Annotated in this window: 50 protein-coding genes and 1 pseudogene (1 of these 51 only partly in view); 23 read left to right on the top strand and 28 right to left on the bottom strand. The window is 70.1% G+C overall.

The window, feature by feature from the left end:
• Positions 1 to 1,073: the 3' portion of an epoxide hydrolase family protein gene (locus tag ACFV2X_RS25720; RefSeq protein WP_385620476.1), read on the top strand. The gene continues 79 nt to the left of window position 1, outside the view; 1,073 of the gene's 1,152 nt are visible here — the last part of the coding sequence; the start codon falls outside the window, past its left edge; it ends in the stop codon at positions 1,071 to 1,073.
• A gap of 14 nt (positions 1,074 to 1,087) precedes the next feature.
• On the opposite strand, the gene ACFV2X_RS25715 is transcribed toward ACFV2X_RS25720, so the two are convergent.
• The 3 genes from ACFV2X_RS25715 to ACFV2X_RS25705 form a co-directional block, all read right to left on the bottom strand.
• Positions 1,088 to 1,489 carry a twitching motility protein PilT gene (locus ACFV2X_RS25715; protein WP_385620474.1) on the bottom strand — a complete coding sequence of 134 codons (402 nt, stop codon included), beginning with the start codon at positions 1,487 to 1,489 and terminating at the stop codon, positions 1,088 to 1,090.
• 28 nt (positions 1,490 to 1,517) lie between these two features.
• On the bottom strand, positions 1,518 to 1,793 hold the full coding sequence (locus ACFV2X_RS25710) for a hypothetical protein (protein WP_385620472.1): 276 nt from the start codon (positions 1,791 to 1,793) through the stop codon (positions 1,518 to 1,520).
• Positions 1,794 to 1,873: 80 nt separating this feature from the next.
• On the bottom strand, positions 1,874 to 2,887 hold the full coding sequence (locus tag ACFV2X_RS25705; RefSeq protein WP_385620470.1) for an NAD(P)-dependent alcohol dehydrogenase: 1,014 nt from the start codon (positions 2,885 to 2,887) through the stop codon (positions 1,874 to 1,876).
• A 120-nt stretch (positions 2,888 to 3,007) separates the two neighbouring features.
• Here ACFV2X_RS25705 and ACFV2X_RS25700 point away from each other — a divergent pair, with 120 nt between their 5' ends.
• Together ACFV2X_RS25700 and ACFV2X_RS25695 are read left to right on the top strand one after the other, a co-directional pair.
• A complete protein-coding gene (locus ACFV2X_RS25700) occupies positions 3,008 to 3,847 on the top strand; it encodes a helix-turn-helix domain-containing protein (RefSeq protein ID WP_385620467.1) in 840 nt (279 codons plus the stop codon).
• Between the two features lie 253 nt (positions 3,848 to 4,100).
• A complete protein-coding gene (locus tag ACFV2X_RS25695; RefSeq protein WP_385620464.1) occupies positions 4,101 to 4,334 on the top strand; it encodes a hypothetical protein in 234 nt (77 codons plus the stop codon).
• Between the two features lie 13 nt (positions 4,335 to 4,347).
• On the opposite strand, the gene ACFV2X_RS25690 is transcribed toward ACFV2X_RS25695, so the two are convergent.
• The 3 genes from ACFV2X_RS25690 to ACFV2X_RS25680 all read right to left on the bottom strand — a co-directional run bounded on the left by ACFV2X_RS25690 (position 4,348) and on the right by ACFV2X_RS25680 (position 7,437).
• Complete coding sequence (locus tag ACFV2X_RS25690; protein ID WP_385620461.1) at positions 4,348 to 4,653, bottom strand: hypothetical protein; 306 nt, start codon at positions 4,651 to 4,653, stop codon at positions 4,348 to 4,350.
• Between the two features lie 34 nt (positions 4,654 to 4,687).
• The gene (locus tag ACFV2X_RS25685) at positions 4,688 to 6,283 is read right to left on the bottom strand and encodes an MFS transporter (protein WP_385620459.1); all 1,596 of its coding nucleotides are present in this window, start codon (positions 6,281 to 6,283) and stop codon (positions 4,688 to 4,690) included.
• 134 nt (positions 6,284 to 6,417) lie between these two features.
• Complete coding sequence (locus ACFV2X_RS25680; protein WP_385620456.1) at positions 6,418 to 7,437, bottom strand: NAD(P)/FAD-dependent oxidoreductase; 1,020 nt, start codon at positions 7,435 to 7,437, stop codon at positions 6,418 to 6,420.
• Between the two features lie 92 nt (positions 7,438 to 7,529).
• Here ACFV2X_RS25680 and ACFV2X_RS25675 point away from each other — a divergent pair, with 92 nt between their 5' ends.
• Complete coding sequence (locus ACFV2X_RS25675) at positions 7,530 to 8,135, top strand: helix-turn-helix domain-containing protein (protein WP_385620454.1); 606 nt, start codon at positions 7,530 to 7,532, stop codon at positions 8,133 to 8,135.
• 120 nt (positions 8,136 to 8,255) lie between these two features.
• Positions 8,256 to 9,122: a class I SAM-dependent methyltransferase gene (locus tag ACFV2X_RS25670; protein ID WP_385620451.1), complete on the top strand. Its 867-nt coding sequence runs from the start codon at positions 8,256 to 8,258 to the stop codon at positions 9,120 to 9,122.
• 446 nt (positions 9,123 to 9,568) lie between these two features.
• Here the strand turns inward: ACFV2X_RS25670 and ACFV2X_RS25665 are convergent, their stop codons facing one another.
• From ACFV2X_RS25665 to ACFV2X_RS25630, 8 genes are all read right to left on the bottom strand, one after another.
• Positions 9,569 to 10,714, bottom strand: a complete 1,146-nt coding sequence (locus ACFV2X_RS25665; protein ID WP_385620450.1) for an ABC transporter ATP-binding protein — start codon at positions 10,712 to 10,714, stop codon at positions 9,569 to 9,571.
• Positions 10,707 to 11,765, bottom strand: coding sequence for an ABC transporter ATP-binding protein (locus tag ACFV2X_RS25660; RefSeq protein ID WP_385620447.1), 1,059 nt, complete (start codon positions 11,763 to 11,765; stop codon positions 10,707 to 10,709). Before ACFV2X_RS25660 ends, ACFV2X_RS25665 begins: the two co-directional genes overlap by 8 nt.
• Before the next feature lie 11 nt (positions 11,766 to 11,776).
• Entirely contained in the window at positions 11,777 to 12,748 is a 972-nt protein-coding gene (locus tag ACFV2X_RS25655; RefSeq protein ID WP_385620444.1) for an ABC transporter permease, read from the bottom strand.
• Positions 12,741 to 13,667 (bottom strand): ABC transporter permease, encoded by a 927-nt coding sequence (locus ACFV2X_RS25650; protein ID WP_385620441.1) that lies wholly within the window; start codon positions 13,665 to 13,667, stop codon positions 12,741 to 12,743. Before ACFV2X_RS25650 ends, ACFV2X_RS25655 begins: the two co-directional genes overlap by 8 nt.
• Before the next feature lie 153 nt (positions 13,668 to 13,820).
• Entirely contained in the window at positions 13,821 to 15,470 is a 1,650-nt protein-coding gene (locus ACFV2X_RS25645; protein ID WP_385620438.1) for an ABC transporter substrate-binding protein, read from the bottom strand.
• Positions 15,471 to 15,953: 483 nt separating this feature from the next.
• A complete protein-coding gene (gene typA, locus ACFV2X_RS25640) occupies positions 15,954 to 17,849 on the bottom strand; it encodes a translational GTPase TypA (protein WP_385620435.1) in 1,896 nt (631 codons plus the stop codon).
• A gap of 144 nt (positions 17,850 to 17,993) precedes the next feature.
• Positions 17,994 to 18,638: a hypothetical protein gene (locus ACFV2X_RS25635; protein ID WP_385620432.1), complete on the bottom strand. Its 645-nt coding sequence runs from the start codon at positions 18,636 to 18,638 to the stop codon at positions 17,994 to 17,996.
• Between the two features lie 93 nt (positions 18,639 to 18,731).
• Positions 18,732 to 20,765, bottom strand: a complete 2,034-nt coding sequence (locus ACFV2X_RS25630) for an ABC transporter family substrate-binding protein (RefSeq protein WP_385620429.1) — start codon at positions 20,763 to 20,765, stop codon at positions 18,732 to 18,734.
• Between the two features lie 324 nt (positions 20,766 to 21,089).
• On the opposite strand from ACFV2X_RS25630, the gene ACFV2X_RS25625 reads away from it, so the two are divergent.
• The 4 genes from ACFV2X_RS25625 to ACFV2X_RS25610 all read left to right on the top strand — a co-directional run bounded on the left by ACFV2X_RS25625 (position 21,090) and on the right by ACFV2X_RS25610 (position 25,196).
• The gene (locus ACFV2X_RS25625; protein WP_385620426.1) at positions 21,090 to 21,374 is read left to right on the top strand and encodes a hypothetical protein; all 285 of its coding nucleotides are present in this window, start codon (positions 21,090 to 21,092) and stop codon (positions 21,372 to 21,374) included.
• A gap of 227 nt (positions 21,375 to 21,601) precedes the next feature.
• Complete coding sequence (locus tag ACFV2X_RS25620; RefSeq protein WP_385620423.1) at positions 21,602 to 22,447, top strand: hypothetical protein; 846 nt, start codon at positions 21,602 to 21,604, stop codon at positions 22,445 to 22,447.
• Between the two features lie 17 nt (positions 22,448 to 22,464).
• Entirely contained in the window at positions 22,465 to 24,429 is a 1,965-nt protein-coding gene (locus ACFV2X_RS25615; RefSeq protein ID WP_385620420.1) for a fumarate reductase/succinate dehydrogenase flavoprotein subunit, read from the top strand.
• Positions 24,426 to 25,196, top strand: coding sequence for a succinate dehydrogenase/fumarate reductase iron-sulfur subunit (locus ACFV2X_RS25610; RefSeq protein ID WP_385620418.1), 771 nt, complete (start codon positions 24,426 to 24,428; stop codon positions 25,194 to 25,196). The genes ACFV2X_RS25615 and ACFV2X_RS25610 overlap by 4 nt, the downstream gene beginning before the upstream one ends.
• Positions 25,197 to 25,251: 55 nt before the next feature.
• Here ACFV2X_RS25610 and ACFV2X_RS25605 read toward each other — a convergent pair whose 3' ends face one another.
• The 6 genes from ACFV2X_RS25605 to ACFV2X_RS25580 all read right to left on the bottom strand — a co-directional run bounded on the left by ACFV2X_RS25605 (position 25,252) and on the right by ACFV2X_RS25580 (position 32,883).
• Positions 25,252 to 27,996, bottom strand: coding sequence for a SpoIIE family protein phosphatase (locus ACFV2X_RS25605; RefSeq protein WP_385620644.1), 2,745 nt, complete (start codon positions 27,994 to 27,996; stop codon positions 25,252 to 25,254).
• Positions 27,997 to 28,219: 223 nt separating this feature from the next.
• The gene (locus ACFV2X_RS25600) at positions 28,220 to 28,663 is read right to left on the bottom strand and encodes an ATP-binding protein (protein WP_385620642.1); all 444 of its coding nucleotides are present in this window, start codon (positions 28,661 to 28,663) and stop codon (positions 28,220 to 28,222) included.
• A gap of 143 nt (positions 28,664 to 28,806) precedes the next feature.
• A complete protein-coding gene (locus ACFV2X_RS25595; protein ID WP_385620415.1) occupies positions 28,807 to 29,202 on the bottom strand; it encodes a (deoxy)nucleoside triphosphate pyrophosphohydrolase in 396 nt (131 codons plus the stop codon).
• Positions 29,203 to 29,537: 335 nt separating this feature from the next.
• Complete coding sequence (locus tag ACFV2X_RS25590) at positions 29,538 to 29,723, bottom strand: SPOR domain-containing protein (RefSeq protein ID WP_014176736.1); 186 nt, start codon at positions 29,721 to 29,723, stop codon at positions 29,538 to 29,540.
• A gap of 219 nt (positions 29,724 to 29,942) precedes the next feature.
• The gene (locus tag ACFV2X_RS25585; RefSeq protein ID WP_385620412.1) at positions 29,943 to 31,613 is read right to left on the bottom strand and encodes an APC family permease; all 1,671 of its coding nucleotides are present in this window, start codon (positions 31,611 to 31,613) and stop codon (positions 29,943 to 29,945) included.
• A 517-nt stretch (positions 31,614 to 32,130) separates the two neighbouring features.
• The gene (locus ACFV2X_RS25580; RefSeq protein WP_385620409.1) at positions 32,131 to 32,883 is read right to left on the bottom strand and encodes a GntR family transcriptional regulator; all 753 of its coding nucleotides are present in this window, start codon (positions 32,881 to 32,883) and stop codon (positions 32,131 to 32,133) included.
• 262 nt (positions 32,884 to 33,145) lie between these two features.
• Between ACFV2X_RS25580 and ACFV2X_RS25575 the strand changes: the two genes are divergently transcribed.
• The gene (locus ACFV2X_RS25575; RefSeq protein WP_385620406.1) at positions 33,146 to 34,573 is read left to right on the top strand and encodes a M1 family metallopeptidase; all 1,428 of its coding nucleotides are present in this window, start codon (positions 33,146 to 33,148) and stop codon (positions 34,571 to 34,573) included.
• A gap of 57 nt (positions 34,574 to 34,630) precedes the next feature.
• Here ACFV2X_RS25575 and ACFV2X_RS25570 read toward each other — a convergent pair whose 3' ends face one another.
• Positions 34,631 to 34,981, bottom strand: a complete 351-nt coding sequence (locus ACFV2X_RS25570) for a DoxX family protein (RefSeq protein ID WP_385620403.1) — start codon at positions 34,979 to 34,981, stop codon at positions 34,631 to 34,633.
• A gap of 87 nt (positions 34,982 to 35,068) precedes the next feature.
• Between ACFV2X_RS25570 and ACFV2X_RS25565 the strand changes: the two genes are divergently transcribed.
• The gene (locus ACFV2X_RS25565; protein ID WP_385620401.1) at positions 35,069 to 35,980 is read left to right on the top strand and encodes a LysR family transcriptional regulator; all 912 of its coding nucleotides are present in this window, start codon (positions 35,069 to 35,071) and stop codon (positions 35,978 to 35,980) included.
• Positions 35,981 to 36,068: 88 nt separating this feature from the next.
• Positions 36,069 to 37,700: an FAD-binding oxidoreductase gene (locus tag ACFV2X_RS25560; RefSeq protein ID WP_385620398.1), complete on the top strand. Its 1,632-nt coding sequence runs from the start codon at positions 36,069 to 36,071 to the stop codon at positions 37,698 to 37,700.
• 129 nt (positions 37,701 to 37,829) lie between these two features.
• On the opposite strand, the gene ychF is transcribed toward ACFV2X_RS25560, so the two are convergent.
• Positions 37,830 to 38,918 carry a redox-regulated ATPase YchF gene (ychF, locus tag ACFV2X_RS25555; protein WP_385620396.1) on the bottom strand — a complete coding sequence of 363 codons (1,089 nt, stop codon included), beginning with the start codon at positions 38,916 to 38,918 and terminating at the stop codon, positions 37,830 to 37,832.
• Positions 38,919 to 39,418: 500 nt separating this feature from the next.
• On the opposite strand from ychF, the pseudogene ACFV2X_RS25550 reads away from it, so the two are divergent.
• Positions 39,419 to 39,649 (top strand): annotated as a pseudogene (locus ACFV2X_RS25550) (DUF6542 domain-containing protein); the annotation flags it as partial.
• Between the two features lie 70 nt (positions 39,650 to 39,719).
• Here the strand turns inward: ACFV2X_RS25550 and ppgK are convergent.
• Positions 39,720 to 40,661, bottom strand: a complete 942-nt coding sequence (gene ppgK / locus ACFV2X_RS25545; RefSeq protein ID WP_385620394.1) for a polyphosphate--glucose phosphotransferase — start codon at positions 40,659 to 40,661, stop codon at positions 39,720 to 39,722.
• Between the two features lie 10 nt (positions 40,662 to 40,671).
• The gene (locus tag ACFV2X_RS25540; RefSeq protein WP_385620392.1) at positions 40,672 to 41,682 is read right to left on the bottom strand and encodes a 4-hydroxy-3-methylbut-2-enyl diphosphate reductase; all 1,011 of its coding nucleotides are present in this window, start codon (positions 41,680 to 41,682) and stop codon (positions 40,672 to 40,674) included.
• Positions 41,683 to 41,736: 54 nt separating this feature from the next.
• Between ACFV2X_RS25540 and xseA the strand changes: the two genes are divergently transcribed.
• The 3 genes from xseA to ACFV2X_RS25525 all read left to right on the top strand — a co-directional run bounded on the left by xseA (position 41,737) and on the right by ACFV2X_RS25525 (position 44,046).
• The gene (xseA, locus tag ACFV2X_RS25535) at positions 41,737 to 42,957 is read left to right on the top strand and encodes an exodeoxyribonuclease VII large subunit (protein WP_385620389.1); all 1,221 of its coding nucleotides are present in this window, start codon (positions 41,737 to 41,739) and stop codon (positions 42,955 to 42,957) included.
• Between the two features lie 10 nt (positions 42,958 to 42,967).
• A complete protein-coding gene (locus ACFV2X_RS25530; RefSeq protein WP_385620386.1) occupies positions 42,968 to 43,282 on the top strand; it encodes an exodeoxyribonuclease VII small subunit in 315 nt (104 codons plus the stop codon).
• A gap of 173 nt (positions 43,283 to 43,455) precedes the next feature.
• The gene (locus tag ACFV2X_RS25525; protein ID WP_385620384.1) at positions 43,456 to 44,046 is read left to right on the top strand and encodes a malonic semialdehyde reductase; all 591 of its coding nucleotides are present in this window, start codon (positions 43,456 to 43,458) and stop codon (positions 44,044 to 44,046) included.
• Positions 44,047 to 44,120: 74 nt separating this feature from the next.
• On the opposite strand, the gene ACFV2X_RS25520 is transcribed toward ACFV2X_RS25525, so the two are convergent.
• Entirely contained in the window at positions 44,121 to 44,660 is a 540-nt protein-coding gene (locus ACFV2X_RS25520; protein WP_385620641.1) for a DUF4245 domain-containing protein, read from the bottom strand.
• A gap of 171 nt (positions 44,661 to 44,831) precedes the next feature.
• Between ACFV2X_RS25520 and glpX the strand changes: the two genes are divergently transcribed.
• Positions 44,832 to 45,863, top strand: a complete 1,032-nt coding sequence (gene glpX, locus ACFV2X_RS25515; protein WP_089505048.1) for a class II fructose-bisphosphatase — start codon at positions 44,832 to 44,834, stop codon at positions 45,861 to 45,863.
• A 122-nt stretch (positions 45,864 to 45,985) separates the two neighbouring features.
• Here the strand turns inward: glpX and ACFV2X_RS25510 are convergent, their stop codons facing one another.
• Together ACFV2X_RS25510 and ACFV2X_RS25505 are read right to left on the bottom strand one after the other, a co-directional pair.
• The gene (locus ACFV2X_RS25510; protein WP_014176756.1) at positions 45,986 to 46,342 is read right to left on the bottom strand and encodes a WhiB family transcriptional regulator; all 357 of its coding nucleotides are present in this window, start codon (positions 46,340 to 46,342) and stop codon (positions 45,986 to 45,988) included.
• Positions 46,343 to 46,491: 149 nt separating this feature from the next.
• A complete protein-coding gene (locus tag ACFV2X_RS25505) occupies positions 46,492 to 47,178 on the bottom strand; it encodes a DUF1707 domain-containing protein (protein ID WP_385620381.1) in 687 nt (228 codons plus the stop codon).
• Between the two features lie 303 nt (positions 47,179 to 47,481).
• Between ACFV2X_RS25505 and ACFV2X_RS25500 the strand changes: the two genes are divergently transcribed.
• Positions 47,482 to 49,143 (top strand): fumarate hydratase, encoded by a 1,662-nt coding sequence (locus tag ACFV2X_RS25500; protein WP_385620379.1) that lies wholly within the window; start codon positions 47,482 to 47,484, stop codon positions 49,141 to 49,143.
• Positions 49,144 to 49,346: 203 nt separating this feature from the next.
• On the opposite strand, the gene ACFV2X_RS25495 is transcribed toward ACFV2X_RS25500, so the two are convergent.
• On the bottom strand, positions 49,347 to 50,417 hold the full coding sequence (locus ACFV2X_RS25495) for a chitinase (RefSeq protein WP_385620376.1): 1,071 nt from the start codon (positions 50,415 to 50,417) through the stop codon (positions 49,347 to 49,349).
• Between the two features lie 170 nt (positions 50,418 to 50,587).
• Here ACFV2X_RS25495 and ACFV2X_RS25490 point away from each other — a divergent pair, with 170 nt between their 5' ends.
• The 5 genes from ACFV2X_RS25490 to ACFV2X_RS25470 all read left to right on the top strand — a co-directional run bounded on the left by ACFV2X_RS25490 (position 50,588) and on the right by ACFV2X_RS25470 (position 56,298).
• Positions 50,588 to 50,899 (top strand): hypothetical protein, encoded by a 312-nt coding sequence (locus ACFV2X_RS25490; protein WP_385620373.1) that lies wholly within the window; start codon positions 50,588 to 50,590, stop codon positions 50,897 to 50,899.
• A gap of 62 nt (positions 50,900 to 50,961) precedes the next feature.
• A complete protein-coding gene (locus ACFV2X_RS25485; protein ID WP_385620639.1) occupies positions 50,962 to 53,094 on the top strand; it encodes a bifunctional polysaccharide deacetylase/glycosyltransferase family 2 protein in 2,133 nt (710 codons plus the stop codon).
• An 81-nt stretch (positions 53,095 to 53,175) separates the two neighbouring features.
• Positions 53,176 to 54,567 (top strand): class II fumarate hydratase, encoded by a 1,392-nt coding sequence (locus ACFV2X_RS25480; protein ID WP_385620370.1) that lies wholly within the window; start codon positions 53,176 to 53,178, stop codon positions 54,565 to 54,567.
• 57 nt (positions 54,568 to 54,624) lie between these two features.
• The gene (locus tag ACFV2X_RS25475) at positions 54,625 to 55,326 is read left to right on the top strand and encodes a DUF402 domain-containing protein (RefSeq protein ID WP_385620367.1); all 702 of its coding nucleotides are present in this window, start codon (positions 54,625 to 54,627) and stop codon (positions 55,324 to 55,326) included.
• A gap of 309 nt (positions 55,327 to 55,635) precedes the next feature.
• A complete protein-coding gene (locus ACFV2X_RS25470) occupies positions 55,636 to 56,298 on the top strand; it encodes a class I SAM-dependent DNA methyltransferase (RefSeq protein WP_385620637.1) in 663 nt (220 codons plus the stop codon).
• The last annotated feature ends 207 nt before the right edge of the window (positions 56,299 to 56,505 follow it).

Here is a 56,505-nt window from a genome sequence, read left to right as displayed (position 1 = left end):
TGCGTGAGCGTCTGACCCGCACCCGCTGGCCCGATGAGCTCCCCGGCGTCGGCTGGTCCTACGGCGTTTCGCTCGACTACGTACGCGAGGTGGCCGACTACTGGGCCGGGGAGTTCGACTGGCGGGCGCAGGAGGCTCGGCTCAATGCGTTTCCGCAGTTCACCACGGACATCGACGGGCAGCGGGTGCACTTTCTCCACATTCGCTCCCCCGAGCCGGCCGCCCTGCCGCTGCTGATCACCCACGGCTGGCCCGGCTCGGTCGCCGAGTTCACGGAGATCATCGGCCCGCTGACCGACCCCCGCGCCCACGGCGGCGACCCGGCCGACGCCTTCCACCTCGTCATCCCCTCCCTCCCCGGTTTCGCCTTCTCCGGCCCGACCCGCGAGCCCGGCTGGGGCATCCGCCGCATCGCCACCGCCTGGCACGAGCTGATGCGGCGCCTGGGCTACGAGCGCTACGGGACGCAGGGCGGCGACTTCGGCTCGCTCATCTCCCCCGAGGTGGCGCGGGTGGCCCCGTCCGAGGTCATCGGCGTGCACGTCAACGCGCTGGTGACGATCCCCTCCGGCGACCCGGCCCAGCTGGAAGGGCTCACCCCCGCGGAGCAGACCCGCCTGGCCGGGACCCGGCGCTGGCGCCGCGACCTGTCCGGCTACGCCGCCATCCAGGGCACCCGCCCCCAGACCCTGGCCTACGGCCTCGCCGACTCCCCCACCGGCCAACTCGCCTGGAACCTCGACTGGTTCGCCGCCCACGGCGACAAGCCGGACGCGCTCGACCGTGACGCCGTGCTGACCAACGTCTCGATCTACTGGTTCACCAATACGGCGGGATCGGCGGGTCGGCTCTACAAGGAGGCGGCGTCGGTGTGGAGCACGCCCCCGGAGCGCTCCAAGATCCCCACGGGTGTGGCGGTATTCCACGGAGACGGCGCCATCCGCCGCCTCGCGGAGCCACACCACACGATCACGCACTGGTCGGAGTTCGACGCGGGCGGGCACTTCGCGGCGATGCAGGTGCCGGAGCTGCTGATCGGCGACGTACGGGCGTTCTTCCGCACGCTGCGCTGACCGCGCGCTCGTGATCACACTTGCTGCAAGGACACCAGCTTGCCCCGGCTGCCGAGCCGGTCGAGCAAGTGCCGGATGTCGTCGGGGTCCGAGGTGGCGACCGCCGCTCCCAGCCGGACGGCAAGCACCGCGACGGCCCCGTCCACGGGATCGGAGGTCCCCGCCTGGCCCAGTAGCTCCCCGATCTCCCGGGCCGATGTCTCGTCCATGGCCGCCACGTCGCACCCCTTGAGCAACTGCGCCACGCGGGCCTGGCGGGCTCCGTCCCGCCACACCTGCGCGACCACGGGTGCGGGCACCTGGGGCACACCGCCTGCGGTGAGATAGGCCCGGTGGGCTCTCCAGACCTTGGTCTGTGAACGCTCGGCGGCGATCAGCATTCCCGCGTCGTAGACAACAGGCCGCAGCACGGTCATCGGTCATTTCCCCCCGGCGCTTGTGGAATCAAGCCGCGTGATCGCGAGCGTCGGTGTCACCGTTCGCGACCGGCCTCGTGACCGTGTCCATGAACGCGTCCGCCCACGCCTGTTCATCCGGGGTGGGTGGACCGATCTCCGCCAACACCTCTTCCGCCGCGATCAGCCCCGCCTCGATCTTGGCCGCGCGCTCGGCCGCGCGCGAGAGCCAGGCCGAGACGCTCATGCCCTCGCGGTCCGCCGCTTCCTTGGCGGCGCTCAGGGTCTCGCTCGGGATCGTGATCGTGACACGTTCGAGGCTCATACTCACGATCATACTGGCGTGGCGCCGGGCTCTCGGCGCCCACGGACGGCGGTTCACTCGAATGAGTCCGCCTGCCGGGCTCAGCCGTGGCTGATGACGACCTTCCCGAGGCCGCCGCCCGACTGGACGTACCGGAAGGCATCCGGCACCTCGTCGAACGGGAACACCCGGTCGATCACCGGACGCACCCGATGCGCCGCGACCGCCCGGTTCAGCTCGGTGAAATGGGCCCGGCTCCCCGTGGCGACCCGCCGCAGCACCGCGCCCGCGCCGAACAGCACCGCGGGGTCGAGGGGCTTGGCCCCCTCGGCCCCGGACAGCCATCGGCCGACGAGCGCCACCTCGCCGCTGACCGCGACGGACTTCAGCGACTGCTCCAGTGGGCCCGACGGATCGACGACCCGATCGGCGCCGTGGTCATCGGTCAGGGCGCGTACGTGCTGCCACCACTGCGGGCTCTCCCGGTAGTTGATCACCTCGTCGGCCCCGAGTTCCCTCAGCCGCTCGGCCTTGGCCGCGCTGGACGTGGTCACGATCACCCGGGCGCCGGCCAGCTTCGCGAACCGCAAAGTGAACAGCGAGACGGCTCCCGAGCCGAGGGTCAGCACGGTCGATCCGGGGCGCGGCGCGCCGCCCGTGGTCAGGGCGTTCCAGGCGGTCACCGCCGCCAGCGGCAGCGTCGCGGCCTCCTCGTACGACAGATGCTCCGGGACGGGCACGACGCCGTCCTCGCTCAGCACCGCGTACTCGGTCAGCATGCCGTCGATCATGGTGCCGAGCTGTGCGGCGTTCTCGCGCCGGAACGGGCCGTCGTGCCAGCGCGGAAAGACGGCGGCGGCCACCCGGTCGCCCACCTTCACCCGCCCCACGTCCGCGCCGACGGCCACGACCTCGCCGACTCCCTCGCAGCCGGGCACCACGCCGGCCGTGATCGGCAGTGGATAGTTGTCGGCCAGCACCATCAGATCGCGGAAACCGATCGAGTTCGCGCGCATCCTGACCACGACCTGTCCACGCCCCGGCTCGGGCTCGTCACGGTCCTGGACGGTCAGCCCGGCGAGGCCATGGCCCGGAACAAGGTGGTAGCTCTTCATGAAACGGCCTTTCGCAGTCGTTCGGTGGTTGTGCCGAGCGATCCTGCGAGGCGGCCCGCGGTGCGGCAATTCCCTGGAGGGAATCGCCGCCTGCCACGGCCTCCGGATACAACTACGAGGGTGAACAGCACCGTCGAGCAATCGGGCGTCGGCGCCGAGCTGAGACGCCGGCGCCGGGCGCGCCGGCTCAGCCAGCTCGAACTGGCCGCGCTGGCCGACACCACCCAACGCCACCTGAGCTTCATCGAAAGCGGCCGCTCCCAGCCGGGCCGGGCGATCCTCATCCGGCTCGCCGAATCACTCCGCCTGTCCCTACGGGAGCGCAACGACCTGCTCGGCAAGGCCGGTTACGCCCCCGTGTTCGCCGAGTCGGGCCTGGACGAGTCCGCGCTACGGCCGGTCCGTACCGCCCTTGAGCAGATCCTGCACGGCCATCTGCCCTACCCGGCGCTCGTCATCGCGCCGTACGGACGCGTCGTGGCGGCCAATGACGCCGTCGAGGTCTTCACCGAGGACACGGCCCCGGAACTGCTCGTGCCCCCGGTCAATATGCTCCGGCTCATGCTCCACCCGGACGGCATGGCTCACCGCGTCCGCAACCTCCCCGAGTGGGGCCGCCACGTCATCGAAAACCTCCGCGCCCGGGCCCGGCGCAGCCCCGACCCCCGCCTCGACGCGTTCACCGACGAACTGGCCGCCTACGTCCCCCAGTCCCCCATCGGCCCCGACCACTTCGGCTTCTCCGTCCCCATGCGGCTGGCATCGGCGGACGGTGAGCTACGCCTGATCACCACGCTGACCTCCTTCGCCACCGCGACGGACATCACCCTCGCCGAACTCCACCTGGAGGCGTTTCTGCCCGCCGACCAGGCCACGGCGGAACTGCTCCGGATGCTGGCGGAGCGGCGCCGAATCGGTGCGGCCACGAGCACGGTTGGTGCACCGCCCGCCGAGGTCTGACGCGGGCGCCTGAGCGCGGCCCATGCGCCGCTGGACGGCATTCGGATCGAGCGGCCGCGGGTTTCGTCTCGCGCCTTCGGCGCAAAGAGGGCGGGTGGGGGAGACCTCGGACCGGATCGCCATCCCCCGCTGCCGGCCATTCACGCGCCGACCCGTCGGCTGACGCCACGCGTGATCGACGTGCGCCCTCGCCGAGAGCGAGCGAAGAATTGAAATAAAGGCAGTTCAGAGTCGATCTGAGAAGGTGACAGTGATGCGGAACTCGATCGTACGCACCTTGGCGACCGGTGCTGCGGCGGCCCTGCTGGCCAGTGGAGCGGCAGTGACCTCCACGAGTACCGCTTCCGCGACCCCATCGCCCACGCCTTCGCCCACCATGACGGGCAAACACTGCAAGGAGATGAAGTCCAAAACCAAGACGGTCACCCACAACGGCAAGACCTACAAGGTCTGGATTGAGGGCCACAAGGTCTGCGTCATGAAGTGACCGTCGTCGGGCACTAGCCGTACGGCTTCAGTAGCTGCTCGCCCTTGCGGCGCTTCTCCCGCTTGAAGGACCGGCAAAGTAACTCGGCGTCCCGGAAGGCGAGATCGGTCTCGAAGTCCTTGGAGGCGAAGTCCTTGGAGGCGAAGCCCTTCTCGGCGATGACGAGCAGGCCAGGCCGGTCTTCGGCCAGGGATGGTTCATGGCCCAGACGTACAGGCCGGTCATGAAGGTGTCCAGGAGCTCGTTCGGCATGGGTGTCCCGGTTGAGGCGTTCGCTGCTGAGCTGGGGCGTCAGGCATCGCGGTGGTGCGGTGTCCAACGCCTGACGCCTGATCCGCCCAGGCACGACGTGGTCATCGGGCGGCGACGGTCTGTGTGGTTTCCGTCTCGTCCGCGATGGCGGGGGCTGTGCCCTTCGGGCCGCGAAGAGCGATGTAGACGAGCAGCACGCCCATGACGGCGACGCCTGCCCACATGGCCTGCCGCCATCCGTCCACGAAGGACTGCTGCGCGGCGTGGATCAGGTCCTGAGCGTGTGTGCCGGTGTTGGGTGCTACCTCGACGGCGTTGGCGATGCCTTCGCGTGCGGTGTCCGCGGCCTGCTGGGGGATGCTGTCGAGCTTGTCGTCAATGGCGTTGCGGTAGCCGGCCGACAGGAGTGCGCCGAGCATGGCCACACCGAGGGCGGTGCCGAACTCACGGGTGACGTCGTTGAGGGCGGAGGCAACGCCCTGCTTGGCGCGGGGCAGCGAGCTGGTGATGGCCTCGGTGGAGGGTGTCATCGACAGCCCCATGCCGACGCCCATGGCGAGCATGCCGGCCAGGATGGAGAGGTAGCCGCCGTCGACGGAGACGAACAGCGCCATCAACGCCAGGCCGAGGGTGGACAGGGCGACGCCCACGGTCATGGTGGAGCGGGCGCCGATGCGTGCGGCCATCTTGGGGGCCAGGCCGGACGTCATCATCATCATGACGGCCATCGGCATCATCGCCATGGTGGACAGCAGCCCGGACCAGCCCAGGACGGCCTGGAAGAACGGGAAGAGGACCACGGCGATACCCGCCTGGACCCCGAAGACGACCAGCAGCGTGATGGAGCCGCTGGCCAGGCCGCGCTCACGGAACAGGCGCACATCCAGCAGCGAGGCGTCGCGGCGGTGCAGCTCCCAGGCCGCGAATCCGACAGCGGCGATGACACCGACGATCAGGCTGATCAGAGTCACCGGGGCGGTCCAGCCACGCTCGGGGCCTTCCTGCAGAACAAAGATCAGACCGATTACAGCGACGGCGGACAGCAATGCGCCCGTGGTGTCGAAGGGATGAGCGGAGTGCTCGCGGGAGTTGGGCACCGACTCCAGGGTCATCGCCAGGGCTACGACGACCAGGACCACGGGCAGGACGAACAGCCAGCGCCAGTCGGCGACATCGACCAGCAGCGCGGACAGGAACATGCCCAGGATGCCGCCGCCCCCGGCGACACCGGTCCACACACCGATCGCCTTGCCCCGCCGCTCCTCTGGGAACGTACTCGTGATGACGGCCAGCGTGATCGGCATGATCATTGCGGCGCTCACACCGGCGGCCACGCGCGCGGCGATCATCACCCCGGCCGAGGGAGCCAGTCCCGCGACGATGCCGGCAGCACCGAAGATGGTCAGTCCGGTGATCAGCATGGGCTTGCGGCCCAGCCGGTCGCCGATGGCGCCGAACGGCAGCAGCAGTGCGGCCAAGGCCAGGGTGTAGATATTGATGATCCACAAAACGGTGTTCTGCGAGGCGCCGAACTCCACCGCCAGGTGGGTCTGGGCAACGTTCAGCCCGGACACCGACGCGATGACGGCCATCAGCGCGATGGAGACGGCGATCAGGATCGCGCGCAGCTGACGCGCATCCGGTGTACCCCCACCGCTCGTTGGTGCTGCCGTCTGGGGAGGCTGGTTCGTACTCATGTCTTCCTTCCGGATGAGGGCATGCGGGATCAGCACCGGAGCAGGGCCGGTCGCCGAATTGATGAAGTGAAGGCCCGTACGGGCTCACCGCGCGGATCATTGGGCGCGGCCGCGCGGTTCAGCAGCGGAGGGGGTCAGGCGGCGGTGTTCTCGCTCTGCGCGGCCGTGAGGGCAGCGTCGGTGTCCGCGGCGGCCAGGAGTGCGTTGATGTGGGAGCCAGCCAGGGCTCCGGCTGCGGCGGAGGCACCGACCTGCGCGGTCAGATCGGTGGCGTTGCCCGCCACCCAGACACCTGGGATCTCGGTGGTGCCGGCCATAGCGGAGGCGAAGCGGCGCCCCATGTTGTCGGGCAGGTCCTCCATCGGCAGCTTCAGACCCTCCAGGCCCTCGGAGCGGGCCTGCATCCGGGTGGCGACGGCCAGGACGCGCCGCTCCACGACGCTGCCGTCCGTCAGGCGCACGCCTGCCAGGGCGCCGTTCTCGTCGTTGACGACCTCCTGCACGGGGGTCTCGATGATGCGGATGTGGCGGGCGGCGAAGCGGGCGTGGGTGTCCGCGTCCAAGTCGGTGCCGCGGGTGAAGTAGATGAGGTCGTCGGTCAGCTGGCGGAACAGCCAGGCGTGGTGGACCGAGGCTGGGCCGGTGGCGAGGATGCCGATCGGCTCATCGCGTACTTCCCAACCGTGGCAGTAGGGGCAGTGCACCACGCCGTGGCCCCAGTGCTCGGCCAGGCCAGGCACCTCGGGCAGCACGTCACGCAGGCCGGTGGCCACCAGCACCCGGCGCGCCGTCACCGTGCGGCCATCCGTCAGGCTGACGGTGAACCGCAGATCTCCCTCGGCAGACGGGGCGGCCGGCTCGGCCGAGGCCACCTCGCCGAACACGATCCGGCCGCCGTACTGGCGTACCTGCTGCCGTCCCCGCTCGAGGATCTCGGGCGGCGGCGTGCCGTCCAGGACGATGAAGCCGTGCATGGCTGCGGCGGGTGCGTTGCGCGGGGTGCCGCTGTCGATCACCACGACCGAGCGGCGCGAGCGGGCCAGCATGAGGGCCCCGTTCAGGCCCCCGGCGCCGCCGCCGATCACCACCACATCCACGGTCTCGGTCTCAGCGGGCAGTTCATCGCTCTCGTAGCGGAAAGTCTGCGCAGACATGTCGCGCCCTTTCGTCGTGCGTGGCCCCCTCTTCCGGGCCACCTGCACTCGACGTTAAGCCTGCGTTGCAGCAAGGGCATACCATCTTGCCTATGACGCAAGAAGATGGGCAGCTGGACAGCCTCGTACGCAAGCGGATCCGCGCCCTGCGGGTCGCCCAGGGCTGGTCCCTGGAAGAGCTGGCCACCCGCGCCAATCTCAGCCAGTCCTCACTCAGCCGCATCGAGAACGGCCGGCGCCGCCTCGCCCTGGACCAGCTCGTCACCCTCGCCCGCGCCCTGGACACCACCCTGGACCAGCTGGTGGAGAACGCCGCCGATGATGTCGTCATCAGCCCGATGATCGACGGCACCCACGGCCTGATGCGCTGGCCTGTAAAGGGTGACCCCGGCATGAGCGTGATGCGCCAGCGGATGACTGAACCGCCGCCCGACAACCCCGCCCGCATGCGTGCCCATCCCGGCCGCGAATGGCTTGTGGTCCTCTCCGGCGCCGCCATCCTCATGCTCGGCCATCGCCGGTTCCGCATCGAGACCAACCAGGCTGCCGAGTTCCCCACCATGATGCCGCACGCGATCGGCGCCGAGGGCGGGCCATGCGAGATCATGGGCATCTTCGACCGCGACGCCCGCCGCGGCCACCAACGCGATGCCACCGAGGTCAGCGACTGCAGCGACGCTCAGAGTCCCGGTGAGTGACGGTGTGCCGGAGGCCCAGCGCGGGCGGGATCTTGCGTGATGGGCAGCAGGCGAAGCGACCTTCTTGCGTACTCCGCAAGCAGCTGCGCTCCAGGCGCATGAGCGTTTTACGGTGTTGCTATGCCCCAAGCGCACCGGCACACCCCTCACGGCGAAGACGGCCACCACCAGGCGCACGATGATGGCGGCCAAGCGGAGATCCTCGACCTGGATGCCGAGGTGCTCGCCGAGCACCTCGCATTCATCACCGCATGGCTCCCGCTGAAGGCCGAGCCGCACCAGATCGTGGATCTGGGCTGCGGCACGGGGGCGGGCACCTTCGCGCTCCTCGAGCGTTTCCCTGAGGCGCACATCACCGCGGTCGACACCTCGGCCGGGCACCTGCAGCTCCTGCGCGAGAAGGCGTGCACCCGTGGAGCGGAGGGGCGCGTGCGCACCGTGCAGGCCGACCTCGACGCTGCTGACTGGCCCGATCTCGGGGCGCCGGACCTGGTGTGGGCCTCGGCCTCGATGCACCACATGGCCCACCCCGACCGCGCCCTGACCAGCGTCCACGACCTGCTCGCCCCGGGCGGCCTGTTCGCCGTCGTCGAGCTGGACGGCTTGCCCCGCTTCCTGCCCGCGGACGCCCCCGAGAATCGGCCCGGTCTCGAAGAACGCTGCCACAGGGCGACCGACAGCTTCCACGCCGAGCGCGTCCCGCACCGCGGCGCTGACTGGGGACCGATGCTGTCCGCCGCCGGGTTCGCCGTCGAGGGCGAGCGCACCATCACTGTGAACATCGCAGGCAACCGCAGCGAAGCCATCGGCCGCTACGCCCACGGCAGCCTGCAGCGCATCCGCGGCGTCGCCGCGCCAGCTCTCAGCCCCGAAGACCTTGCCGCACTCGACGAGCTCCTCGACGCCGACAGCCCGCACAGCATTCTGCGCCGCGACGACCTCGCCGTACGCACCGAGCGCACCGTCTGGGCAGCCCGCCGCGCCTGAGGCCTGGCCGCCTCTCGTTGCCTGTCGGGCAGCTCCGGCACCCAATTGCTTGCTTCAGGCCCGCGCGCTGCCACATGCGCACGCCCGAAGAGCCCTGGTCCTACGGCCTGTTCATCCCCCACGACCCCCGCGCCGTGGGCGTCGTCCGGGCCACCATCCGCCACGTCCTCAAAGCGGCCCGCCTCGACTGCATCGTCGACACCGCAGAACTGCTCGTCTCCGAGTTGGTCACCAACGCGTACCGCAACACCGAGACCGACTCCTACGTCAGCATGGACTGGGAGCCCGCGCTGCCCGACTTCCGCGTCACCGTATGGGACTCCGGCGACGGCCTGCCGCAGCCGGTGCCCGCCCGGGCCGCCGTCCGAGCACTGGCACCACCACGAGGGCCGCCGGGACCGTCGGCACGGTCCGGGCGGCCCTCGTCATGGCCGAAGCGAAGAACGCTACGCGTGGACCACGTCCTTCTCTTCCGCGAAGTGGCACGCCGACTCGTGCGCCGCGGGCGAGTCCGAGCCCGCGAAGCGCTCGGGGATGGCGAGGAGGGGGACCTCCTTCGCGCAGCGGTCCTCGGCCTTCCAGCAGCGGGTGCGGAAGCGGCAGCCGGAGGGCGGGTTGGCCGGGGAGGGGACGTCGCCGGCGAGGATGATGCGCTCGCGGCCCTCGCGGGACTCCGGGTCGGGGACCGGGACCGCGGAGAGCAGGGCCTGGGTGTACGGGTGGGTGGGGTGGTCGTAGATCTCGGTGTCGGTGCCGATCTCGGCCATCTTGCCCAGGTACATCACGCCGACGCGGTCGGAGATGTGGCGGACGATGGACAGGTCGTGGGCGATGAAGAGGTAGGAGAGGTTGAACTCGTCCTGCAGCTTCTCCATCAGGTTGATGACCTGTGCCTGGACGGACACATCCAGCGCGGAGACCGGCTCGTCGCAGATGATGATCTCCGGATTGAGGGCCAGCCCGCGCGCGATGCCGATGCGCTGGCGCTGACCGCCGGAGAACTGATGCGGATAGCGGTTGATGTACTCGGGGTTGAGCCCGACGACGTCCAAGAGGTCCTGGACCTTCCGGCGGCGGTCGCCCTTCGGCGCCGCCTCGGGGTGGATCTCGAAGGGCTCGCCGATGATGTCGCCCACCGTCATACGGGGGTTCAGCGAGGTGTACGGGTCCTGGAACACCATCTGGATGTTGCGCCGGACGGCCTTGAGGGCACGGCCGGACAGCCTGGTGATGTCCTGGCCCTTGTAGAAGACCTCGCCCGCGGTCGCGGTCTCCAGGGTCATCAGCAGCTTGGCGACGGTCGACTTGCCGCAGCCGGACTCACCGACGATGCCGAGGGTTTCGCCCTGGTAGAGGTCGAAGGAGACGCCGTCGACGGCCTTGACCGCGCCGATCTGGCGCTTGAAGAGGATGCCCTGGGTCAGCGGGAAGTGCTTGACCAGGTTCCGTACCTGGAGGATGGGCTCGCCGCGCTCGACGGGGGCGTCGATGGCGGCGACGGCCGCTTCCTCCGTGGCGGCCTCGACGACCTCGACCTCGGTGACGTTGGGGGTGGCGTCCACGGCCTCGGGGGTCTTCTCGGTGTCAGCCATGGATCGTCTCCTTCCAGAAGTGGCACGCGCTGCCGCGGCCCGGCAGCGGGGTGCCGTTCTGCTCGGTGACCGGCTCCAGCACAGGGACGTCGGTGCGGCAGATGTCCTGCGCCTTGGGGCAGCGCGGGTTGAAGGCGCAGCCGGTCGGGATGTTGAGCAGGTTGGGCGGCAGGCCCTTGATCGCGTAGAGCTCCTGGCCCTTGAGGTCCAGGCGCGGGATCGACTCCAGCAGGCCCTGGGTGTACGGGTGGGCCGGGCGCTTGTAGAGCTCGTGGACCGGAGCGGTCTCGACGATCCGGCCCGCGTACATCACCGCGATCTTGTCGGCGACGTCCGCGACGACGCCGAGGTCGTGGGTGATGAGGATCAGGCCCATGTTGTACTCGCGCTGAAGCTCCGCGAGCAGGTCCATGACCTGGGCCTGGACGGTGACGTCCAGGGCGGTGGTCGGCTCGTCCGCGATGATCAGGTCCGGCTCCAGGGCCAGCGCCATGGCGATCATGATGCGCTGGCGCATACCGCCGGAGAACTGGTGCGGATAGTCGCCCACCCGCTCCTTCGCCGCCGGAATGCGCACCCGGTCCATCAGCTCGATGGCCTTGGCCTTGGCCGCCTTCTTGGACAGGCCCTGGTGGACCCGGAACATCTCGCCGAGCTGGTAGCCGACGGAGAGCACCGGGTTCAGCGAGGAGAGCGCGTCCTGGAAGATCATGGCGATCCTCCGGCCGCGGATCTTGCGGCGCTCCTCGTTGGACATGGTGAGCATGTCCTCGCCGCGGAACAGGATCTGGCCCTGCGGGATCTTCCCGGGCGGCATGTCGAGGATGCCCATGATGGCCTGGGCGGTCACCGACTTGCCCGAGCCGGACTCGCCGAGGACGGCGAGGGTTTCGCCCGCGCTGACGCTGTAGTTGACGCCGTTGACGGCCTTGGCGATGCCGTCCCGGGTGTGGAACTCCACATGCAGGTCGCGGACTTCCAGCAGCGGGGTGCCGTCGTCGGCCTCACGCTGCCCGGCGGGGGCGCTCGCGGTCTTTTCGATGGTGGTCACGTACGCCCTCCTCAGCGCAGCTTGGGGTCGAGGGCGTCGCGCACCGCGTCGCCGAGCATGATGAACGCGAAGACGGTGAGGCTCAGCATCCCCGACGGGAACAGCATCACATGCGGGTTGTCGCGGATGGCGTCCTTGGCCGAGGCGATGTCGACGCCCCAGGAGACCGTCGGGTCGGCGAGGCCCAGGCCCAGGAAGGACAGCGTGGCCTCGGCGGAGATGTACGCGCCGAGGGCGATCGTGGCGACGACGATCGTCGGGGCGATCGCGTTCGGGAGCACATGGCGCAGCAGGATCCTGGGCGTACCGGCGCCGAGGGCGCGCGCCGCCACCACGTAGTCCGCCTGCTTGGCTGTGATCACCGAGCTGCGCGTGACACGCGCGATCGTGGTCCAGCCGAGGAACGCCAGGGCGCCGATGACGACGTACACCTTGCGCTCGGTGAAGGCGTTCATCACGACCATGGTGCCGAGCAGGAACGGCAGGCCGAAGAAGATGTCGGTGACCCGGGAGATGATCGTGTCGATCCAGCCGCCGAAGTAGCCCGCCAGCATGCCGAACACCCCGCCGACGATCGTGACGGCGAGGGTGGTGCCGACACCGACCAGGATCGAGGCGCGGGTGCCGTAGATGACACGCGCGTAGATCGAGCGCCCCTGGCCGTCGTAGCCGAACCAGTCCGCCTGGAAGAAGTGCGTCAGCTCCGGCTTGGTCAGGAAGTGCTTGGTCAGATCGCCGTCGCGCGGGTCGGCGCCGGTGAAAACACCGGGGAAGGCGGCGATCAGGAGCAGCAGCACCAGCAGGACCGCCGAGATCCAGAACATCGGCCGGTGGCGCAGCTCGTACCAGGCGTCGCCCCACAGGGAGCGCGGCTTGCCCTGGGAGACGGCGCCGGGGGCCAGAACGGCGTCCTCGGCGGCCTGCAAGGGCCCGGTGCCGATCCCCGTGTCGGGCTTGGTCTTGGTCTTGGTCACGTCAGGCATAACGGATCCTCGGGTCCAGGACCGCGTACAGCAGGTCGACCAGCAGGTTGATCAGCAGGATGATGAGGACGAAGACCGTGACGGTGCCGACGATCGTGGTGCCCTCACGCTGCCCGAGCGCCTTGTAGAGCAGGTTCCCGACACCCTGGACGTTGAAGATGCCCTCGGTCACGACCGCGCCGCCGATGAGGCTGCCCACGTCGGTGCCGAGGAAGGTGATCACCGGGATGAGCGAGTTGCGCAGCAGGTGGACACCGACGATGCGGCGCCGCGGCAGGCCCTTGGCCAGCGCGGTGCGCATGTAGTCGGCGCGCAGGTTCTCCGCGAAGGTGGTGCGGGTCAGCCGGGCCACGTATGCCATGGACAGCATGGCGAGTACGAAGCCGGGCAGCAGCAGCTGTTGGAGATTGGTGGAGTCCTGGACGTTGGGCGGTAGCCAGCCGAGTTCATCCGCGAAGAGGAACCGGGCGAGGTAGCCGAGGACGAAGACCGGCATCGAGATGACGATCAGTGTGAAGACCAGGACGCCGGTGTCGGCGGCCTTGCCCGCCTTGAGGCCGGCCCAGGCGCCGAGGCCGATGCCGACGATCATCTCGATGACGAGGGCCACCCCGGTGAGCCGGAGGGTGACCGGGAACGCCTGGTTCATCTCGTCGATGACCGGGCGGCCGCCGAAGGTCTTGCCGAAGTCTCCCTGGAACAGGTTGACCATGTAGTCGATGTACTGCTGCCACAGGGGCTTGTCCAGCCCGAACTCATGGCGCAGCGACTCGACCTGCGCGGGGTCCGCGGCCTTGTCGCCCCACATCGCTCTGATGGGGTCGCCCGGAAGGACGTGGACCATAAGGAAAATCAACAGAGTTGTCCCGATGAAAACCGGGATCATCTGGAGCAGTCGCCTGAGGACGTAGCGCCCCATTATGCCTCCATGCCGTTGGGGGGCGGCGAAGGCCTCGTCTCGTCTACAGCCACCGGGTGGGGGGACAAGGTGCGGGGCCTTGACGCCTGCGGGCCGGTGCCGCCGCTGCCCGGGGTGAGGGGCAGTGGCGGCACCGGCCGGCGGTCCCGATGCTTACTTCTTCTTCACCTGAACGTCGGTGAAGATGGGGTCGCCGTCCTGACCGTACGGAATCTTCCCGTAGATCTTGTTGGACTGGCCGCTGTTGACCTTGTAGAACCACAGCGGGATCGCCGGCATGTCCTTGGCGAGGACCTGCTCTGCCTGCTGGTACAGCTTGACGGTCTCGTCCAGCGTGGCGGCCTTGTCGGCCTTCGAGGAGAGCTCGTCGAACTCCTTGTTGGAGTAGCCGCTGGTGTTACCGGCGGCGGTGGTGCTGTACAGGTCGCGCATGAAGTTCGAGTTGACCGGGTAGTCGAGCACCCAGCCACCGCGGTACATGGACTTGACCTGGTGCTTGTCACGGGCGTTCAGGTCGGCCTGGAAGTCCGGCTTGGAGTCGCCGACGCACTCGACGCCGAGGTTCTTGCGGATGTCGTTGCAGACCGCGTCGACCCAGGGCTTGTGGTCCTGGTCCGCGTTGAACTGGATCGAGATCTTGTTGCCCGGGACGCCGCCACCCTCCTTGACGAGCTCCTTGGCCTTCTTCGGGTCGAAGGTGACCTGCTCCTTGAGCGCGCCGGCCTGGTAGCCGAGCACGCCGCGGGCGACATAGCTGTCGGCCGGGGTGCGCGAGCCGTGCAGCACGGTCTTGGTGATCGTGTTGCGGTCGATCGCCATCGACAGACCCTGGATGACCTTGGGGTCGATGTTCTTGAACTGCTTGGTGTAGAAGGCCGGGACGATCGACTGGACCGCCGAGTACTCCTGGTCGATCGCGCGCTTGCCCAGGTCGCTCTTGTAGTTGGTGAGCGCGGTGGTGGGCACCTGCTCGATCCAGTCGAGGTTGTTGGAGCGCAGGTCGGAGTAGGCGGCGTCGGCGGTGGTGTAGTTCTTGAAGTCGATGCCGCCGTTCTTCGGCTTGTCCGGGCCCTTGTAGTCGGCGTACGTCCGGACCTTGATCAGCTTCTTGTGGTCCCAGGAGACGAACTTGTAGGGGCCGTTGCCGATCGGGTGATCACCGAACGCCTTGGGGTCCTTGTAGAACTCACTGGGCAGCGGGGACCAGACGTCGTAGCCGAGCTTGTAGGCGAAGTACGAGACCGGGCCGGACAGCTCGATCTTGAACTCGTTGTCGTTGACGACCTTCAGACCGGACATCTTGTCGGTCTTGGGGTCACCCTTCTCCGGGTGGACGTCCGCGTAGCCCTTGACGTCCTGGAACCAGCTGGAGTTGGTCTGGTTGTTCTTGACGTTGGCCGCCCAGTTCCACGCGTCGACGTAGGACTTGGCGGTGACCTTCTCACCGTTGTGGAACGTCCAGCCCGGCTTGAGCTTCACGGTCCAGACCGAGGAGTCCTTGTTGGGGGTGACGGACTCGGCGTTGACGTAGGTGAGCTTGCCGGTGCCCGGCTCGTAGCCCACCAGCTGGGAGAAGACCTGCCGGATGACGCGGCTGCCCTGGCTTTCCTTCTGGTTCGCCGGCTGCAGCGGGTTCTGCGGCTCGCTCAGCTGGGCGGTCAGGATCCCGTTCGGGTCCGCCGCCCCCTTGTTCATGTCATTGTCGCCACTGTCACTGCCGCCGTCGCTGCCACCACAGGCGGTTGCGGCCAGCGCCACAACCGCGGCCAACGCGACCCACTTGGCGCTCTTGGCACCGCGCATGGGTTTGCCTCCTCAGGAGTCCACTGTCACTACGAAAAGGGGGCAACCGGAGACACGCTGACACCCCTGACAGCGAAAGGGACCGGAACCCCCCGTGTGCTCGTAGGCCGGCGCTCCCCACAGCGCGTGACCCATCGACCCGAGCCCAACGGACCCCATAATTGAGCACGACAGTCCCGTAAACCACACTTAAAGGGTCTCGCTTTGGTCACGAGATCTACGCGCGGAGCTTCGAAATCCGGACAAAACTGCCGCAGACAGACACACGCGAAACGGACTGTTAACACATCATGCGGAGCGCAGTCACCGATAATCGGACGATGATCGCCGAATAAGAGCTTGACTGACATCTTGCTGACATGACAAGAGCCCGGATCCCGCCCTCCGTGGGCTGGAATTCCGGGCTGTTGGCATATGCAGGACGCCTTACCGGCCGATTACTCCAGGTAATCGGCCGGTATTACTTTTGCTGGTGCTTTTGCGTTAGCGCTTCGCGCGGGCGGCCGTCCGGGCGCGGTCCTTCTGGTCCAGCACCAGCTTGCGGATACGGACCGTCTCCGGGGTCACCTCGACGCACTCGTCGTCGCGGCAGAACTCCAGGGACTGCTCCAGCGAGAGCATCCGCGGCGGGACCAGGGACTCGGTCACATCCGCCGTCGAGGACCGCATATTGGTGAGCTTCTTCTCCTTGGTGATGTTCACGTCCATGTCGTCGGAGCGGGAGTTCTCGCCAACGATCATGCCCTCGTACACCTCGGTGCCCGGGGAGACGAACAGCGTGCCGCGCTCCTGGAGGTTGGTCATCGCGAAGGCGGTCACCACGCCCGAGCGGTCGGCCACCAGCGAGCCGTTGTTCCGGGTCTTGAGCTCGCCGAACCAGGGCTCATGGCCCTCGTGGATGGAGTGCGCGATACCGGTGCCCCGGGTCTGGGTCAGGAATTCCGTACGGAAGCCGATGAGACCGCGGGAGGGCACGATGAACTCCATACGGACCCATCCGGAGCCGTGGTTGGACATATTGTCCATCCGGCCCTTGCGGGTGCCCATGAGCTGGGTGACCGCGCCCATGTGCTCCTCGGGCACATCGATGGTGATGCGCTCGATCGGCTCGTGGACCTTGCCCTCGATCTCCCGGGTGACCACCTGCGGCTTGCCGACGGTCAGCTCGAAGCCCTCCCGGCGCATGGTCTCCACCAGGATGGCCAGCGCCAGCTCGCCCCGGCCCTGGACCTCCCAGGCGTCCGGGCGGTCGGTGGGCAGCACGCGCAGTGAGACATTGCCGATGAGCTCGCGCTCCAGGCGGTCCTTGACCAGGCGCGCGGTGACCTTCCGGTCCTTCACGGCCGACTTGTCCGCGCCCTTGCCGCCGGGGCCCCGGCCGACCAGCGGCGAGGTGTTGGTCCCGATGGTCATCGAGATGGCCGGCTCGTCGACGGTGATCAGCGGGAGGGCGATCGGGTTCTCGGGGTCGGCCAGGGTCTCGCCGATCATGATCTCCGGGATGCCGGCGACCGCGCAGATGTCACCGGGTCCGGCCACCTCGGCGGGCTTACGGGTCAGCGCCTCGGTCATCAGCAGCTCGGTGATCCGGACGTTGGAGATCGAGCCGTCACGCTTGATCCAGGCGACGGTCTGCCCCTTCTTCAGCTCGCCCTGCTCGACGCGGAGCAGCGCGATACGGCCGAGGAAGTTGTCCGCGTCCAGGTTGGTGACATGGGCCTGGAGGGGGGCGCTGGCGTCGTACTCGGGGGCCGGGATGGTGGCCAGGAGGGTGGAGAAGAACGGCTGCAGATTGTCGCTGTCGGCCGGGACGGTGCCGTCCTCCGGCTTGTTCAGCGAGGCCACGCCGTCGCGGGCGCAGGCGTAGACGATCGGGAACTCGATCTGCTCCTCGGTCGCGTCCAGATCCAGGAAGAGGTCGTACGTCTCGTTGACGACCTCGTCGATCCGGGCGTCCGGGCGGTCGGTCTTGTTGATGCACAGGATGACCGGCAGCTTGGCCTGCAGCGCCTTGCGCAGCACGAAGCGGGTCTGCGGCAGCGGGCCCTCGGAGGCGTCCACCAGCAGCACCACCGCGTCGACCATGGACAGACCGCGCTCGACCTCACCGCCGAAGTCGGCGTGGCCGGGGGTGTCGATGATGTTGATGGTGACGGGGTCCCCGCCGTCCGCCGGGTGGTACTTGACGGCGGTGTTCTTGGCGAGAATGGTGATGCCCTTCTCGCGCTCCAGGTCGTTGGAGTCCATGACCCGGTCGTCCACGTGCTGGTGGGCGGCGAACGCGCCGGCCTGCTTGAGCATGGCATCGACGAGGGTCGTCTTGCCGTGGTCGACGTGGGCGACGATGGCAACGTTACGGATGTCGTGGCGCGTGGGCACTGCGGCGCTTCTCCCGGAATCGTGGATGGCGGCGCACCGTCCGGCACGCCCGCCTGCCGGGCAGATCACGCCACGGCCTCACCCCATGGTACGTGGACGGGGCGGTAACGCCCGCCCCGCCCGTACCGGGCCGGGGGACCGGACTCAGGCGCGCGCGGGGTCGCCCTCGCGACAGCCCAGCCTGGCGGCCTCGCGCGCGCCGCCGCTCGCCTCCTTGGAGAGCTTCTCGCCGCACTCCAGGATGATCTCGGCTTCGGTGGGGTCCCACGACACCACATGGCCGGTGCCGACCGTCTTGTCGCCGCAGGCGTACCGGAAGTCGGCCTCGAACAGGTCGTACGCGGTGGCCGTGACATAGCGGCCGGACGTCTTGGCCGTCCGCACACCGTAGGAGTCGTGCTTGTCGTACGTGGTCGTTCGCCCGGTCCGGTCGACCAGGGTGAACGCATCGCCGAGGGTCGGCTTCAGGTGTTGGGCGAGACCGCGGATCACCTGCTTCCCGGGCCGGGCGGCGCCCTCGGCGCGGACGGACACGGTGTAGCGGGCCACCGGCTTGACGCCACGGGTACTGACCTTGTGGCCGCTCTTCCGCGTGGTGACCGCCATGGCGTTCACCACCGGGCGCTGGGAGACGTTCAGCCAGGTGTACGTGCCGTCGGCGCACGCCTTGGCGGCCGTGAGCTGCTGGGTGGCGCCGCGGGCGGCCCCGTCGGAGCCGCCCGACGTACAGCCCGCGGCCCCCACCATGATCGCTACGGCCGCGAGCGCCGTGGTCAATCCGTGCTTCATACCGTCCTCCCCCGTGTGTCCGGTGTCGTGATCACGCGTCATGCTTCACGTCGATCGACGTACCGGGCAAGGGAGTTGAGGCAGCCCTGAGGGTTACTTCCGGAAGCCGATGTCCTGGTAGCGCGGAGTGGCGAAGCCGAAGGCGCCCGCGTTGACCACCGTCTTCGCGGCCGCGACCAGCTGGGGGCGCTGGTAGAGCGGGATGGACCCGGCCGCCGCCCAGATCCGCGCGTCCGCGCGGCTGACCAGGGTCCGGGAGGAGCCGGAGTCCAGCTCGGCGACGGCCTCGTCGAAGAGCTGGTCGATCTGGTCCGTGCCCACCCGGGTGTAGTTCTGTTCGACGACCAGCGAGCCGTCGGCGGCGGGCTGCGGCTTGGCGTAGATCGGGCGGGCGTCGGTGGCGGGGTAGGCGCTGGCGGGCCAGGAGTAGAGGGCCAGGTCGTAGTTGCCGGAGGCGATGTGGTCCTTGAAGTAGCCGCTGCCCGAGACCTTGGTGATCTTGGTGCGGACGCCGATCGCCTCCAGCATCCGCGCGATGCGCGCGCTGACCTTGCCCAGCGGGGCGGTGCCGGCGCCGGTCGGCACCACGAAGCGCAGCTCGAGCGGCTGGCCGTGCTTGCGCACCACGGCCGCTGGGGCGCGCCCGGAGCGGCCCGCGTCGCCCGCGTCGGGGCCCGCGCCCCGGCCGCCGTCGCGCTTCCCGCTGTCGCGGCCCTGGTCGTCCGTCTTGGCGCCGAGCGCCTTCTGCCGGGCCGAGGCGGGGGCCGCGCGCCAGCCGGCGTCGGCGAGCAGGGCCTGGGCGGCGCGGGTGTCCTTGCCGCCGAGGGCGCCGCTGTGGTCCTTGTAGCCCTGCTGGCCGGCCATCAGCAGATGGTTGCCGAGCGGCTTGGCGGGCAGCCCCAGGGGCCCCAGCACCAGCTTCGCGAGGTCCTTGCGGTCGATCGCGCGGGCCACGGCGCGGCGCACCCGCTCGTCGGCGAGCGGGCCCTTGGTGCCGTTCAGCGCGAGCTGGGTGTACGCGGGCTCCAGGGCCTTGCGCACGACAAACCTGCGCAGGGCCGCCTTCTCGGCCCGCGCCTCCTTGGAGGAGTTCTCCTCCGCCCAGGCGCGCATCGCGTCGGCCGCGTCCCGGCCGCCAGCCGCCAGGTCCGTCCCGGCCTCGGCCCCGTGCTGGGCCGACGGCTCGGCCGCGGCCTGTTCGTCCGTCCCCCTCTTCCCGTTCTCCGCCTTCTCCGCCGACTTGCCCTTCTTCTTGGGCACCTCGGCCGCGTCCTCGATCCGCTCGGCCATGGCCCGGTCGACCTCGGCCAGATCGAGCTTCCCGGCCAGCAGCGCGGCGGGCCTGTCCTTGACCGGTACGGCCTTGAAGACCAGCTTGTCGAGCCGGGCCCGGTCGCCCCACCAGCGGGGGTTGCGCACCAGCGTGACGCTCTTCGTACCGCCCGTGATGCCGCGCATCAGATACGGTCCCGCGCTGACCGCGAGCCCCCGGCGCCGTCCGTCGTTGAAGGCCGTCGGGTCGCTCATCACACTCTTCGGATAGAGCGGGGTGAACAGCGAGCGCCAGTCCGCGTACGGCTTGGCGAAGGTGACCTCGACCTCGTGCTCCCCGTCGCCGGGCTCGACCTTGGCGATGCGGTCGTACCCGGCGTTGCGGGCCGTCCAGTACGCGCCGTCCGCACCGCGCAGCGCCTTCCACTGGGCGGTGAAGTCCTCGGCGCCGATCGTGCGCCCGTCGGTCCACACGGCCTTCGGGTTGAGCTTGTAGCGCACGACCTGCCTGGGCTCGCGGTCCACCACGTCGGCGGCCTGGAGATAGTCGGAGTTGCGCTGCGGGCGGCCCCGGCTGTCCAGGGTGAACAGGGACGGCAGGACGGCGCCGGCGATCCGCTGGGTGCCGCTGTCGGCGTTGGTCTGGAAGGCGTTGAACGTCCCGGGCGCCGCGTCCAGGGCCCAGCGCAGCGTCCCCGCGTCGGCCACCCGGTCGCGGGCGGCCGTGGCCACGTCCCGTCGGGCGGCGGCGGGCGAGCTGTCGTCGCCGCCGGAGCTGCATCCGCTCGCCCAGGGCAGCGGCAGCAGCACTCCCGCGGCGAGCAGCACGACACGGCGGCGCTTGGCGATGGACATGGCGCGGTACCTCCGGGGTGGGCCTGCTCGGCCGGACGGGCCGGGCGAGCCGGAATTGTGCATATTTGGCATATTGTGACGCTCATCGCATATACTCCTCACTCAAAGCGACGGTTCAGGAAACAGCACGCCGAGACGGCCATGGAGGGGAAAGGATCACCCGAGCGGGTCAATCCGGTGGGCGCGTACCCCCGCGCGCGAAGGTGCCTTCGCTCCGGTGGCCGCGCCAATCCCGACAGATCCCTTCCCAACCGCGACCATGACGCGTAACACTCGCTGTCGCATGAGCGTCGCCAACCGCAACCGCGGAAGTGAGGGCAAGTCATGTCCTTGAACGACGACTTGACGGCCGTCCAGCGCTGTCTCGACGATCTGGTCCGCTCCGTCCACCGGCTGGAACAGTCGGTCGGCCCCGAGGGCCTGGAGATACGTCGCGTCCGTACCGACGCGGACCATCTGCGCGAAAGCCTGGCCCTGCTGCGCGCGACCGCCCCAGGCGAGCGGTCGAGCCCGGAGATGGTGCTGGTCCCCGACGCGCCGTACAACAGCGCGCTCTGGTTGGACGTCGACGACGAGGGGCTCGGCGCGCGCGACCGCCACGCGCCCTGAGGCACGCACGCGGCGCGACCGGCGCCCCGCCCCTGCCAGGCGGACCCGCCCCACCAGGCGACCCGCCCCACGGGGCGACCCGGCACCCGGCGCCCCGCCCAGCGGGCGACGCGCCACGAGGCGACCCGGCAGCTGACGCATACGGGCGTCTACCCGAGGTGTCCCGCCCGCACGCCGCGTGAGTGCCGCCCCATCACCCACCCGCACACTCCACCACGGAGTCCCTTTTGGCCACAGGCACCGACCCCCAGGCCCGTACGGCCTCCGGAAAAGACCCCGCCACGCACGGCGTACACGCGCCCTCGCGCGCCGCCGTCCCGGCCCGCCATCTGCGCACCGACCGCTGGTGGCTCTCGCCCGCGGCGACCGCCGCCGGTCTTTTCGCCTTCGTCGTCTACTCGACCTGGCGGGCCTTCTCCGGAGACGACTACTACGCCGAGCCGTATGTCTCGCCGTTCTACTCGCCCTGCGTCGCGCAGAACTGCGTGCCCATGAAGGGCGGCGCGAACTGGGAGATCTTCGGCGCGTGGTGGGGCCTGTCCCCCGCCCTGCTGATCCTGATCTTCCCGCTGGGCTTCCGGCTGACCTGCTACTACTACCGCAAGGCGTATTACCGGGGCTTCTGGGCCTCGCCGCCGGCCTGCGCGGTCCCCGAGCCACGCGCCAAGTACTCCGGCGAGACCCGCTTCCCGCTGATCCTGCAGAACATCCACCGCTACTTCTTCTACTTCGCGGTGATCGTCGCCGGGATCCTCAGCTACGACACGGTGCTCGGCTTCCGCGACGAGCACGGCCGGTGGGGCCATATGGGCCTCGGCACCCTGGTGCTGCTCGTCAACATCGCGCTGATCTGGGCGTACACCCTCTCCTGCCACTCCTGCCGGCATATCGTCGGCGGCCGGCTGAAACACTTCTCCCGGCATCCGGTGCGCTACCGCCTTTGGGGCTGGGTCAGCAAGCTCAACGCCCGCCATATGCAGCTGGCCTGGGCGTCGCTGGTGAGCGTCGCCGTGGCCGACTTCTACGTCTATCTGGTGGCCAGCGGCGCCTTCGACGACCCGCGCTTTTTCTAGGAGAGGTGCCCAACAAGATGACCCAAGTCGAACGGCAGTCGTGGGACGTGGTCGTGATCGGCGCCGGCGGCGCCGGGCTACGGGCCGCGATCGAAGCGCGCGAACAGGGCAAGCGCTGCGCCGTCATCTGCAAATCGCTCTTCGGCAAGGCCCACACCGTGATGGCCGAGGGCGGCATCGCCGCCAGCATGGGCAATGTCAACGAGGGTGACAACTGGCAGGTGCACTTCAGAGACACCATGCGCGGCGGGAAGTTCCTCAACCACTGGCGGATGGCGGAGCTGCACGCGCAGGAGGCCCCGGACCGGGTCTGGGAGCTGGAGACCTGGGGTGCGCTCTTCGACCGCACCGCCGACGGAAAGATCTCCCAGCGGAACTTCGGCGGCCATGAGTATCCGCGCCTCGCCCATGTCGGCGACCGCACCGGCCTGGAGCTGATCCGCACCCTCCAGCAGAAGATCGTCTCCCTGCAGCAGGAGGACAAGGCCGAGTTCGGCGACTACGAGGCGCGGCTGAAGGTCTTCCAGGAGTGCACGGTCACCCGTGTCCTCAAGGACGAGGCGGGCGAGCGGGTCGCCGGGGTCTTCGGCTACGAGCGCGAGTCCGGCCGCTTCTTCACCATCGAGGCGCCCGCGGTGGTGCTGGCCACCGGCGGCATCGGCAAATCCTTCAAGGTGACGTCCAACTCCTGGGAGTACACCGGCGACGGCCACGCACTGGCGCTGCTGGCCGGGGCGCCGCTGGTGAACATGGAGTTCGTGCAGTTCCACCCGACCGGTATGGTCTGGCCGCCCTCGGTCAAGGGCATCCTGGTGACCGAGTCGGTGCGCGGCGACGGCGGGGTGCTGCGCAACAGCGAGGGCAAGCGCTTCATGTTCGACTACATCCCGGATGTGTTCAAGGAGAAGTACGCCCAGACCGAGGACGAGGGCGACCGCTGGTACGAGGACCCGGACCACAACCGCCGCCCGCCCGAACTGCTCCCCCGCGACGAGGTCGCCCGCGCCATCAACTCCGAGGTCAAGGCGGGCCGCGGCTCCCCGCACGGCGGGGTCTTCCTCGATGTCTCCACCCGGATGCCCGCCGAGGTCATCAAGCGGCGGCTGCCCTCCATGCACCACCAGTTCAAGGAGCTGGCGGACGTCGACATCACCGCCGAGCCCATGGAGGTCGGCCCGACCTGCCACTACGTGATGGGCGGCGTGGACGTCGACCCGGACACCACGGCCGCGACCGGAGTGCCAGGACTGTTCGCCGCCGGTGAGGTCGCGGGCGGTATGCACGGCTCCAACCGGCTGGGCGGCAACTCCCTCTCCGACCTGCTCGTCTTCGGCCGGCGCGCGGGGCTGCACGCGGCCCGGTACGCGGACGAGACGGCCTCCTCGGGGGCTCGGCCGAGCCCGGACGACGCGCAGATCGACCTGGCGGCGGCCGAGGCGCTGCGCCCGTTCAGCGCGGAGGGCGGCGAGCCGTCGAGCCGGGCACCTCAGTCCACGGTTCCGGCCGAGAATCCGTACACGCTCCACCAGGAGCTCCAGCAGACCATGAACGACCTGGTCGGCATCATCAGGAAGGCCGGCGAGATGGAGGAGGCGCTGCACCGCCTGGCCGCCCTGCGGGTGCGGGCGCGGCGCGCCGGGGTGGAGGGGCACCGGCAGTTCAACCCGGGCTGGCACCTGGCCATCGATCTGCGCAACATGCTGCTGGTCAGCGAGTGCGTGGCGCGCGCCGCGCTGGAGCGGACCGAGAGCCGCGGCGGGCACACCCGCGACGACTATCCGGAGATGGACCGCGAGTGGCGGCCGGTCAACCTGGTGTGCCGGCTCACCGACCCCTCGGGCGAGCCCGCGGCCCCGGACGCGCGGCAGGGGCAGATCCGGCTGGAGCGGCGCCTGACCCCGCCCATCCGGCCCGATCTGCTCGGCCTGTTCGAGAAGGACGAACTGGCGAAGTACCTGACGGACGAGGAGCTGACCCAGTGAGCGCGTACGAGGCCCACTTCAAGGTGTGGCGGGGCGATGTGGAAGGCGGCGGTCTGAAGGACTTCCACGTCGAGGTCAACGAGGGGGAGGTCGTTCTGGACATCATCCACCGGATCCAGGCGACCCAGGCCCCGGACCTGGCGGTCCGCTGGAACTGCAAGGCGGGCAAGTGCGGCTCCTGCAGCGCCGAGATCAACGGGCGGCCCCGGCTGATGTGCATGACCCGGATGTCGGTTTTCGGCCGCGACGAGACGCTCACCATCACGCCGCTGCGCGCCTTCCCGGTCGTACGGGACCTGGTGACCGATGTGTCGTTCAACTACGAGAAGGCGCGCGAGGTGCCGTCCTTCGTACCGCCGGAGGGCGTGGGGCCGGGCGAGTACCGGATGTGGCAGGAGGACGTGGGGCGGTCCCAGGAGTTCCGCAAGTGCATCGAGTGCTTCCTGTGCCAGGACACCTGTCATGTGGTGCGCGACTTCGAGGAGAACAAACAGGTCTTCGCCGGGCCGCGGTTCCTGATGCGGGTCGCCGAACTGGACATGCATCCGCTGGACGGGGCGGCCGAGACCGGGCTCGACCGCAAGCGCACGGCCCAGGAGGAGCACGGTCTGGGCTACTGCAACATCACCAAGTGCTGCACCGAGGTCTGCCCGGAGGGGATCAAGATCACGGACAATGCGCTGATCCCGCTCAAGGAGCGGGCGGTGGACCGTAAGTACGACCCGCTGGTCTGGCTGGGCAACAAGATCCGCCGCCGCGAGTCCTGATTGTTCGCGGATGGGCCGGGCCCGAACCGAGCCGCAAAAAGAGGGGCCCGGCCCGTCACCACATGCTCAGCAGCGCCTCCACCGAGTCCGGGCCGGACGACTGCCCGCCTGGCAGCGCCAGCTCGAACCAGACCGTCTTGCCGTGCGGCGTGCGCCGGCTGCCCCAGCCCGCGCTGAGCAGGCCGACCAGCTGCAGCCCGCGCCCGCCCTCGTCGGTGTCGCGGGCGCGGCGGCGCCGGGGCTGGACCAGGCCGCTGTCCCAGACCTCGCAGACCAGCGTGCGGTCCAGCAGCAGACGCAGCCGGATCTCACCCTCGCCGTACCTCAGTGCGTTGGTGACCAGCTCGCTCACCAGCAGCTCGGTGGTGTCCACCAGTTCGTCCATGCCCCAGGACTCCAGCTGCTGCCGGGCCAGTTCACGGGCGCGGCCGACCGACTTGGGCTCGCTGGGCAGCTGCCAGTCCCCGACCGACTCCGCCGACAGACCCTGCATCCTGGCCATCAGCAGGGCGATGTCGTCCTCGCCGTGGTGGGTGTCCAGGGTGGACAGCACGTGGTCGCAGACGTCCTCCAGGGACACCACGCTGTCCGGGGTGTTGAGGGACGCGCGCAGGGCCTGCAGCCCCTCGTCGAGGGTGTGGTCGCGGGACTCGACCAAGCCGTCGGTGTAGAGGGCCAGCAGCGCCCCGTCGGGGAGTTCGACCTCGATCTCCTCGAACGGTTCGCCGCCGACGCCCAGCGGCATCCCGGGCGGGACCTCCATCAGCAGGGCGGATTCGCCCGGTTCGACGAGGACGGGGGGCGGGTGACCGGCGTTGGCGAACGTACAGCGGCGGGTGACCGGGTCGTAGACGGCGTAGACGCAGGTGGCCAGGTAAACCTCAGCCAGGCCAGACAGGTCGGAGGAGCCGTCGGCAGCCTTGCCGCGGGCGAGGGCGCGTGAGCCCGCCCGGCCTCCGGCGTGCGATCCGCCGGGCGCGCCGAGCCCGGCGGCGATCTCGTCCAGCGCGGACAGGACTTCGGCGGGCTCCAGGTCGAGCAGGGCGAGGGTCCGTACGGCGGTGCGCAACTCGCCCATGGCGACGGCGGCGCGCAGACCGCGGCCCATCACATCGCCGACCACCAGGGCCGTGCGGTGGCCGGGCAGCTCGATGACGTCGAACCAGTCGCCGCCCACCTCGGTCGCCGCGTTGCCCGGCAGATAGCGGCAGGCGATATCGAGCCCGGCGGCCTCCGGGTCGCCGGGCGGTAGCAGGCTGCGCTGGAGTATCAGCGCGCGCTCGTGCTCTCTGCGGTAGAGGCGGGCGTTGTCGATGGAGACGGCCGCGCGGGCGGCAAGCTCGACGGCCAGGGCGGTGTCCCGCTCGCCGAAGGGCTCGCTGCCCTTGGTGCGGGAGAACTGGGCGAGGCCGACGACCGTGTCGCGCGCGACCATCGGCACCACCAGGGTGGACTGGAGCATGGTGCCCATCTCCAGGCTCTCGCCGCCGTCCCGGCCGGGGACGACGCGGGCGCGGGCGGTGCGCAGGGCCACGGCGCTGGGCGAGTTGAAGGGGTAGCGGTGCACCTCGCCGACCTGGACGGGCTTGGTGGCGCCGCCGGCTCCGTCACCACCGGCTCCGCCGCTGGACAGATAGCTGTCGCCGAAGCCGACCGGCCCGGCCGAGACGGCGCTGGCGAAGGCCACCCGGCGCAGCTCGGCGCTGCCGTCGGCCAGTCCGGGCGGGGTCTCGTCGCCGACGAGCAGGCCCTGGTAGAGGTCCACGGAGGCCAGGTCGCAGAACTGCGGTACGGCCACGTCCAGCAGCTCGCGCGCGGTGGTCTCCAGATCGAGGGAGGTGCCTATTCGGGCCCCCGCCTCGTTGAGCAGCGCCAGGTTGCGGCGTACGCCCGCGGCTTCCTGTTCGGCGCGGCGGCGGCCGGTGACATCGGTGGCAAGACCGGCGACGCCGATGGGCCGGCCCGAACCGCTGTGCAGCCGGTACAGCGAGATGGACCAGCGGCGCCGCTCGGGGTTGCCGGGCACGGTGCCCACAATGGGCATATCGGTCAGCGACTGCCCGCTGTCGAGGACTTGGCGCAGGGCGGCGGCGAGCCGGTCGGCCTCGCCGCGCGGCAGCAGGTCGTACGCGGAGGCGCCGCGATACGTCTCGGCGGGGCGGCCGAAAACCGTGGCAAACCGCTCATTGACGCGAAGCATGCGCAGATCGGTGCCGAAGAGAAAGAAACCGAGCGGAGATTGACCGAAAACGGCCTGCGACGCGGCGAGGTCGGTCTCCAACCCCCGTAGAGCCGTCACATCCACGGCGATACACAGCGCGGACCGCTCACCGTGCTCGGTCTCGGCCGGCATCACATAGACCTCGGCGATGCCATGCGCCTGTGGCGCCTGCGGGTTGTGATACGGGACGAGCCCGGTCCACTCCCTGCCGTCGAGGATGTCGGCGACCGTCCGGCGACTGGCCTCACGCAGCTCGGGCGGCACGAACGCCTCCACCGGGTCCTTACCGATGGCCTCTCCATGGCTCAGACCAAGGAGCTCGGTGGCGCGCCGGCTCCACTGGGCGATCCGGCCGTCGGGCCCCAGCGAGAAGGAGGCGACCCGGATGTAGTCGTAAATCGAGCCGGGCGGGCTGCTCTGCCAGACCGGCGGGGCGGAGGACAGTGAGGATTCCGACGATCGGTACGGCACGGGCAAAGATGACGAGCTGGACACAGAAGACGAAGATGGCGATGAGGAAGGCAAGGCGGGCGCGATGGGCGAACGTGATGATGAGGACGTACGGGACTTTGGCGACATCTGCGAACCAACCGCCTCCTCGGGCATATCCGCCCCCGCTGGCTTCTCGCTCATGCGCCCGTCCCCTCCGGCTCAGGTGCTCCGACCGGCTCTCAGATAGCGAGTATCCAGCACCTCGGCCATCCGGAGTACGGTCTTCACGATCACAGCACTATCTCAGCCCGCGTTCAGGTTCCGTCCTGGCTTTTTGACAAGCGCTCAAGATCAGCGCCCACTCACACTCTTAACCGGGCAGAGCCAGCTCGAACCACACCGTTTTCCCGGTGGCGCCGGCCCGGGCGCCCCAGCGCAGCGCGGAGCGGGCCACCAACTGCAGGCCGCGGCCGCCCTCGTCCTCCGAGGTGGCCACGCGCTCGCGCGGCGGATCGGTGAGCGGGTCGGAGACCTCGACCAGCAGGACCGGGTCCCCCGCGGCGCGTTCGCGACGGGCGTACATGCGGACGCCGATCGGGCCGCTGGCATGCCGCAGCGCATTGGTGACCAACTCGCTCACCAGCAACACCGTCATATCGCCCAGCGGTGCGAGACCCCAGCGCTCCAGCGCCTCGCGCACCTGGGAACGGACCACCCGGACGGCACCGGGCTCGGCGGGGAGGACCCACTCGGCGGAGCCGGGCCGGCCGGGCCCGGAACCAGCCGCTCCTGTGCCGTCCGTCACGCCGATCACTTCCCCCGACACGTCCAAGCCCCGCCGGAATGTATGGATTCAGGGAGGTTAATCAGTACATACCCGATATCCGGGCGGGGTACCGTCGGCCGTCTTGCCGGGTACATCAGCGCGGGACCGGAGGCGGGCCGCCAGGGCAGGCACTACGCGTTCAGCAGCCGCCGTACCGCCTCGGCCACCGCCGGACGGTCCTCGTCCAGCCAGTCGACCTCGTCCACGCGGTCGGGCGGCAGCCAGCGCAGCTCGTCGTGGTCCTCCAGCGGTCGCGGCTCACCGGAGCAGAGCTCCGCGGTCCACACCTGCAGGACGTACCCCGGCTTGAGGGTCCACTCGCCGGGCAGCCGCTCCAGCGGCCGCACCTCGACGCCCAGCTCCTCGCGCAACTCGCGCACGAGGGTCTGCTGCGGCGTCTCACCCGGCTCCGCCTTGCCGCCGGGCAACTCCCAGCGGCCCGCGAGCTCGGGCGGGGCGCTGCGCCGCGCGGCCAGCAGCCGCCCCTGGTCGAACACCGCTCCGCCCACCACCATGCGCACCGTCATGCGCCGCACCTTAGACCGTCCGGCAGTAGGGCCCGCGGCGTCGCGGGCCGATGGGCGGCTCCCCCGTAGCTCCGCACGGGAGGTGCCCCCAGCCGCACCCCGCTCGTCGCACGCAGGGGGTACCTCCCAGCGGTAGCTGGGGGAGCCGCGGAGCTCTCCTCACGGGGCACGCCCATGCTTGCCCCTCGGCCCTCCCCCTAGGCCCTGCGGGCCTGGGCGGTACCCCCTCCTTCACCCGCGCTCCCTACTCCCGGACGGTCTTACGGGAGTCCCCCGGGATGCGGCGCGGGCGATGACGGTGAAAGGCGGCGGCGGGAGCGAGGGCCGGGGGCCGCTCAGCGGGCCTGTCGGGAGGCCGCGGTCCGCTCGACGACGTAGAGCTGCTCCTTGCTCTGCGAGTCGAGCCGGTCGGCCACTTCCTGGGCCTCGGTCTTGGTGGCGTAACGGCCGACGCGATAGCGATTGCCGTTGTCGTCCTGGCGGATGACGAGCCATGGCAGGACGGCATTGCTGTCACTCATCGGTCCGCCCCCTCCAATCTGGCGCGCCCCCGCGCACGCCTCTGTGACTCCGGTAAGGAATTCCCGATCCGCATATGCCCGAGCCTACGCCCAACCTTCACGCACCGGATACGCCTTCTTACAACGAGGTACTCATCCGGCCAGCCGCCGGTCATCGGCGGCGTGGCCGGTCGAGGTGTCGTCCCGCCAAGGCGGCACCCTCGTCCGGCCCACACCGTGTCAGACGCCCGCGGTCGCCTTCTCGCGCCGGTCGTCGTCCGCCTCGCCCGCGGCCTCCGCGGCCTCGGCCTCGGCGTCGGCGGCCAGCTCCCGCTCGGCCTGCACCAGGGAGGGGTTGCGCCATGCGCTGCCCACGCCCCAGGCGTAGAAGAGCAGACCGATCACGGCCACGATCAGGAAGTCCCAGCCGTCGGCCAGATCGCCGCGGCCGCCGTACTTCTTACTGCCGAGGAACGAGACCGTCGCCATGACCAGCAGGTACGACACCATCCAGGCGCCCCCCATGAGGTGCGGCTTCAGCTCGGCCCACGGCTTGCGCAGCTCGTACCAGGCCCAGATCGGCAGACCTATGGCCATGATCAGGATGACCTTGCCGGTCAGCGGCCAGCGGGCCCAGTACAGGACGAGCGAGCCGAAGACCATCGCGATCGGCGCGACGATCGGCATCGCACGCAGCTTCACCGGGCGCGGCAGGCCCGGGGAGAGGCGGCGCAGCGACATCACGGCGACCGGGCCGGTGATGTACGAGATGACGGTCGCGACGGAGACGATCTCGGCGAGCGAGCCCCAGCCGCGGAAGACCGCGAGGAACGCGAAGGCGATCACCAGGTTGAGCAGCAGCGCCGGGCGCGGGATACCGGTCTTGGGGTCGACCTTGCCGAAGATCTTGGGCAGATGGCCGTTCTCCTGGACACCGTGGATCATGCGGGAGGTGGTGGCCGCGTAGATCATGCCGGTGCCGGACGGGGAGATGAAGGCGTCCGCGTACAGCAGCAGCGCCAGCCAGTTCAGGCCCCAGGCGGTGGCCAGGTCGGCGAGCGGGGAGTTGAAGGACAGGCTCGACCAGCCGCCGTGCGACAGATCGGCGGCCGGGACCGCGCCCAGGAAGGCGACCTGCAGGGCCACGTAGATCACCAGCGAGATGATGATGGAGCTGATGACGGCCTTGGGCAGGGACTTGCCGGGGTTGCGCGCCTCGCCCGCCATGTTGAGCGGGGACTGGAAGCCGTTGTACGCCCAGACGATGCCGGAGACCGCGACGGCGGTGAACACCGAGCTCCAGCCGTTGGGGGTGAAGCCGCCGTTGCCGCTGATGTTGCCGCTGTCGAAGTGGGCCAGCAGCAGGGCGCCCGCGGTCAGCGCCGGGACGACCAGCTTGAAGACGGTGATCGCGGTGTTGGTCTTCGCGAACAGGGTGATCGCGAACCAGTTGAGGAAGAAGTAGAAGACCAGCAGGACGGAGGCGAGGACGACACCGCTGCCGGTCAGCTCCTTCCCGTCGTACAACTGCTTCGCCCAGTGGAAGTCCCAGGAGCTCATGTACTGGATGGAGGCGGTGGCCTCACCCGGGATCACCGAGACGATGGCGATCCAGTTGGCCCAGGCGGCCAGATAGCCGGCGAGCGAGCCATGCGAGTACTGCCCGAACCGGACCATGCCGCCGGCCTTGGGGAACATCGAGCCGAGCTCGGAATAGGTCAGGGCGATGGTCAGGGCGACCGCGGCGCCGATCACCCAGGCGAGAATGGCGGCGGGGCCGGCCAGTGACGCGGCTCGCTCGGCACCGAAGAGCCAGCCGGAGCCAATGATGGAACCGAGGCCGACCGCGGTGAGCGACACCGTTCCGAGCGACCTTTTGTAATGCGAGTGGGAACCTTGTTCATTGCTCAACGTCCCTGACACTCCCTTCGTCCCCCATAGCTGTACCTGATGCAAACGGCCGTCATCGTACATACGAATTGAAGGGGTGCCTCGCGGGTTTGAGCTGAGTTTGAGGTCCGGCTCTCACGGATGTGCGCTGGAGTGCATCAGCGCAGGTCAACCACTGGTAAAATCCATGAGAAGCATAAGTCAAGGGCGGTTTGGCGGGCCCTTCGCGGAATCTTTACCGGCCGGGCACGGGACTTATTAATCCCGCCCGTAATCGCCGGTAACCCACCGGGGATGCGGCAACTCTTCCGTAAAGTTCGTGCCCAGCTGCCGCGAATGAACCCGGATGGCTGAGTGACGCGAGTTGAGCACGATGTGCCGCTTTTCATGTAGCAGGCATGAAGCTCAAATCTACCTCAAATTCCAGTGAGCTCAAATTCAGCTCAAATCCTTTTGTGAATAGTGAAGTTGAGGAATGCCCTGCGGCGGCGCCCGCGTCGGCGAACGACGTGTCCCGCAGGCGGATGGGCCCGGCCCGTCAGCGCACCGGAAGGTGGTACGCGACGCGGTACCGCTCGGCCAGCACCACCACATCGGCGGTCTCCACGGGGCGGCCGCCCGCGAAGTACGTACGCGAGATGACGAGTACGGAGTGGCCCGGCACCCCGCCCAGCGTCAGCACCTCCTCCGCCCGGCCGGGCCGCGCGGAGACCTCCTCCGTCACGTTGTCCACCACGACGTCGATCGCGGCCATCCGCTCGACCACACCGCGCCCGGCCAGCGGCCCCTCCTCGGGCAGCATCACGGGTGAGCGGCCGGTGAGGGCAAGCGGCTCCCAGGAGGTGGAGATCATCACCGCGTCCCCGGCGGCCCGGAACACATACCGGGTGCGCATGACCCGCTCCCCGGGCGCGATACACAGCCGCAGGGCGGTCTCGCGCCCGGCCTCCTCCTGCTCGCTGCTGGACTCCCAGGTGCCGATGATCCGGTCGTCGGACTGCTCCTGGCGGAACGGATTGGACCGGTCGCCGGGGCGGAAGCCGGTACGGACCAGCCGGCGCGGGACGGGCCGCGCACGGACGTAGGTGCCGGAGCCGGAACGGCCCTCGACCAGCCCCTCGGCCATCAGCACCTTGCGCGCCTCGAGGGCGACCGTGTCGGAGACCCCGTACTCCTCACGGATCCGGGCCTGGGAGGGGAGGCGGGTGTGCGGTGGCAGCTCGCCGGTGGTGATCTTCTTCCGGAGGTCGTCGGCGACTCGGAGATATGCGGGCTGATCACCAAAGGCCACGAGCGCTCCCAGCGGTTGACAATCGGCAACAGCTTCGCAACCGAGGGTTGTCATCCGCAACTGAGGGCCAGAGCTTCACCGGAAGTGGTGAACTGCAGCTCAGAGACGTTTACTTCGACAACGACGCATAAGGCCGGTATCAATGGCGATCAACGCCTGACCATCGCCGTAAGGCAGCGTTGCATCGCCGTACATCGCCGCCACACTGGCGAGCATCGCCGTACACCGCCGTTCATCCGCCGGTCCCCCACAGGAGCCCGCCGTGCGCACTCGCCCCACCCCGCGGCCACTGCCCGCCGTCCTCGCCCTGCTGCTGTGCGCCGGGTGCACCGGCGGCGCAGGGGCCAAGGACGCCGCCGAGGACGTCCCCGGGGCACGGCCCGGCACCGCCGGGGTCGGCGATCCGCTCTTCCCCAAGCTCGGCAACGGCGGCTACGACGTGTCCCGTTACCGCCTCACCCTCGACTACGCCCCCGACTCCCACCGCCTCAAGGGCACCGCCGAACTCACCGCCCGCACCACCCGCGCCCTGACCTCCTTCCACCTGGACCTCGCCGGACTGCGGGTGCGCGAGGCCACGGTCGACGGCCGACCCGCGAAGACCGCGCGCAGCGGCACGGAGCTGACGCTCACCCCCGCCGCCGCCCTCCCCAAGGGCCGTACGTTCAAGACCACGGTCGTCTACGACGGCAAGCCGAAGACCATCACGGACCCGGACGGCTCGGAGGAGGGCTGGATCAAGTCGGCGGACGGGGCCGTGGCGGTCGGCGAACCCACCGGCTCCATGGCCTGGTTCCCGGGGAACCACCACCCCTCCGACAAGGCCGCGTACGACATCACCATCACCGTCCCCCAGGGCTACACCGCCGTATCCAACGGCGAGTTGACGCAGCGCAGCGAACACGGCGACCACACCACCTTCCGCTGGCACACCGGCGAGCCCATGGCGAGCTATCTGGCCACCGTCGCCATCGACGACTTCGACATCCACACCACGACCACCGACGGCACGCTCCCCCAGTACGTCGCCGTAGAACCCGAACTGGCCGACCGGACCGCCGACGTCCCCGACCAGGTCACCGACGTCATCGACTGGGAGACCCGGACCTTCGGCCCGTACCCCTTCTCCTCCACCGGCGCGATCGTCGCCGACCTGCCCGACCTCGGCTACGCCCTGGAGACCCAGACCAAACCGCTCTACCCGTCCCCGCCCAGCGAGCCGCTGATCGTGCACGAACTCGCCCACCAGTGGTTCGGCAACTCCGTGACGCCCCGGACCTGGAAGGACATGTGGCTCAACGAGGGGTTCGCCACCTACGCCGAGTGGCTGTGGGAGGAAGGCCATGACGGGGCCGGCCGCACCGCCCAGGAGATCTTCGACGACTTCTACGACGGCACGGACGACGAGAGCGAGGGCATCTGGGACTTCCCGCCCGCCGCCCCGCCCAGCGCCGGCCGGGTCTCGGACCCGCCCGTCTACGGCCGCGGGGCGATGGTGCTGCACAAGGTACGCGAGGCCGTCGGCGACAAGACGTTCTTCGCCATCCTGCGCGCCTGGACCCGGGACCACCGCCACGGCAACGTCGACACCGCGCAGTTCATCGCGCTGTGCGAGAAGAAGTCGGGCAAGGATCTCAAGGACCTCTTCGACGTCTGGCTGTACGCGGACGCCAAGCCGAAGCGGCCGTAACGCGATCGCCGCGTTCTCCCCGCCGACCGTACAGCCTGCTACCGCACAAGAGCGCGGCTACCGCACCAGAGCAAGGGCGAGAGCCGCGATGGCCAGCCCCAGATACCCCACGGGAAACGCGATGTTGTGGAAGACGCGCTTGCGCATATGCGCCCCGACGGCACCGACGAAGAACAGCACGAGCCCCACCGCTGCGGCGACCCCGATGAACCGGACGCCCGCAAGCCCCAGCAGCAGCCCGGCGGCCCCGGCGGCCTTGAGCGCGGCGAGCCAGGGGATCCAGCCCCGTGGAACGCCCACTTCCGCCGAGTTCGCGAGCACGAACTCCGCCTTCGCCAGATCCGCCACCGCGCTCCCGGCGTTCGCCACGATCGCAACGACGGTGACGGCCGTATACACGCTGAACACTCGCGCCCCTTTCTGTCCGTCCCCCCGCCAACCAGCCTCGTCAGGGCTCGGAGCGCCGTCCAATACATGCCTCCATAACCTGGCGGCATGGACATCGACACGCGGTTGCTGCGCTACTTCGTAGCCGTGGCGGAGGAAGGGAACCTCACCCATGCGGCCCAGCGGCTGTTCGTCTCCCAGCCCGCGCTGACCAAGCAGATCAAGCAGCTGGAGACCCAGCTCGGCACGGCGCTGTTCACCCGCTCCCGCTCCGGTATGGCCCTCACCGAACCGGGCCGCGCCCTGGCCGAGCGGGCACCCGCCCTGCTGGCCGACTGGGACCGGACCCTGCGCGAGACGAAGGCCGCGGCGAGCCGGGCCGCTCGCGTGCTGCGCGTCGGCTTCGTGGCCAGCGGGGCCAACGAGGCGACGCAGCCCATCGTCGCCGAGTTCTCCCGCCGCCGACCGGGCTGGCGCGCCCAGATGCGGCAGGCGTCCTGGGCCAACCCCTCGGCGGGCCTGGCCGACGGAGAGGCCGACGTCGCCCTGGTGCGCCTCCCCTTCCCCGGCCAGGACGCCCTGCGTGTGACGCCTCTGTTCACCGAACCCCGCTGCGTCGCCCTCGCCGCGGCGCACCCGCTGGCCGCCCGCGACGTGATCCCCTTCCGGGACCTCTGGGACGAACCCTTCGTCGCGGCCCCCGCCGAATCGGGCCCCTGGCGCGACTACTGGCTCGCCGCCGACGAACGCGAAGGCCACCCGGTCCGCATCGGCGCCGTCACCGACCAGCCCGACGACTGGCTCAACGCCATCGCCAACGGCTACGGCATCGCCCTCGCCCCCGAATCCGCCGCCCGCTTCTACGCCCGCCCCGGCGTCGTCTACCGCCCCGTCACCGGAGTCGACCCGAGCCGGGTCGCCGTCGCCTGGACCCCGGCCGACGACGACAACCCGGTCGTCCAGGACTTCGTCCACTGCTGCCTGGATCTGGGGGCCGACGGCTGCACGGTTGCGCTTTAGATCCGCTTAAAGGCGCTCCGGCACCTTTGGCCCCCCATCCAAATCCATAGGAGTCGCGGAAAACGGGCGACGAAGGGGGAGAGAGGCGATGCGGGAGCAGACCAGACGTTCCGTGCTGCGCTCGGCGGCGGCGGTCGGTACCGGGGTCGGGATCTCGGCCGCCGGGACCGCAGGGGCGCGGGCAGCGGGCGCGGCGCACCAGCTGGGACAGGAGGACACCTGCCCGCCGCCGCTCGGCCCCGTGCGGGTCGGCAGCGAGGATCGGCGCTACTACGAGCTGGTGCGTCGCGGCGCCAACGCGCGCTACACCGGATCGCCCGATCAGGTGCGCATCGTGGGCAGCACCGAGCACGTGGAGGAGGCGGTGCGGGACGCGGTACGCGGTGGTCTGCGCGTCGCGGTGCGCAGCGGCGGACACTGCTTCGAGGACTTCGTCGACAATCCCGAGATCCGGATGATCATCGACATGTCCGGAATGACGGCTGTCTACTTCGACCCGGAGCGCGCCGCCTTCGCGGTCGAGGCGGGCGCCACACTCGGGGAGGTGTACCGCAGGCTGTACCTGGGCTGGGGCGTGACCATCCCCGGCGGCTGGTGCCCCTCGGTGGGCGCGGGCGGCCATGTGCAGGGCGGCGGCTTCGGCACGCTGAGCAGACTGCACGGGCTCACCGTCGACCATCTGTACGGGGTCGAGGTCGTCACCGTGGACGGCGGCGGGCGGGTGCGCACGGTCGTGGCCACCCGCGAGGACGGCGACCCGCACCGGGACCTGTGGTGGGCGCACACCGGAGGCGGCGGCGGCAACTTCGGGGTGGTGACCCGCTACTGGTTCCGCTCCCCCGACGCCGACGGCTCGGACCCGGCACGGCTGCTGCCGAACCCGCCGCGGCATGTGCTGACGTTCAGCGCGGCGTGGCGCTGGGAAGACCTCGACAAAGCGGCGTTCACCCGGCTGATGGAGAACCACGGCGCCTGGGCCGAGGCCAACAGCGACGCAGGCTCGCCCGCCGCCGCGCTCCACTCCGACCTCCTCTTGGTGCCGGCCCAACTGAGCGGCCCGTACATCCTGGGCCAGGTCTCCGCGGAGTCGAACGCCGAGCGGCTGATGCGCCGGCACCTCGACGCGATCAGCGCGGGCACCGCGGCCTACTCGATCACCCAGCTGAGAAAGGAAGTGCCCTGGCTCGAGGCCGCGCTGATCGGCCCCGGGGGCGGCGTGGCCCGCCGCTATACGAAGATGAAGTCGGCCTACGCGAAGAAGACACTCAGCCGCCCCCAGATCGAGGCGGCCTTCTCGCACCTGACCGAGACCGACCCGGGCCGCATATCGGGCGTGATGACCCTGTCGACGTACGGCGGCAAGGTGCGAGACGTCGCCCCGGATGCCACCGCGTACGCCCACCGGGGAACCCGCATCAAGATCGGGTACGTAAATGTCTGGCCCAGCCCCTCGGACGCCGACGCTTACGAGGCGGGCGTCAGGAACTTCTACCGGGCTGTGTACGCCGACACGGGCGGTGTCCCCGTCCCGAATGAGATCAACGACGGGGCGTACATCAACTACCCCGACGCCGACCTGCGGGACCCGGCCTGGAACACCTCGGACACGCCGTGGCATTACCTCTACTACAAGGACAACTACCGGCGTCTGCAGCGGGTGAAGGCGCAGTACGATCCCACGAACGCCTTCCACCACCGCCTGTCCATCGAGCCGGCCTGACCCGATCGGCGCGGCGCCGCCGCCGCGAACAGCCGGCACGGGATCGACGAAGGGTCCGGCCTCCTGAGAGCCCGGACCCCTCCGATCCGCAGATTTTCCAGGTCAGCGGCCCGGTGTTATGCCACCTGCTCACACGTTGAAGCGGAACTCCACCACATCCCCGTCCCGCATCACATAGTCCTTGCCCTCCATCCGCGCCTTCCCCGCCGCGCGGGCCTCGGCGACCGAGCCCGTGGCGACCAGGTCTTCGAAGGAGATGACCTCGGCCTTGATGAAGCCCTTCTGGAAGTCGGTGTGGATCACACCGGCCGCCTCCGGGGCGGTCGCGCCCTTCTTGATGGTCCAGGCGCGGGACTCCTTGGGGCCGGCCGTGAGATAGGTCTGCAGGCCGAGGGTGTCGAAGCCGACGCGGGCGAGGGTGGCGAGGCCGGGTTCGTCCTGGCCGACGGACTGGAGGAGTTCGAGGGCTTCCTCATCGTCGAGTTCGGTCAGGTCGGCTTCCAGCTTGGCGTTGAGGAAGATCGCCTCGGCGGGGGCGACGAGGGCGCGCTGCTCGTCCTTGAAGGCGTCGTCGGTGAGCTCGTCCTCGTCGACGTTGAAGACGTAGAGGAAGGGCTTGGTGGTGAGCAGGTGCAGATCATGGAGGACGGCGGCGCGCTCGGTGCCCTGGACGATGCCGGCGGAGAAAAGGGTGCGGCCCTCGTCGAGGATGGCCTTGGCCTCCTCGACGGCCTTGACCTGGACCTGCTTGTCCTTCTGGATCCGCGACTCCTTGACCAGGCGCGGCAGCACCTTCTCGATGGTCTGGAGGTCGGCGAGGATCAGCTCGGTGTTGATCGTCTCGATGTCGTCCTTGGGCGAGACCTTGCCGTCGACATGGACGACGTTCTCGTCCTTGAAGGCACGGATGACCTGGCAGATCGCATCGGACTCACGGATGTTCGCCAGGAACTTGTTGCCCAGGCCCTCGCCCTCGGAAGCGCCCTTGACGATGCCGGCGATATCGACGAAGTCGACCGTGGCGGGGAGCTTACGGGCCGAGCCGAAGATCCCGGCGAGGGTGTTGAGGCGGGGGTCGGGGACGCCGACCACGCCGACGTTGGGCTCGATGGTGGCGAACGGGTAGTTGGCCGCCAGTACGTCGTTCTTGGTCAGGGCGTTGAACAGGGTCGACTTGCCGACATTCGGCAGACCGACGATTCCGATCGTGAGCGACACGTTGGCGACTTCCCGTAACTTCCCATAGCGAGAATGTGACGACAGGGACGAGGCCCGCTGCGGGGCCGATGCACCAGTCTACGGGGCCGCTCCGTGTCACCCGGCCGGACTGACAATCGGTCGAACACACTGCCAAGGTCCTGCGAAGGGCGTGTCCAACGCCGGATTCTCGCCGTCCCTCGACCTACGTTGGTCGGGTGGAGCCATACAGCACCCGTCCCCCGCGACGTTCATACGCCCCGTCGCCCCGCCAGGCGGCGGACGACAGAGACGTGCGCCGAGGCAGCCAGCAGACTCGGGACAGCCGGGACGACCGGGAGAACCGGGAGAACCGCGAGAGTCGGGACAAGGAGAGAAGCGAGGCGGCGCGGCGGCCGGCGCCCCCGCCCGCGACCGCGGCGGGCGCTGTGGGACCGGCCGTGCGGCGGGCGGTGGCCGGGCTGCGCTATCCCACCCCGCGCCTCACCGGCTTCGGGGCGGGGTTGCTGGCCACCGTCGCCATGCTGGCCTTCGGCTGCCTGGACGCGCTGCTGTTCTCCGGCTCCACCACCTCGTACGGCGTGATCTTCCTGCTGGTGAGCGCGGCCTGCGGGCTGTGGGTGCGGCCCGTGGACCTGGCCGCGGGGCCGGTCGGGGTGCCGATCGCGTTCGCGTTCGGGCTGCTGCCGATCAACGAAGGGACGGCGGGCCTGGCCGGGCAGACGATGGGCGTGTTCACCTCGCTGTCGCTGACCGCCGGCTGGCTCTATGCCGGGACGCTGCTGACCTCGCTGATCGTGCTGGCGCGCAAGGGCGCCCTGGTCAGTCGGCGGAACCAGCGCCAGCAGTGGGAGCAGCAGCAGAGTCGCGGGTCGCGGACCGATCAGCCGTCGCGGCCCGATCAGCCGTCTCGACCTGGGCAGCCATCGCGGTCCGGGCAGCCATCGCGGCCCCCACGATCCCCGCGTTATTCAACAGCTGCGCAGGCACGATCTCGGCCTTGATCCCCTCGATCAGCGGCAGGAATTTCGACGCCTTGCGGCTCACCCCGCCGCCGATCACGAACAGCTCGGGCGAGAACAGCATCTCCACGTGCTCGAGGTACTTCTGCACCCGGTGCGCCCAGCTGTGCCAGCTCAGGTTGTGGTCGTCCTTCGCCTTGGTCGAGGCCCGCTTCTCCGCCTCGTGACCGGCCAGCTCCAGATGGCCCAGTTCGGTGTTGGGCACCAGGCGCCCGTCGATGAAGACGGCGCTGCCGATGCCGGTTCCGAAGGTGAGCAGGATGACCGTGCCCGTACGGCCGCGCCCGGCGCCGAAGGTCATCTCCGCGATACCGGCCGCGTCCGCGTCGTTGACCACCGTGACCGGCGATCCCAGGCGCTCGCCGAGCAGCGCCGCCGTGTCGACGTCGATCCAGCTCTTGTCGACGTTGGCGGCGGTGCGCGTCGTACCGCTGGTCACCACGCCCGGGAAGGTCACCCCGACCGGCCGCCCGGACCAGCCGAAGGAGTCGACGACTTCCCTGACGCTCTCCGCCACCGCTTCGGGCGTGGACGGCTGCGGGGTGAGGACCTTGAAGCGCTCCACGGCCAGGTCCCCGCGCGCCAGGTCCACCGGCGCGCCCTTGATGCCCGAGCCGCCGATGTCCACACCCAGGACGCTGACGGCGTCGCCGGGACGGACGGCGGCCTCGGGCTGCGACTGCGACTGCGACTGCGCCTGCTGCGGCGCCTGTTGCTGCGGTGCGGTGTGCGTCGGTTCCATGATCAGAAGGCTAGAGGGTTTCGGCAGGAGCGGCCTCCGCCGCCGTGGCCGCCGCCTCGGCCCTCAGGTCGCGGCGCAGCTCCTTGGGCAGCGAGAAGGTCAGGCTCTCCTGCATCGGCTGGACGACCTCCACATCCCCGAAGCCGCGCTCGGCCAGCCACTCCAGCACGCCCTCGACCAGCACGTCCGGCACCGAGGCGCCCGAGGTCACGCCGACCGTCGTGACGCCCTCCAGCCAGGACTCGTCGATCTCGCTGGCGAAGTCGACCAGATGCCCGGCCTTGGCGCCGGCGCCGAGGGCGACCTCGACCAGCCGTACCGAGTTGGAGGAGTTCTTGGAGCCGACGACGATGACGAGGTCGGCCTCGGCGGCCACCTGCTTGATCGCGGTCTGGCGGTTCTGCGTGGCGTAGCAGATGTCGTCGCTCGGCGGGCTGATCAGCGCCGGGAACCGCTCCTTGAGCGCGTCCACGGTCTCCATCGTCTCGTCGACGGAGAGGGTGGTCTGGGACAGCCAGACGACCTTGGACTCGTCGCGGACCTCGACGTTCTCCACGTCCTGCGGGCCGTCGACGAGGGTGATGTGGTCCGGTGCCTCGCCGCTGGTACCGATGACCTCTTCGTGGCCCTCGTGACCGATCAGGAGGATGTCGTAGTCCTCCTTGGCGAACCGGACGGCTTCCTTGTGGACCTTGGTGACCAGCGGGCAGGTCGCGTCGATGGTGGCGAGCCGGCGCTGCCTGGCCTCCTCGTGGACGACGGGTGCGACGCCGTGGGCCGAGAAGATCACGATGGATCCCTCGGGCACCTCCTCCGTCTCGTCGACGAAGATCGCGCCCTTCTTCTCGAGGGTCTGCACGACGTATTTGTTGTGGACGATCTCCTTGCGCACGTAGATCGGCGCCCCGTACTGCTCAAGGGCCTTCTCGACGGCGATTACGGCACGGTCCACGCCTGCGCAGTAGCCGCGGGGGGCCGCGAGCAGGACCCGGCGGGCTGTCGTTGCGGTCATGTTCCCCATGGTAGGGGCCATGGCCCCGGGTCTTTGTCAGTGGCGGCCGATACGCTCGCGGACATGGCTGTCAACACGTCCGCGGAGACGCCGATTCCGGTCGGCGAGGTGTCCCGGCTGATCGGCGGGTGGATCGACCGGCTCGGGGCGGTATGGGTGGAGGGGCAGATCACCCAGCTGTCCCGGCGCCCCGGCGCCGGGGTGGTGTTCCTGACCCTGCGCGACCCCTCGTACGACATCTCGCTCACCGTCACCTGCTTCCGCGCCGTCTTCGACAAGGTCGCGGACACGGTCACCGAGGGCGCCCGGGTGGTGGTCCACGCCAAACCGGAGTGGTACGCGCCGCGTGGCCAGCTGTCCCTGCGGGCCGCCGAGATCCGGCCGGTCGGGGTCGGGGAGCTGCTGGCCCGGCTGGAGCTGCTGAAGAAGTCGCTGGCGGCGGAGGGGCTGTTCGCGGCCGACCGGAAGAAGCCGCTGCCGTTCCTGCCGCAGCTGATAGGGCTGGTCTGCGGGCGCGCCTCGGCGGCCGAGCGCGACGTGTTGGAGAACGCGCGGCTGCGCTGGCCTGCGGTCCGCTTCGAGGTGCGCAATGTCGCCGTGCAGGGCGTCCATGCCGTGCCGCAGGTGATCGAGGCGGTCCAGGAGCTGGACGCGCTGCCGGAGGTGGACCTGATCATCGTGGCGCGCGGCGGCGGCAGCGTGGAGGATCTGCTGCCCTTCTCCGACGAGCAGCTGGTACGGGCCGTGGCCGACTGCGCCACCCCGGTCGTCTCGGCGATCGGGCACGAACCGGACTCGCCGCTGCTGGACCTCGTCGCCGACCTGCGCGCCTCCACGCCCACCGACGCCGCCAAGAAGGTCGTCCCGGACGTGGGCGAGGAGCTGATGCGGATCCAGCAGCTGCGCGAGCGCGCGCTGCGCAGCGCGCGCGGCTTGCTGGACCGGGAGGAGCGGGGGCTCGCGGCGGCGCTGGCCCGGCCCTGTATGCGGCAGCCGCACCGGATGGTGGACGAGCGGGCCGAGCAGATCGCGGGGCTGCTGGACCGCGGCCGGCGCTGCCTCGGCCATCTGCTGGACCGGGCGGACTCGGAGCTGACGCACACCCACGCCCGGGTGGTGGCCCTGTCCCCCGCCGCGACGCTGCGGCGGGGCTATGCGGTGCTGCAGCGCGCGGACGGGGCGGTGGTCCGGGCGGCGGCCGAGGTGAGCGCGGACGAAGAGCTCAGGGCGCGGGTCGCCGAGGGCGAGTTCACGGTCCGCGCCGTTGTCAGCCCCTCTGAATAGGCTGTGCGACATGGCAAAGACCGAAGAGAAGGCGGGGAAGGCGAAGGCCGCCCAGTCGGCCGGGGACCCGGCCGAGGCGTCCACGCTCGGCTATGAGCAGGCCCGCGACGAGCTGGTCGAGGTGGTGCGCCGCCTGGAGGCGGGCGGGACGACCCTCGAGGAGTCCCTTGCCCTCTGGGAGCGCGGCGAGGAGCTGGCCAAGGTCTGCCGCCGCTGGCTGGAGGGCGCCCGGGCGCGGCTGGACGCGGCGCTGGCCGAGACGGCGGAGGGGGACGACGGCGGGGCGGACGGCGACGAGGGGGGCGGGGGGAACGGCGGGAGCTGACGCGGTCCGGCGGGCGGCAGGCGGCGGTCTGCGGGCGGCGCTCGGCTGTCGGCGGGCCTGGGTGCTGTGATTCGGAGCACCCTGCTCGCCATTTAGTTGAACATTAACCTAATCCGCGTATGGTGGGGCTCCGTAAGCACACCCCCACAGCAAGCAGAAGGTTGTTCACGCTCATGTCTCTGGCCCTCGACCCCGCCGCCCAGGACCTCCTCTTCCGCGAGGCCCACACCGCCAACACCTTTACCGACGAGCCGGTGACCGAAGGGCAGGTGCAGGCGATCTACGACCTGATCAAGTACGCCCCCACCGCCTTCAACCAGTCGCCCCTGCGGGTCGTGCTGGTCCGCTCGGCCGAGGCCCGCGAGCGCCTGGTCCCGCACATGGCCGAGGGCAACCAGGCCAAGACCGCCACCGCCCCGCTGGTCGCGATCCTCGCCGCGGACAATGAGTTCCACGAGGAGCTGCCCGCCCTCTTCCCCCACTTCCCGCAGGCCAAGGACGTGTTCTTCAGCGAGCGCGCCGCCCGCGAGCAGGCCGCGGCGCTGAACGCCTCGCTCCAGGCCGGCTACTTCATCCTGGGCATCCGCGCCGCCGGTCTGGCCGCCGGCCCGATGACGGGCTTCGACGCGGCCGGTGTGCAGAAGGAGTTCCTGGACGACGACCACACCCCGCTGATCATCGTCAACATCGGCAAGCCCGGCGAGGACGCCTCGTTCCCGCGCGGCCCGCGGCTGGCCTACGACCAGGTCGTGACCGCCGTCTGAGGCCCCTGTCTCAGGCCCCTGCCTGAGACCCCCGACCCGCCCCGCTCCCCCAACGGGGCGGTTGGCCGCTGCGCTCAGCCCTTCCCCGTGTTGAGCGCGGCGGCCATTTCCGTCAGCTGTCCGAACGACGCCGTGCCGGTGACCACCGTGGTCACGCCCGGCTCCGCGCTCACCAGCGCGTCGTACTTGTCGCCCTCGTAGCGGATCCACTCCTTGCCGTCGATCCGCTGCTTCTTGTCCGTCTTCTTCGCCTGCTGGGTGACATCGGCGATGTACGGCCCCGCCTTGGCATCGCTCTGCTCGACCGCGACGTAGTCCTCCTTCGGGGTGAGGAAGCCGAGGTGCCACGCCGTGCCCTCCGCCTGCGACGACTGCACGGGCCCGTACGTCACCGAGGTCGCGCGCCAGCCCTTGGGCAGGCTGCCGGGCTCCGGCGCTGCCACCGGATACGGCGCCGCGCGCCGGGCGGTGATCAGCTCTACCCTGTAGTCGACCGTCTTCAGCGGATTCTTGCTGTCGTCGTGCGGAATGGCGAAGACGTAGATGCCCGCTGCGACGGCGCCTATTGCCGCCACCGACAGCACCATGTCCCGCACCGTCTCTTTGCCTCGCATACCTGCCACGCCCCCTATCGTCCCTCATGGCAGTCGCGCTCATGCGTGGGGCCCTCTGCTCACATTCCTAATCAGCGGATACTGTGCTTTTCGGGGGGCTGTCCCCAGCTCCCGCACAATGCACGAATCACCCTCACATCCGGCCGTCGCCGTACAGAAAGGTGCGATCCGATGACCGAGCATCATCTGCCGTCCCAGCTGGAAGTCAGCCCCGAGGCCCCCGACCGCAACCTCGCCCTGGAACTCGTCCGGGTCACCGAGGCCGGTGCCATGGCCTCCGGTCGCTGGGTGGGACGCGGCGACAAGAACGGCGCCGACGGCGCCGCCGTGAAGGCCATGCGCTCCCTCGTCCACACCGTGTCCATGAACGGTGTCGTGGTGATCGGCGAAGGCGAGAAGGACGAGGCGCCCATGCTCTTCAACGGAGAGCGCGTGGGCGACGGGACCGGCCCGGAGTGCGACGTGGCCGTGGACCCGGTGGACGGCACCACACTCACCGCCAAGGGCATGGCGAACGCGGTATCCGTCCTGGCCGTCGCCGATCGCGGCACCATGTTCGACCCGTCCGCGGTCTTCTATATGAACAAGCTGGCCACCGGCCCCGAGGCCGCCGAGTACGTCGACATCACCGCGCCGCCCGGCGTCAATATCCGCCGGATCGCGAAGGCGAAGAAGTCCAGCCCCGAGGACGTCACGGTGGTCGTGCTCGACCGGCCCCGGCACGAGAACATCGTCAAGGAGATCCGGGAGGCGGGCGCCCGGATCAAGTTCATCTCCGACGGCGACGTGGCCGGCGCGATCATGGCCGCGCGCGAGGGCGCCGGCGCGGACCTGCTGCTGGGCATCGGCGGTACGCCGGAGGGCATCATCGCGGCCTGCGCGATCAAGTGTCTGGGCGGCACGATCCAGGCCCAGCTGTGGCCCAAGGACGACGAGGAGCGGCAGCGCGCGATCGACGCGGGCCATGACCTCGACCAGGTGCTGGAGACGGACGACCTGGTCAGCGGCGACAACGTGTTCTTCGTGGCCACCGGCATCACCGACGGCGATCTGCTGCGCGGGGTGCGGTACCGCGCGGAGACCGCGACCACCCAGTCGCTGGTGATGCGCTCCAAGTCCGGGACCATCCGGCAGATCGACTCGGTCCACCGGCTGTCCAAGCTGCGCGCCTACGCCTCGGTCGACTTCGACCGCGCGCGCTAGCCGCCAGTACGCGCCGCGGTTACGGGCGGGCCCCTCCTCCCCGGCGGGGCCCGGCCGCCTGATTTTGCTCGGTTCTCCCCCAGCTACCGCCGGGAGGTTCCCCGCCGGAGGTCAGCCAGGAGTCAGCCGGCCGCCGCCACCCGTACGGCGCGCTGCAGCTCCGCCTCGCGCCGCCGCCGGCGGGCCAGTACGACGCGGCGCTCGGCCGCGGTCAGCCCGCCCCACACCCCGTACGGCTCCGGCTGCAGCAGGGCGTGCTCGCGGCACTCGACCATGACCGGGCAGCGCGCGCAGACGCGTTTGGCGGCCTCCTCCCGGGACAGCCGCGCAGCCGTGGGCTCCTTCGAGGGAGCGAAGAACAGCCCGGCCTCGTCCCGGCGGCACACCGCCTCCGAGTGCCAGGGGCCTGCCTGATCCCGAGCGGGGATGCGCTGCGGGGGCACGGCGGCGTCCAGCAGGGGCTGATGCGGTTGCAGCACGGTCTACTCCTGACGACGGCTCCGGTGGTCACCCTTGCCCGCCTGGCCCGTACGGCCCGTTAGCACCCCCATCAGCCGTACGAGAGACGATGCACCAAGCCTTACCCGCTGTGCGCGTGCTTATGCACACCGTTGCCCCGCCCGGGAATTCAATATGAACGTAGGTTCTTCAGGCGTTTTCCGCGCTTGCGCTTGACCTCGGCACCGCCAAAGAGGGTGAATCCCCGCACCACGATGGCCGGGGCGTCCGGATCCGGCGACTCGAACGTCTTGATGTCGAATCCACCGAAAATACCCCCGCCGTCGCCGCTGACCGTGACGTTTTCCGGGACCTTGATCTCGACTCCGCCGAAGATGGCGCAGACGTTGATGACGATCTCCCGATGCTCGAACAACGCCTCGGTCAGGTCGATTTCGACGCCGCCGAACAACGCGAAGGCATTGGTGGTGCGCCTGACCCGCCAGCGGCCCTTGCGCGCCGCGCCACCGAAGACCGCCATCAGGTTGTCGGAGGCGGGGAGGGCGCGGGGCCCCCAGGGCCCCAAATCGCCCGGCGCCGGGGCGGCGGCGCGGCCGGCCGCCCCGGCCGCGGGCAGATCGCGGACCAGGGGGTCCAGCTCGCCCACGGTCTTGGCCCGGTAGACCGCGTCGATCCGCTCGGCGTGCTCCTCGGGGTCGAGCCTGCCCTCGGCCAGGGCCTCGCGCAGGATGTCCGCGATCCGGTCGCGATCCGCGTCCGAGGCGCGCAGCTCCCCGGCGGACACGGGTTTGGGCGCGGGGGCGGTTTTCGTGGGCGCGGCGGTTTTCGTCAAAGGCACCGGCTGCTGCTCAGTCACCGGGCCAGAGTACCCAGTCGCGATACATCGCGACTAGGGGGCGGACCGACTCGACGGACGGAGTCCGGCGCGGCCGGCCGAAGCCTGGGAGGCCCCCCAGGGCCGAGCAGTGCGAGGACAGCCATCCAAAGGGGCTACATCGCGACTAGGGGGCGGACCGACTCGACGGACGGAGTCCGGCGCGGCCGGCCGAAGGCTTCGTATGCCCGACCTCACAGGTCCCGCCGTCCCGCCCCGTTCTACGCTGGTGTGCGCTGTCGACGAAGTCAGCCGTAGCCCCGTCGAGTGAGGAATGGCCACGCCATGCCAGAGTTTGCCTATTCGGACCTGCTGCCCCTGGGCGAGGACACCACGCCGTACCGCCTGGTGACCTCCGAGGGCGTGAGCACCTTCGAGGCCGGCGGGCGTACGTTCCTCAAGGTCGAGCCGGAGGCGCTGCGCAAGCTCGCGGCCGAGGCGATGCACGACATCTCGCACTATCTGCGCCCGGCGCACCTCGCCCAGCTGCGCCGCATCCTGGACGACCCCGAGGCCAGCCCCAACGACCGCTTCGTCGCGCTGGACCTGCTGAAGAACGCCAACATCGCGGCCGCGGGCGTGCTCCCGATGTGCCAGGACACCGGCACGGCCATCGTGATGGGCAAGCGCGGGCAGAACGTGCTGACCGAGGGCGGCGACGAGGAGGCCCTGTCGCGCGGCGTGTACGACGCGTACACCAAGCTCAATCTGCGCTACTCCCAGATGGCCCCGCTGACCATGTGGGAGGAGAAGAACACCGGCTCCAACCTGCCGGCCCAGATCGAGCTGTACGCGACCGACGGCGGCGCGTACAAGTTCCTCTTCATGGCCAAGGGCGGCGGCTCGGCCAACAAGTCCTTCCTGTACCAGGAGACGAAGGCGGTCCTCAACGAGGGCTCGATGATGAAGTTCCTGGAGGAGAAGATCCGCTCGCTGGGCACCGCGGCCTGCCCGCCGTACCACCTGGCGATCGTGGTCGGCGGCACCAGCGCGGAGTACGCGCTCAAGACCGCGAAGTACGCCTCGGCGCACTACCTGGACGAGCTGCCCACCGAGGGCTCCCCCACCGGTCACGGCTTCCGCGACAAGGAGCTGGAGGAGAAGGTCTTCGAGCTGACGCAGCGGATCGGGATCGGCGCGCAGTTCGGCGGCAAGTACTTCTGCCATGACGTACGGGTGGTCCGGCTGCCCCGGCACGGCGCGTCCTGCCCGGTGGCCATCGCGGTCTCCTGCTCCGCCGACCGCCAGGCGCTGGCGAAGATCACCCCCGAGGGTGTCTTCCTGGAGCAGCTGGAGACCGACCCGGCCAGGTACCTGCCGGAGACCACCGATGAGCACCTGTCGGACGACGACGTGGTCCGCATCGACCTCAACCGGCCGATGGACGAGATCCGGGCGGAGCTGACCAAGTACCCGGTCAAGACCCGGCTTTCGCTCACCGGCCCGCTGGTCGTCGCCCGCGACATCGCGCACGCGAAGATCAAGGAGCGGCTGGACGCGGGCGAGGAGATGCCGCAGTACCTGCGCGACCACGCCGTCTACTACGCGGGCCCGGCCAAGACCCCCGAGGGCTACGCCTCCGGGTCCTTCGGGCCGACGACTGCGGGCCGTATGGACGCGTATGTGGAGCAGTTCCAGGCGGCCGGCGGCTCGTACGTCATGCTGGCCAAGGGGAACCGGTCCCAGCAGGTCACCGACGCCTGCCAGGCGCACGGCGGCTTCTACCTCGGCTCGATCGGCGGCCCGGCGGCGCGGCTGGCCCAGGACTGCATCAAGAAGGTGGAGGTGCTGGAGTACGCGGAGCTCGGCATGGAGGCGGTCTGGAAGATCGAGGTCGAGGACTTCCCGGCGTTCGTCGTGGTCGACGACAAGGGGAACGACTTCTTCACCGACCCGGGCCCGTCCCAGCCGTTCGTCACCACCATCCCGGTCCGCCCGGGGAGCTGACCCTGGTCGCGACCGCAGACCACGGCCGCGCCGCCTCTTCGGCATCAGCGGAAGGCGCCTGTGCGCCGTCTCGCGGCATTCGGTTCACGCGGGCGCGGCTTTCGTCTCGGACCCCTCCGGGTCCAAAGCGCCAGTCGGTGCGCTGGACCGACCGGGGCGTACGGCCGAAGATGGGCGGGGCCACCTCGGCTCGGCCGGCCCGCTCAGCCGGTCAGCACCGCCTCGAACGCCCCCGGGCGCTGGACCACGCCGCTGCAGGCGGGGTCCGGCCCGGGGGCGCCCTCGCCCGCGGGGCACGGGCGGTCGCGCTCCGCGGACCACATGGACAGCCGGCCGATCCCCTTGGCCGCGGCGAACCGGGCGAGCCCGGCGGCGTCCTCGAGCGTGAAGACCTCTCCGGAGACGTCGTTGACCCCGATCATCGGGGTCACGGTGAGGGTCTTCCAGGCCGCGGCCTCGGAGAGGCCGAGGACGCCGCGGATCCGGCCGTGGGCGTTGATGGCGGCCTGGACGGCGTACCGGCCCATATCGCCGGTGTGCTCGCCGCCGTAGTTCATGGCCATGATGTTCACGCCCGAGACATCGACGCCCTGGGCCCGGGCGTTGGCGAGCAGGGCGCTGCTGTCGTCGGTCAGGCCGTAGGGCATGGCGGGCAGGGTGAAGGAGACCTCCAGGCCGGGGCGGGCACGCTGGAGGAGTGCGATGGCCTGCGCCCGGCGGGTGGCGGAGACGGGGTCGGCGAGGGTGGCGCCCTCGATGTCGAAGTCGGCCTTGGTGAAGCCGTAACGGTCGATCACCGCGGCGTAGGCGGTGGCGAGTTCGGGTACGTCGGCGCAGACGGTGGCCAGTTCCCGCCCGGCCGCGCCGCCGAAGGAGACCCGTACGTCGCTTCCGGCCCGGCGCACGGCGGCGATCCGGGCCATCAGCGCCCGGTCGGCCAGCGGGATCCCGCCGTCCCAGACGGGGACACAGCCTCCGCCCGCGATGACGAACCCCAGAGTGAACTCCTTGACGCCGCGCGCGGCGGCCTCGGCCATGTCGTACCCGGCCGCCCAGGCGCTGACGTACGGCGCCAACGGGACGTCAGGGCGGACTGCCTGGGGCACGGGCGGGTGCGCGGATGGGGGCGCGGGTGAGTGGGTGGGCGGGTGCGCGGTCGGGGGCGCGAGCCGCGGGGGCGTGCCCTCGCCTCCGGCCCAGACGGCGACGGCGGCGCAGACCGCCGCGGCGAGCATGGTGCGGCCGCCCAGGCGCGGGGTGGAGATGGCCCTCACGCGATGTGCTCTCCTTCCGGTACGGCAACCGGGCGCGCCCCTTCAGCTCAGCGGCGGCGCTTCGGCCGCTCTTCAAAGCTCGCACACCGAACGAACCGTCATGAGCTATGACACACCGTTCTCTTTACCTATATGCGGAAAGTCCTATTTGCTGCATTAGCCTCTGGCTTATGGACCCTCAGTCAGACGCGGGGCCCGTGTTCGTGGACCTCTCCGGGCGCCGCGCCCGCCTGCTGCGGCACGCGGGCGTGGTCGCGGGGGCAGCGGTCATCGGATACACGGCCCTCCTGGGAACGGGCTTCTCGGGCGGCACCGCCGTCGCCCCCGACACCCTGGCCCCCGGCGCCGTCGCCGACCGGGCCGGCCGGGACGCGAAGGACACCCGGCGCGGCCACCCCTCGACCCATAAGCCTTCAGAGCCTTCAGCCAGGGCCGGAGCCGACCGGCACGCCGACCGCCGGACGGAGGCCGGGGCGCGATGAGCGGCGGCAGGCAGCCAAGGCTGCCGCGCCCGCGACGGGTCTCCCGGCACACGGTGTCCCGGATGGCCGCCGCCGGGCGGCACGCCGTCCCCCGGCTGCGCATCGTGCTCGGCATGGCCACGCTGGTCGCGGTGGTCTGCGGGATGCTGCTGGACGGCTATCTGCACGCCGAGATCGGCAACGACGCCCGGGTGCACCGCTCGTACCACGCCCACGACGTCCCCCACCGGGTCCGCACCGGCGGCCCGGTGCTCACCTTCGACGACCACGGCAGGCCCACCGGCCACCGCATCCCGGCCCGGACCATCGCGCTGACCTTCGACGACGGCCCGGACCCCCGCTGGACGCCGGAGGTCCTGAAGGTGCTGCGCCGACACGACGTGCCGGGCACCTTCTTCGTGCTCGGCCAGATGGTGGTCCGCAACCCCTCCCTGGTGCGCCGGCTCCGGGCCGACGGCCATGAGATCGGCGTGCACACCTTCACCCACGCCGACCTCGCCTACCAGGACCGCGACCGGGTGGACCGCGAGCTGGCCCAGTCCCAGCTGGCCCTGGCCGGTGCGGCCGGCATCAACAGCTCGCTCTTCCGCGCCCCGTACGCCTCCACCCTCGGCGCGCTCGACGACCGGACCTGGCCGGTCCAGCGGTATCTGGGCGACCGGGGCTACATCAGCGCGTTCATCGACGTCGACAGCCGGGACTGGCAGCGCCCGACCGTCGAGCGGATCGTCCGCAACGCCACCCCGAAGGCCGGGAAGGGCGCCGCCGTGCTCTTCCACGACGCGGGCGGCGACCGCTCGCGGACCGTCCGGGCGCTGGGGACGTACATCGAGCGGATGAAGGCGAAGGGCTACACCTTCGCCACGGTCACCGGGGCGCTCGGCGCCGAGGCCGCCGTCCACCCGGCCGACGGGGCGCGCGTCTGGCAGGGCCGGGCCCTGATCTGGGCGGCGGCGGTCACCCAGTTCGCCATGCCGGGGCTGGCCTGGCTGCTGGCCGTGGTGGGCCTGGCGGTGCTCGCCCGGCTGCTGATGATGGTGGTGCTGGCCTGGTGGCACCGGCGCGCCCGCGACCTGCGGCGCTTCACCTGGGGCCGAGCGGTGGACGAGCCGGTGAGCGTGATCGTGCCCGCGTACAACGAGAAGGAGTGCATCGCCAACACGGTGAACTCGCTGGCCGCCAGCACCCATCCGATCGAGATCCTGGTCGTGGACGACGGTTCGACCGACGGCACCGCCGATATCGTCCAGGCCCTCGGCCTGCCGAACGTACGGGTGCTGCGCCAGGAGAACTCGGGCAAGGCCGCGGCCCTCAACCGCGGTATCGCCGAGGCCCGCTTCGACCTGATCGTGATGATGGACGGCGACACCGTCTTCGAGCCCGGCACCGTATGCGAGCTGGTCCGCCCCTTCGCCGACCCGGGCGTCGGCGCGGTCGCGGGCAACGCGAAGGTCGGCAACCGCGCCGGTATGATCGGCGCCTGGCAGCACATCGAGTACGTGATGGGCTTCAACCTCGACCGGCGGATGTACGACCTGCTGCGCTGCATGCCCACCATCCCCGGCGCGATCGGCGCCTTCCGCCGCCGCGCCCTGCTGGACGTGGGCGGTATGAGCGCCGACACCCTGGCCGAGGACACCGACATCACGATCGCCCTGCACCGGGCCGGCTGGCGCGTCGTCTACCAGGACAGCGCCTGCGCCTGGACCGAGGCGCCCGGCACGGTGGGCCAGCTGTGGCGGCAGCGCTACCGCTGGAGCTACGGCACCATGCAGGCGCTGTGGAAGCACCGCCGCTCGCTGGTCGACCACGGCCCCTCGGGGCGCTTCGGCCGGGTCGGGATGCCGCTGGTGGTCCTCTTCCAGGTGGTCGCGCCGCTGTGCGCACCGCTGATCGACCTGTTCACGCTGTACGGGGCGGTCTTCATCGACCCGGTGAAGGCGCTGCTGGCGTGGTCGGCGCTGATGCTGGCGCAGCTGTTCGGCGCGGCGTACGCCTTCCGGCTGGACGGCGAGCGGTACGGCCCGCTGCTGGCGCTGCCGCTGCAGCAGATCGCCTACCGGCAGCTGATGTATCTGGTGCTGCTGCACTCGTGTGTCACCGCGGCGACCGGCGCCCTGCTGCCGTGGCAGAAACTGCGCCGCACCGGCGAGGTGGACACCCCCCGTACGCCGGAGCCCAAGGCCGTACGGTGACCTGGCTCACGCATTCACTGAGGCCAGGGCGGGAACAGGCGGGGCTCGGCGGGCGCTGTGGTCAGTGGAGGTGGGACGGTCATGTCCGACGAGAAGTACCGCATCGAGCACGATTCCATGGGTGAGGTGCGGGTCCCGGAGCATGCCAAGTGGCGCGCCCAGACCCAGCGGGCGGTGGAGAACTTCCCCGTCAGCGGGCAGCGTCTGGAGCGCGCGCATATCGAGGCGCTGGCGCGGATCAAGGCGGCGGCCGCCACGGTCAACGCGTCGCTCGGCGTGGTCGACGCCGACGTCGCGGACGCGATCGCGGACGCGGCGGCGCAGGTCGCCGAGGGCCGCTGGGACGAGCACTTCCCCGTCGACGTCTTCCAGACCGGCTCGGGCACCTCCTCCAACATGAACATGAACGAGGTGCTGGCCACCCTCGCGAGCGAGCGCCTGGGCCGTGACGTCCACCCCAACGACCACGTCAACGCCAGCCAGTCGTCCAATGACGTCTTCCCCTCCTCCATCCACATCGCGGCCACAGCGGCCGTCACCGCCGATCTGATCCCGGCGCTGGACCACCTCGCGGCGGCGCTGGAGCGCAAGGCGGCTCAGTTCGCGGATGTCGTCAAGGCGGGCCGTACGCATCTGATGGACGCGACGCCGGTGACGCTGGGCCAGGAGTTCGGCGGATACGCCGCCCAGGTCCGCTACGGGGTCGAGCGGCTGCGCGCCGCGCTGCCGCGGCTGGCGGAACTGCCGCTGGGCGGCACCGCCGTGGGCACCGGGATCAACACCCCGCCCGGCTTCTCCGCCGCCGTCATCGCCGAGCTGGCGCGCGCCACCGAGCTGCCGCTCACCGAGGCCCGCAACCACTTCGAGGCGCAGGGCGCGCGTGACGGCCTGGTGGAGACCTCCGGTCAGCTGCGTACCCTCGCGGTCTCCCTCACCAAGATCGCCAACGATCTGCGCTGGATGTCCTCCGGGCCGCGCACCGGGCTCGCCGAGATCGCCCTGCCCGATCTCCAGCCGGGCTCCTCGATCATGCCGGGGAAGGTCAACCCGGTGATCCCCGAGGCGGTGCTGATGGTCGCCGCCCAGGTCACCGGCAACGACGCGACCGTGGCCTGGGCCGGGGCGGCCGGGAACTTCGAGCTCAATGTGATGCTCCCGGTCATCGCCAAGAACCTGCTGGAGTCCGTCCGGCTGCTCGCCGCCGCCTCCCGGCTGCTGGCGGACCGTACGGTCGACGGGATCACCGCCAATGTGGAGCGCGCCCGCGAGTACGCGGAGTCCTCCCCCTCCGTCGTCACCCCGCTCAACCGCTACATCGGCTACGAGGAGGCCGCGAAGGTCGCCAAGAAGTCGCTGGCCGAGCGGAAGACCATCCGCGAGGTGGTCCTGGAGTCGGGGTATGTGGAGCGCGGGCTGCTGACCCTGGAGCAGCTGGACGAGGCGCTGGACGTGTTGCGGATGACCCACCCGTAACGCGGTGTTGCGGTACCGGTCACGGCGTGGTGCGGTCGGCCCACCTAAGATCTGCTCATGACAGCGGACATCGTGGAGACGACGGAGACGGCGGACACCGCTCGATGGGCGCCGGGGGACCACATCCTGTGGCGCTACCGCGCCAACGCCGCCGAGAGCATTCACATCTGTCGCCCCGTGACCGTCGTCCAGGACACCGCCGAGCTGCTGGCCGTCTGGCTGGCAGCCGGCACCGCCTGCGTCAAACCGCAGCTCACCGACGGCACCTCGGTCCACCGCGAGCCACTGTCCACCCGTTACACCAAGCCGCGCACCACCGCGCTGTCCACCTGGCTGGGCACCGGCGTCCTCAAGCTCGCCCGGCCGGGTGAGCCGTGGTCGGTGTGGCTGTTCTGGGAGCACGACTGGCGGTTCAAGAACTGGTACGTGAACCTGGAGGAGCCGCGGCTGCGCTGGAGCGGCGGCATCGACTCGGAGGACCACTTCCTGGACATCGCGGTCTACCCGGACCGCAGCTGGGAATGGAAGGACGAGGACGAGTTCGCGCAGGCCCAGCGCGTCGGCCTGATGACCCCCGAGCAGGCCGAGCGCGTACGGGCCGCGGGCCGGGCCGCCGTCGGTCTCATCGAATCCTGGGGAGCGCCGTTCCGGGAGGGCTGGGAGGACTGGCGTCCGGACCCGGCGTGGACCGTCCCCGCGCTGCCGGCCGACTGGCACCGTACCGGCCGGTATCGCACGTCGGCGCACTCGAGGTCCTGAACCTCTTGCTGTGCCCCTGTGTTTCAAACGTAGGATCGTCGTCCGGAAGACTGCACTCGTGAAAACTCGTGGAAACCAGACAGCGGCGCAACTCACGAATGAGGCGTGACATCTGACGCGGCCACAGGAGGGGGCGGAGGCGTGAGCGGTGAGGGAGGCCGGCACGTCCACGGCGCGGCGGGAGACGGGGGGCCGGTGACGGTGACGGAGAGCCCAGAAGGCCCACAAGGCACGGGCGGCACTGAACGCGCGAATGGCGACTGCGACGAGTACGCCGACGACTACGAGGGGTTCGAGGACTTCGACCGCCTGGCGCTGGACCGCAGCGGGCAGGCGGAGGCCTTCGACGCGATCGGCGACCGCTACGACGAGGCGTTCCCGCACAAGGACGGCCAGCTCGCGGCCGGCCGATGGCTGGCCGGCGCCCTCGCGCCCGGCTCCCGGGTGCTCGACGTCGGCTGCGGCACGGGCCTGCCCACGGCCCGTCAGCTCGCCGACGCCGGACACGAGGTGGTCGGCATCGACATCTCCCCGGGCATGCTCGAACTGGCCCGGAGCAACGTCCCGACCGCCACCTTCCAGCAGGTGGACATCGTCGACCTGCGCTCCGGCGGCCGCTACGGGCCGGGCGGATCGCGCGAACTGGGCGAATTCGACGCCGTCGTCGCCTTCTTCGCGCTGCTGATGCTGCCCCGCCCCGAGATCCCGTACGCGCTGCGGGCGCTGCGCGGGCTGCTGAGACCCGGGGGCCTGCTGGCCCTGGCCATGGTCGAGGCGGACGTGGACGACTTCGCGATCCCGTTCCTGGGCAACTCGGTGCGGGTATCCGGTTACCTGCGGGAAGAACTGCGACGGGTCGTGCAGGACGCGGGCTTCGAGATCACCGGGGAGGACTCGCACTCGTACGCCCCGGCCAGCATCGACGTACCACCCGAGATCCAGCTCTATCTGCACTGCCGACGACGTGTCTGACACTCGGTGCGCCCGGAGGAACAGGGCGCATGGCCCCGGACGGATGGAAACCCACGCGTGACGGAGCACCCCACCTCCCACAATGAGCGGCAGGCCACCAGCCCAGCCGCCGCCTCGGGCGCGCCCGAGGACGCGCACGGCGCGGTCCCGGACCCGCGGACCGCCGTGCGACGGGCCGCCGCCCCCGGCCAGGAGCCGGACGGCGGG

Source organism: Streptomyces sp. NPDC059679 (genome assembly GCF_042734105.1).
GTDB lineage: Bacteria > Actinomycetota > Actinomycetes > Streptomycetales > Streptomycetaceae > Streptomyces.
Note: the sequence above shows the minus strand (reverse complement) of the source record. Positions and strands in the feature narration are given on the sequence as shown.

Coding starts and splice junctions, on each gene's coding strand:
- ACFV2X_RS25715 (WP_385620474.1), bottom strand. CDS start 1,489: ATGACCGTGCTGCGGCCTGTTGTCTACGACGCGGGAATGCTGATCGCC.
- ACFV2X_RS25710 (WP_385620472.1), bottom strand. CDS start 1,793: ATGAGCCTCGAACGTGTCACGATCACGATCCCGAGCGAGACCCTGAGC.
- ACFV2X_RS25705 (WP_385620470.1), bottom strand. CDS start 2,887: ATGAAGAGCTACCACCTTGTTCCGGGCCATGGCCTCGCCGGGCTGACC.
- ACFV2X_RS25695 (WP_385620464.1), top strand. CDS start 4,101: ATGCGGAACTCGATCGTACGCACCTTGGCGACCGGTGCTGCGGCGGCC.
- ACFV2X_RS25685 (WP_385620459.1), bottom strand. CDS start 6,283: ATGAGTACGAACCAGCCTCCCCAGACGGCAGCACCAACGAGCGGTGGG.
- ACFV2X_RS25680 (WP_385620456.1), bottom strand. CDS start 7,437: ATGTCTGCGCAGACTTTCCGCTACGAGAGCGATGAACTGCCCGCTGAG.
- ACFV2X_RS25675 (WP_385620454.1), top strand. CDS start 7,530: ATGACGCAAGAAGATGGGCAGCTGGACAGCCTCGTACGCAAGCGGATC.
- ACFV2X_RS25670 (WP_385620451.1), top strand. CDS start 8,256: ATGCCCCAAGCGCACCGGCACACCCCTCACGGCGAAGACGGCCACCAC.
- ACFV2X_RS25665 (WP_385620450.1), bottom strand. CDS start 10,714: ATGGCTGACACCGAGAAGACCCCCGAGGCCGTGGACGCCACCCCCAAC.
- ACFV2X_RS25655 (WP_385620444.1), bottom strand. CDS start 12,748: ATGCCTGACGTGACCAAGACCAAGACCAAGCCCGACACGGGGATCGGC.
- ACFV2X_RS25650 (WP_385620441.1), bottom strand. CDS start 13,667: ATGGGGCGCTACGTCCTCAGGCGACTGCTCCAGATGATCCCGGTTTTC.
- ACFV2X_RS25645 (WP_385620438.1), bottom strand. CDS start 15,470: ATGCGCGGTGCCAAGAGCGCCAAGTGGGTCGCGTTGGCCGCGGTTGTG.
- ACFV2X_RS25635 (WP_385620432.1), bottom strand. CDS start 18,638: ATGAAGCACGGATTGACCACGGCGCTCGCGGCCGTAGCGATCATGGTG.
- ACFV2X_RS25630 (WP_385620429.1), bottom strand. CDS start 20,765: ATGTCCATCGCCAAGCGCCGCCGTGTCGTGCTGCTCGCCGCGGGAGTG.
- ACFV2X_RS25625 (WP_385620426.1), top strand. CDS start 21,090: ATGTCCTTGAACGACGACTTGACGGCCGTCCAGCGCTGTCTCGACGAT.
- ACFV2X_RS25615 (WP_385620420.1), top strand. CDS start 22,465: ATGACCCAAGTCGAACGGCAGTCGTGGGACGTGGTCGTGATCGGCGCC.
- ACFV2X_RS25605 (WP_385620644.1), bottom strand. CDS start 27,996: ATGTCGCCAAAGTCCCGTACGTCCTCATCATCACGTTCGCCCATCGCG.
- ACFV2X_RS25595 (WP_385620415.1), bottom strand. CDS start 29,202: ATGACGGTGCGCATGGTGGTGGGCGGAGCGGTGTTCGACCAGGGGCGG.
- ACFV2X_RS25590 (WP_014176736.1), bottom strand. CDS start 29,723: ATGAGTGACAGCAATGCCGTCCTGCCATGGCTCGTCATCCGCCAGGAC.
- ACFV2X_RS25565 (WP_385620401.1), top strand. CDS start 35,069: ATGGACATCGACACGCGGTTGCTGCGCTACTTCGTAGCCGTGGCGGAG.
- ACFV2X_RS25560 (WP_385620398.1), top strand. CDS start 36,069: ATGCGGGAGCAGACCAGACGTTCCGTGCTGCGCTCGGCGGCGGCGGTC.
- ppgK (WP_385620394.1), bottom strand. CDS start 40,661: ATGGAACCGACGCACACCGCACCGCAGCAACAGGCGCCGCAGCAGGCG.
- ACFV2X_RS25540 (WP_385620392.1), bottom strand. CDS start 41,682: ATGGGGAACATGACCGCAACGACAGCCCGCCGGGTCCTGCTCGCGGCC.
- xseA (WP_385620389.1), top strand. CDS start 41,737: ATGGCTGTCAACACGTCCGCGGAGACGCCGATTCCGGTCGGCGAGGTG.
- ACFV2X_RS25530 (WP_385620386.1), top strand. CDS start 42,968: ATGGCAAAGACCGAAGAGAAGGCGGGGAAGGCGAAGGCCGCCCAGTCG.
- ACFV2X_RS25525 (WP_385620384.1), top strand. CDS start 43,456: ATGTCTCTGGCCCTCGACCCCGCCGCCCAGGACCTCCTCTTCCGCGAG.
- ACFV2X_RS25520 (WP_385620641.1), bottom strand. CDS start 44,660: ATGCGAGGCAAAGAGACGGTGCGGGACATGGTGCTGTCGGTGGCGGCA.
- glpX (WP_089505048.1), top strand. CDS start 44,832: ATGACCGAGCATCATCTGCCGTCCCAGCTGGAAGTCAGCCCCGAGGCC.
- ACFV2X_RS25500 (WP_385620379.1), top strand. CDS start 47,482: ATGCCAGAGTTTGCCTATTCGGACCTGCTGCCCCTGGGCGAGGACACC.
- ACFV2X_RS25490 (WP_385620373.1), top strand. CDS start 50,588: ATGGACCCTCAGTCAGACGCGGGGCCCGTGTTCGTGGACCTCTCCGGG.
- ACFV2X_RS25485 (WP_385620639.1), top strand. CDS start 50,962: ATGGCCGCCGCCGGGCGGCACGCCGTCCCCCGGCTGCGCATCGTGCTC.
- ACFV2X_RS25480 (WP_385620370.1), top strand. CDS start 53,176: ATGTCCGACGAGAAGTACCGCATCGAGCACGATTCCATGGGTGAGGTG.
- ACFV2X_RS25475 (WP_385620367.1), top strand. CDS start 54,625: ATGACAGCGGACATCGTGGAGACGACGGAGACGGCGGACACCGCTCGA.